This is a genomic window from Streptomyces sp. NPDC050085 (assembly GCF_044460595.1).
In the GTDB taxonomy this organism is placed as follows: domain Bacteria; phylum Actinomycetota; class Actinomycetes; order Streptomycetales; family Streptomycetaceae; genus Streptomyces.
Genome location: NZ_JBITJZ010000017.1, coordinates 109,961 through 150,409 on the forward strand (window position 1 = coordinate 109,961; position 40,449 = coordinate 150,409).

The window sequence follows — 40,449 nt, forward strand, 5'->3', positions numbered from 1 at the left end:
CCTCGTGGTGCGCGCGGCCCTCGGCCGGCACGGCATCGAGTTCGTCGAGGTGCGCGGCGCGGTCAGCGGCAGCCTGCCGCTGCCGGAGCCGGCGCAGAAGACGGACTTCTACTTCAAGTTCCTTCCCGCGGTGGACGGTTCGGGCTTCGACGCCGACCCGGTGCTCGTGCACTGCGTACGCAACGAGAAGGTCAGGAAGCTGGAACGGATCACCGGCGACGTGGTCCTGCGGGAGTCGATGTACGACCCGGTCGCCGACCTTCCCGTGCGGACGCTGGTGGAGATCACCATCGGCGAGAAGACCACCGACCAGAAGGGCAGGGTCGTCGAGCGCGTCAGCGCCCAGGCCCTGCTCCCGTACATCCACCAGCGCTACGACGACCCGCAGCAGATCCTCGACGGCCCGCCCGAGGGGAGCGCCTGATGCGGCTCGAGGCGGGGCAGGTCGCCGTCGTTACGGGCGCGGCGAGCGGCATCGGGCTCGCCATGGCGCGCCGGTTCGCGGCCGACGGCCTGAAGGTCGTGCTCGCCGACGTCGAGAAGGGCGCCCTGGAGAGCGCCGCCGAAGGGCTGCGGGCGGACGGTGCGACCGTGCACGCGCGCGTGGTCGACGTCGGCGAGCGCGAGCAGGTGATGGCGCTCGCCGAGGACACGTACGCGACGTTCGGCGGCTGCCACGTGCTGTGCAACAACGCGGGCGTCGGCTCGGGCGCCGAGGGCCGCATGTGGGAGCACGAACCCAACGACTGGAAGTGGGCGTTCAACGTCAACGTGTGGGGTGTCTTCCACGGCATCCAGGCGTTCGTGCCCCGCATGATCGCGAGCGGCGAGCCGGGGCACATCGTCAACACCTCCTCCGGGGACGGCGGCATCGCGCCGTTGCCGACCGCGTCCGTGTACGCCGTCACGAAGGCGGCCGTCGTGACGATGACCGAGTCGCTGTACGCGCATCTGAAGGCGGAGCACGCGCGCGTGGGTGCGTCGGTGCTCTTCCCCGGCCCCCACATGCTGCGCACGGGCCTGTGGGAGTCGCACCGCAACCGGCCCGACAGGTTCGCCAAGGAGCGGCCCCGCAAGACGCCCTACCGCAGCCTCGACCAGTGGGAGGCCGCCATGAAGGAGGCCGGTCAGGAGATCGAGTTCACGCCCGTCGAGCAGGTCGCGGACCTGGTCGCCGACGGCATCGCCGCGGACCGGTTCTGGCTGCTGCCCGAGAGCGAGCACAGCGACCGGCAGATCCGGGCGCGCTCGCAGTCGATGCTGGACCGGGCGAACCCGGCGTACCTGGAGAGCTTCATTCTCGACTGAGACCGACTGAGGACTGACTGAGGGACGACATTCGATGACGGCTCAGCAGAACAACGACCCGTACCTGATCATCTCCTCCGACTGCCACGCCGGACTGCCCACCGAGGAGTACCGGCCCTATCTGGACAGCCGTTTCCACCGCGCCTTCGACGACTTCCTCGGTGAGCGGGACAAGCGCCGCGAGGAGGCGACGCGGCTCGGCATCCGCAACGACGCGTTCGCCGCCAAGTGGTTCGCCGACAACGAGGAGGGCCTGCGCGGCGGCTGGGACGCCGCACAGCGCCTGAAGGAGCTCGACGGCGACGGGGTGGCCGCCGAGGTCGTCTTCCCCGACGCGGACGCCGTGGACAGCCAGACGGCGGCCCCCTTCGGGGTGGGCCTCGGCCTCTCCGGCGACCAGGACCCCGAACTCGGCATGGCGGGCGCCCAGGCGCACAACCGCTGGCTCGCCGAGTTCGTCGGGCAGAACCCCGAACGGCATTGCGGCGTCGCCCTGTTGCCGATCACGGCGGAGCCCGACAAGGTCGTCGCCGAGGTGCACCGCGCCAAGGAGTCGGGGCTCGGCGCCCTGATGATCCCCTCCATGTGGGTCGACCACGACCCGTACCACGCGAGGCGCTACGACCCCGTGTGGGCGGCGGCCGCCGAGTGCCAGATGCCGGTGGTGACGCATTCAGGTGCGGCGCCGCGCCACGAGTACGGCGACCATCTAGGCATCTACGTCAGCGAAGTGACGTGGTGGCCCGCACGGCCCCTCTGGTTCCTCCTGTGGTCCGGTGTCTTCGAGCGGCACCCGGGCCTGAAGTTCGGCGTCGCCGAGTCGGGCTGCTGGTGGCTGCCGAACCTGCTGTGGTTCATGGACCGCCTCTACCTGGGCGCCCACGGCGGCAAGAAGCTGTCCCCCTTCGCGGAGTTGAAGCGCCCGCCGCACGAGTACCTGGACCGGCAGGTCTTCATCTGCGCCACCAACACCAAGCGCCGCGAACTCGCCCAGCGCTACGAGATCGGCGTCGACAACATCCTGTGGGGCAGCGACTTCCCGCACCCCGAAGGGACCTGGCCCGACACGCGCGCGTGGCTGAAGAAGACCTTCCACGACATCCCGGTCTCCGAGACGCGGCGCATGCTGGGTCTCGCGGCCGCGGACGTCTTCGGCTTCGACACCGAGAAGCTGGCGCCGCTCGCGGCCCGGATCGGCCCGACGCCGGCCGACCTCGGCCAGGACGCCGACCAGAGCGCCGTGGAGGCCTCCTGGGCGCGCTCGCGCGACGTGGGCCGGCACTGGCTGACCGACCACGACTTCCCGACGCTTGGGGTGACGCCATGAGTCCCTCGCACAGTCCTTCTCCCGACAGGTACACGGTGATCTCCGCGGACTGCCACGCGGGCGCCGATCTCCTCGACTACAAGCCGTACTTGGAGGCGAAGCACCACGACGCCTTCGACGCGTGGGCGGCCACGTACGTCAACCCGTACGAGGACCTGCTCGCCGACACCGCCGACCGCAACTGGAACTCGGACCGCCGCATCGCGGAACTCGAGCAGGACGGCATCGTCGCCGAGGTGGTCTTTCCCAACACCATTCCGCCGTTCTTCCCCTCCAACTCCCTGATGGCGCCCGCGCCGACGCGCGAGGAGTTCGAGCAGCGCTGGGCGGGACTGCGGGCCCACAACCGGTGGGCGGCGGACTTCTGCGCCGCCGCTCCCGGCCGCAGGGCGGGCACCTTCCAGATCCTGCTCAACGACGTCGACGTGGCCGTGGAGGAGATCCGCTGGGCACATGAAGCGGGCCTGAAGGGCGGCCTGTTGCTGCCCGGTACGCCCCCGGGCTCGGGCCTGCCCGAGCTGTACTCGGCGACGTACGACCCGATCTGGCAGGTCTGCGCGGAGCTCGGCGTCCCCGTCAACCACCACGCGGGCTCGGCATCGCCGCCGCTCGGCGAGGAACCCGCGGCCCGCGCGGTCTTCATGGTCGAGACGACCTGGTTCTCGCACCGCGCCCTGTGGCACCTCGTCTTCGGCGGCGCCTTCCGCAAGCACCCGGACCTGAAGCTGGTCCTCACGGAGCAGGGATCGGGCTGGATCCCCGGCGTGCTCGACATGCTGGACTACTACCACGGCCGTCTCGTGCGCGCCGCCACGAAGGCGAACACCGCGGAGTCCAAGTTCGGTGCGGGGCTTGCCGATTCGATGGGCAAGGGCCCCTCCACGGTGTGGCAGGAGAACTGCTACGTGGGCGCGAGTTTCATGCGCCCCCACGAGGTGCCCCTGCGGGACCGCATCGGCCTCGACAAGATCATGTGGGGGAGCGACTACCCGCACGACGAGGGCACGTACCCGTACACCCGCGAAGGCCTCCGCATCGCCTACGCGGGCCTGCCCCGCGAGGAGATCGCCGCGATGGTCGGCGGCAATGCCGCCCGCGTCTACGGCTTCGACCTCGACCTGCTCGACCCGATCGCGGCCCGGGTCGGCCCGACCGTCGCCGAGATCGACGAGCCGCTGAAGGAGCCGCCCGCCGACGCGACGAGCCCGGTGTTCGCGCCGGGGGCGTCGGTACGGGTCTGGTGACATCGGTACGGGTCTGGTGACAGCGGGACCCGGCCGTTGACCCGGGGCTTGTCCGACCCCTGTGGCATCCTGATCCACACGTGGTGGTGACGGAGGTCACAGGGGAGGTCGGGGGCATGGGGGACATCAGGCGCGCGTTGGTCATCGCGGTCCCGCGGTACGAACTGCCCGAGGAATTCCCGGACTTGACGGGCGCGGTGCACAAGGACGCGGAGCACCTGGGCGCCGCGCTGCAGACGTCCGGCTTCACCGTCGAGCTGCTCGGACTCGCCCCCGACAAGCCCGCGAGCCGCTCCAGGATCCGGAGCGCGATCAGCCGGATCTGCTGCACCGCGCCGCAGGACGCGACGGTCCTGATCCACTTCACCGGCCACGGCCTGTCCCTCGACGGGGCGGACCATCTGGTGCCGTGCGACGCCCAGTTGAGCTGGGTCGACGATCCCCCCGAGGTGGACGGCGACACCCTGATCGGGCTCGATCTCACGTCCTTGCTGAAGGGCTGTCAGGCCGGCACCGTCCTGCTCACCGTCGACGCCTGCCGTGATCCGGCCCGGCCCGAGAGCGGCTCGCACGGGGGCCCCGCCACCAACTTCCCCTCGTGGCGGGACCGGGTGGCGGTGCTGTTCGGGTGCGGCCCCGGCCAGTTGTGCGGCTCCGACGAGCACGAGGGCAGCCACTTCACCAGGGCCCTGGCCGAGGCCCTGCACGCGGACACCTCCCCGAGGACGGTGGCCGACGTCATCGCGTACACCACCGCCCGCACCACCGAACTCGCCCGCGGCGCACGGCACGAGCAGACGCCGACCGCGCACTACGCCCCGAGCGGACCGGACGCCATCGCCCGCGTCGAGTTGTGCGCGGGCCGCATGCTCCAGGAGAGCTGGCGGGCCGCCGTCCAGGACCCGCAGCTGTGGGCCGCGGTGCAGGGCACCGAGCTCCGCAAGGAGCACGTGCGCAAGGCGCTCGACCGGCTCGTCACCGAGTGCGCGCGCTGGAGCGCCGGGGTGCGCGCGCAGGTGACCGACCCGTGGGCCGACGACGACTATCCCGTACGCGTGCTGAAGCAGGGGCTGCGGCCGTTGCTGGCACCGTCGCAGACGGAAGGGGGCCCGCTGCTGGACGCCGGGGAGTTCGCGGCCCTCGCGGCAGCGGCCTTCGTACGGGACGCGGTCCGCGCCATGGGCATCAAGGAGACCCTCGCCGCCGACCCCTTCCACCTCGACCCGGCCCACGGGCGAGAAGGGCGGCGCCCCGAGCGCGTCGGCCTGGAGCACACCTTCGCGGCCCACGCGCTGGCCTGGCGCAAAGGGCGCGAACTCGCGGACCGGGAGCGCCACGACGAGGCCACCGCCGTCGCCGCGTGGCTCATGCACCGCCACGTCAGCGGCAAGGAGGACCTGTGGGGCACGTACGCCCCGCAGCTCCTGGCCCCGCTGGCCGCGGTGCTGCTCGGGGACGACGCGGCGCCCGCGCGCAGCGGTGAGCTGACCGACGAACTGACGCAGGTCTGCCGCCACCTCGGCATCGTCCCGCCCCGGCCGTCCGACGACGGGGACGCGCTCGAACCGAGGTGGCGCATCGACGGGCTCGTCACCAGCGGCGCCCCGGGCTGCGCGCAGGGTGAGGCGGAGCGCTGGCGCCCGCGCGCCCTGTCCTGGCTGGTCTCCGTGGCCGGACTGCTCGGCGCCGACCTGACGGAGCTGCCCGGCGTGCTGGTCGACAGCGTCGGCGTCACGGACGGACTCCTCCCCGGCCAGGCCGTCTCCGGCATCCGGGCGCTGAACTGGATGAGGGACCCGTACTCGCGCGCCCTCGACCTCGACCTGCAGTGCCCGCACCCCGCGGTGCACGCCGCCCTGGAGACGCTGGCCGGGTGGGCCGACGAGGCGATCCAGCGGATCCGGGGGCACGCCGGTTCCGCGCTCCTCGCCGACCTGCCGGCCCATCTGCCCGAGCGCATCACCTGCCATCGGCTGCGGCCCGAGTACGACCCGGTGAGCCGGACGGACGCGTACGGCACGCCCCTCATGCGCTTCGGCCTCGCCGAGGACGAGATGCGCGAGCTGCTGATGGGCACGCAGCTGTACGGCGATCGCCGGGTCGCCCTGCGGGAGTTGTTCCAGAACGCGCTCGACGCGTGCCGCTACCGGCAGGCCCGGCTGCGCTACGGCCGGGCCGCGCGGGACATCCCGTACGGCTGGCAGGGCACGATCGTCTTCCGCGAGGGCGCCGACCCCGACGGGCGGCGCTACGTGGAGGTGGAGGACAACGGCGTGGGGATGGGCCGCGCCACGCTCCGCGGCACGTTCGCCCGCGCGGGCCGCCGCTTCGAGCAGTCCCGCGCCTACCGGCAGGAACAGGCACGCTGGCGCCGCGCCGACCCCGACCTCGGCATCTACCCCAACAGCCGGTTCGGGATCGGTGTGTTCAGCTACTTCATGCTGGCCGACGAGCTGCGGATCGAGACCCGGGCCACGGACGAGTTCGGCCGCGCCGAGTCCGGCCGGGGCCTGCACGTGGACGTCGCCTCGTCCGGCAGCCTGTTCCGGATCAGGGACCGCGCCGAGGTGCTGCCGGACGGGGGCACGCGCGTACGCCTCTACCTCCAGGGCGAACCCGTGGACGTGGCCGAGGAGTTGGCCCGCATGGTGTGGCGCTCGGACTTTGAGATGCGGGTCGAGCGCGACGGGGAGTGCGTGCGGCGCTGGGAGCCGGACCGGCTGTACTACCGGGGGGACGGGGAGCTGCCCGTGCGGGCCGGGCGGGACGTCTGGTGGGTGCCCGGTGAGGGGGAGTTGCTGGCGGACGGGATCGCGGTGACCGCGCTGAAGGAGCCGGACGACTCGGAGTCCGCCTTCTTGCGCCGGAACCGGGGCGATCTGCCGGCTTGGCCGGGCACCAGCGAGACGGACCGGATCCAGCTGCCCCACGGCTGCGTGATCGACCTCCGAGAGGGCCACGCACCGGAACTCAGCACCAACCGGGAACGCGTCCTTTCGTACGACCAGGAGTACGCCGCCGGGATCGTCGGCCAGGCGTGCGCCGATTCCGACCTGCCGGACTGGATGTCCCTGGAGTGGCTGTGGAAGTTCGGCAGGGCCGAGCCGGGCGGTGCGGTGCGGATCGCCGAGCGGCTCCTGGCCGTCGACGCCCAGGTGCGCTCCAATCTGACCTGGGCCAGGTCGGTCACGGTGCCCTTCCGCCGGGTCGGATACGTGGGGGTGGACCGCGGGCTGACCGCGGAGCGGCGCAGCAGCGCCCGGATCGACCATCTGATGGCCTGGCGGGCCGCGGTCCTGCGGGACGCCGGACTGATGCCCGCCAAATGGTGGGACCAACTGCCACTGCCGCGCACCGCGGCAGGTTATCCCCGGCCGGGCGTCGTGCCGGGCCTGCACGGGTGGATCGCGTCGAACTGCCTCGTGTGGACCGAACTGCCGCCGGCCGACGAGCCGTTCTCCCTGGGGGAGTTCCTCAGGCGGATCCGGAAGTACACCGTGCTGGACGTGGTGCTGCCGGAGGTCGGGGACCTGGACGCGGCGTACGCCGTGCGCTTCGACGCCGTCGACCGCGGCCTCGTGGGCAGGGGCGAGCGCGGCGGGCTCCTCACCGAGTTGTTCGAGCGTGCGGCGCGCGCGGGCGCCGCGTACGCGGACGGGCCGCTCGAGGTGCTGCTGAGGTTCACCGCGGAGCCGCGGATCGCACTGCCGGAGGCCGTGGCGCGAGCCCGTCGGCTTGCCTCTGCGGGGTTCCTGATGGACGTACCGGACGAGGTGGCACCCGCTCCGGAGGGCGAATTCGTCGACCCCGCGGACATCGAAGTGCTGCGCTGGCACCCGCGGTTCGCGCCCCGCGACGCGGACGCGCGGTACACCAGGCCGCCGGGCGAGCGGCCCTCCGACGCCGACTACCGGCGGGTGGTCGCCAAGCACGCGTGGCTCGGCCTCTCCGACGAACCGGCGATCGATCCTCCCGCGCCCGCACCCGAGCAGCCGGGACGCCGGTGGAAGGAGCCGCCGGAGCACCCGAGGGCGCAGCGCGCGCTGGCCACGATGGGCATCGAGACGTACGTGCACAGCAAGACGATCTCCCTGGCCGCGATGGTCGTGTACGCGGACAGGGCATCGCTGACCGTGCGGGAGATGATCGACCAGTACGGGTGGGCCTTCGAGGCCCGTGGCCTGCTGCTCGCGGACCCCGGAGCGGCGGCGACCAGGGAGTTCACCCGGCTGGAGATCGAGCTGCTGAGCAAGGAGGGGGGCACCTACGGCATCGGCATGGAGTGGATGTCGCGCCGCGCCCCGCTGCCGCTCCTCGCGATGGCGCTCAGGGTGCGACAGGTCGGCGCCGAGGACGGATTGGTCGCCGAGGCCCTCGCTTCGCTGGCGGAGGCCGGGCTGGTGCCGCGGGCCGCCGCCGGTCTGGTGTCCGCCTGGCGGGGTCTCGCGCAGAGCGACATGGACCTGGTGACCGTGCACGTGGGATACGCGAAGCACGTCGATTTCGGCGACGGTCTGGACCCCATGTATCTCATTCCGCCGGTCGACAGGATGCTGTTCGACTGGAAGTACGCGTTGATGATGGCGGCGCTGACCGACCGGGCCATGGGCGAGGTCGCCGAGCGGCTCGCCGCACTCGGTCCGCTCCTGGGTTTCGAGGTGGCCCTCGCCCCCGACGGGATGCGTCAATTCGCCGATGTGAGGCCGTCGATGGTCGATGTCGAGACGTGCATCGCGCGCGAGTGGGGCAGCGCGGCGGAGGAGAGGTACGTGTGGCGGGAGCGCCCTGCCATCACCGCCCTCCTGCTGCACGCCCGTCGTGAACGCTGCACGTTGGGGGAGAGCCTGCACTCCGTCAGTCGCTTCGCCCCCCTCGGCGCCCCCTGGCGCGACGTGGACGACAACGGGGACTGGCGCGGCCTTCGCCCCACCCCGCACGACAGCGCCATGTTCGGGGACGACCTGCTCGGCGACCGGCCCGTCACTCCGATCGATCTGCTGCGCGTGGCGGCCCGCTTCGGCTGGTCGATGCGGGACGCCTGGGACCGGGTCGCGCTCTATCGCCCGCTCGGCGTTCAACTCCTGGTCAAGAAGACCGAGTTGGAGGAAGTCCCCGGCTGGCGGGAGCTGATCGTCCTCAGCAGGTTCTTCACCGGGCGGGCACCCGCGGTGGAGGGCGTGGTCACCGAGCAGCACGTGGCCGTCGCCGCCCGGGAGGTCGGCGAGAGCACCGCCTGGGTGTACGGGCAACTCGCCAAGTACGCCGCGATGTTCGGGCTCACCCTGCCCGAGCGGTGCCCGGCGGAGCCGGCGCCGACGCCGGTGGGCCGGCTCTTCGGGGAGGACTTCGGGGAGGGCGCGGACACCGGTATGGAGGAGCAGCGGCATGTCTCATGACCTCACCCCGTTCCAGGAGCGGGAGTTGGCCGTCGACGGGGCCTTCGAGGTCCGGCGTTCCGAGGACGGCCGCTGGTACACGGTCACCGGGGCGTGCCCGATGTGCCGGGCCACGAGTGTGTTCCGCGTCGCGCACGGCGTGCTCGGCCCGGTCAAGGGATGGCGCCGGCGCCGGGCCGAGCCGGAGCCGCTGACCGGGGCGATCACCGTGTTCTGCCAATGCGGCTTCCCGCACCCGGACCGCCCGCCGGAGTCCCCCGACACGGGGTGCGGGGCCTTCTGGGACGTGCCGGTGCCGCCGCCCGCGGCGCCCGGGCAGGGTGGGGCGGGCGCATGACCGACCTGACCAAGAAGCGGTTCGCCCAGTTCGGGCAGCAGCTCCAGCTCGATCAACTCACCGCGGCGCGGCGGCAGGCGGAGGGCTGGCGCAACGGTCTCGCCGGGCTCACCGGACTCGTCGGCGCCGTCTTCGTGATCAAGGGGCGGGAGTCCGTCGCCGGGCTGCCGCCGGGGTGGCGCTGGTGCACCGCGGCCCTGCTCGTCGGCGCCTTCGCCCTGCTGCTCGGGGGCGCCCTGAGCGCGGTGCGGGCCGCGCACGGACGGCCGGGCGCACAGGTCTGGCTGACGGGCGACCGGCTCTTCGCCGCGGTGCTGGACGAGGTCGAGGGAACCCATGCCGCACTGGCGACCGCACGCCGCCTGTCGGTCGCAGGACTGTGCGCCGTCGTCGTCGCGGTCGCGGTCACCTGGGTCGGGCCCGCCGAGGCCGAGAAGGCGCCCGGCGGGACGAAGGGCGACACGGCGTACGTACGCGTCACCACCGTCGGCGGCCGGACCGCTTGCGGGGAGTTCGTCCTGAGCGACCCGCACGGGGTGACGCTCCGCAAGAGCGGCGACGCCGTGCGCAGGATCGCCGCACGCGACATACGAACGGTCGTGCCGGTCGCCTCCTGCTGAGCGCACGGGATGCCATGCTCGCCCCGTGACAGATCCTCAAGGTCCCCAAGGTCCCAAGGCACCCAGGCCATCTCAGAAATCCCCACCACCCCAATCACCCCAATCACCCCAACCATCCCAACCATCCCAACCATCCCAACCATCTCGAGAATCCCAGGCGTCCCAGGCGCCGACCGTTCACGACGAGACCCACGGCGGCACGCTCGGCTCGCGCCTCAACTGGCTGCGCGCTGCCGTCCTCGGTGCCAACGACGGCGTGGTCTCCACCGCGGGCCTCGTCGTCGGTGTCGCCGGGGCCACCGACGACCGCTCGGCCCTGCTCACCGCCGGGCTCGCCGGGCTGCTCGCCGGGTCGATGTCCATGGCCGCCGGCGAGTACGTCTCGGTGTCGACGCAGCGCGACTCCGAGAAGGCCGCGCTCGCGATGGAGAAGCGGGAGCTGCGCGAGCAGCCCGAGGCCGAACTCGAGGAGCTCACCGAGCTGTTGGAGGCGCGCGGGCTCAGCCGCGACGTGGCCCGCGAGGCCGCCGAGCAGCTCACGGAGCGGGATGCGCTGCGGGCCCACGCGCGCATGGAGCTCGGCATCGACCCCGACGACCTCACCAACCCCTGGCACGCGGCCTGGGCCAGTTTCTTCGCGTTCACCGCGGGCGCCCTGCTGCCCCTGCTCGCCATCGTGCTGCCGCCGTCCGGCCTGCGGGTGCCCGTCACGGTCGTCTCGGTCCTGGTCGCCCTCGCGTGCACGGGCTGGGGCAGCGCACGGATGGGAAGCGCCGCGGTGCGCCCGGCGGTGTGGCGCAACGTGGGCGGGGGAGCGCTCGCCATGGCGGTCACGTACGCGGCGGGATCTTTGTTGGGAGCCACCGGAATCTGACCCCCTACCCCCGGTAATACTTGTCGGTAACAACGTCTAGCCGGGGCCCCTTCCGCGCCCGTACGGTGCACGCATGTCGTCGCCGAACCTGCCCGATGTCGTGCTGTGGTCGATCCCCGCCTTCGTGCTGCTCACCGTTGTCGAGATCGTGTCCGTGCGGATCCATCCCGACGAGGACGCCGCCGGGTACGAGACCAAGGACGCGGCGACCAGCATCACCATGGGCCTGGGCAGCCTCGTCTTCGACTTCCTGTGGAAGATCCCGATCGTGGCGATCTACACGGCGGTCTACGAACTGACGCCGCTGCGCGTGCCCGTGCACTGGTGGACGGTCCCGCTGATGCTGCTCGCGCAGGACTTCTTCTACTACTGGTCGCACCGCGGACACCACGTCATCCGCATCCTGTGGGCGTGCCACGTGGTGCACCACTCCAGCCGCAGGTTCAACCTGTCGACCGCGCTGCGCCAGCCCTGGACGAGCCTCACCGTCTGGCCGTTCTACCTGCCGCTCATCGCGTGCGGCGTGCACCCGGCGGCCCTCGCGTTCTGCTCGTCGGCCAACCTCGTCTACCAGTTCTGGATCCACACCGAGCGCATCGACAAGATGTGGCGCCCCTTCGAGTACGTCTTCAACACGCCCTCCCACCACCGTGTCCACCACGCCTCCCAAGGCGGCTACCTGGACCGGAACTTCGGCGGCATCCTGATCGTCTGGGACCGGCTCTTCCGGTCGTGGGTCCCCGAGGTCGAGCGTCCCGTCTTCGGGCTCACCAAGAACATCAGCACCTACAACCCGCTGCGCGTCGCCACCCACGAGTACGCCGCCATCGCCAAGGACCTGAAAGCGGCGACCAGTTGGCGCGAGCGGGCCGGACGCGTCTTCCGCGGGCCGGGATGGCAGCCGGAGCCCGCGAGCGCCCCCAGTACCCCGCAGAAGGTCGCCGAGGGCGCCGCGTGACCCTCTCCCGGGCGCTGCGCACCGGCTTCCTCGCCGTGTGCGCCGCCGACCTCGTCGCGCTCCTCGCCGGGGCCGACACGGCACACACGGTCCTCAAGCCGCTGCTCATGCCCGCCCTGATCGCCTACGTGGTCACGCGCGGCGGGCCCCGACTGCTGTGCGCCGCGCTGCTGTTGGGGTGGGGCGGCGACGTCCTGCTCCTCTTCGACCAGGACACCGCGTTCCTCGCCGGGATGGGCTCCTTCGCCGCCGGCCACATCTGCTACCTCGTCCTCTTCAAGAGGTACGGCCTCAAGAAGTACGGCCTCAAGCGGTACGGCGCACCACGCGCGCGTGGTGCGATGCTCGGCGCCGCGTACGGCGTCGCCCTCGTCACCACCGTCGCCGCGCTCTGGCCCGATCTGCCGGGCGACATGCGCGGTCCCGTCGCCGCCTACAGCGTGCTGCTGACGTGCATGGCGTACGGGGCGTCCCGGCTGGGTGCGACGGCGGGCGTCGGCGGCGCGCTCTTCCTGCTCTCGGACTCGCTCATCGCGATGGGCGTCGCGGACTGGCCGGCCCTGCCGCGCCCCGACTTCTGGATCATGCTCACCTACGTAGCGGCGCAGTACCTGCTGGCCCAGGGGGTGCTCGATGAGCGGTCCCGGGCGCAGGCGGCGTACCGTGAAGAGCGCGCCGAGACCCGGCGCACCCCTCACTGACCTGCATCGACTGCACTGATCCGCACGAAGGAACAGCACCATGCGCGCCACCACCATCCACGCCCCGTTCGACATGCGGGTGGAGGACGTCCCCGAACCCGTCGTCGTGCTGCCCACCGACGCCGTCGTGCGCGTCCTGCGCGCGTGCATCTGCGGCAGCGACCTGTGGGCCTACCGGGGCGAGGCCGCGCGTCAGCCGGGGCAGCGCATCGGGCACGAGTTCCTCGGCATCGTCGAGGAGACCGGCCCCGAGGTGACCGGCGTCAAGCGCGGCGACCTGGTGGTCGCACCCTTCATGTGGTCGGACGGCGTGTGCGACTACTGCCGCGAGGGCCTGACCACCTCCTGCGAGCACGGCGGTTTCTGGGGCGCGGTCGGCTACGACGGCGGACAGGGCGAGGCCGTGCGCGTCCCGTACGCCGACGGCACGCTCGTCCAGCTGCCCGCCGACGCCGCCTCCGACGACCACCTGCTGTCCGCCCTCCTGACGCTCTCCGACGTGATGGGCACCGGCCACCACGCGGCCGTCGGCGCGGGCGTGCGCAAGGGCGCGACGGTCGCCGTCGTGGGGGACGGCGCGGTGGGCCTGTGCGGCGTCCTCGCGGCCAAGCGCCTGGGCGCCGAGCGGATCATCGCGCTCGGCCGCCACCAGGTGCGTACGGACATCGCACGACGCTTCGGCGCCACCGACGTAGTCGCCGAGCGCGGTGACGCGGCCGTCGAGGCGATCCGCGAACTCACCGGAGGCCAGGGCGCGCACGCCGTGATCGAGGCCGTCGGCACCGAGCAGTCCATGAAGACGGCCGTGAACATCACCCGGGACGGCGGCGCCATCGGCTTCGTGGGCGTCCCGCACGGCAGCGGCACGGGCCTCGACCTGAGCGTCATGTTCGACCGGAACATCGCGCTGCGCGGCGGCGTCGCCCCCGTCCGCAGCTACATCCCGGAGCTGCTGCCCGACGTCCTGGATGGCACGATCGACCCGTCGCCCGTCTTCGACATGACGGTCGGCATCGAGGGCGTACCGGACGGCTACAAGGCGATGGACGAGCGCACCGCCCTGAAGGTCATGATCACCAACTAGCCGCCCGGGCACGGCCGTTACCAGCGGATCGGCAACGGCACTGCCGTCAGCACCGCCGACACCGCCACGACGACCGCGAGCACCACGACCTCCGCGCGCGCGGGAACGTACGCGGTCGTGCGGTCCCGCGCCCCGCGCAGCCGCAGCCGCGCCCCCAGAGCGAGCACCGCGACGACGGCCACGAGCAGCACCTTCGCCAACAGGGTGCGCCCATAGGCCGTCGTCGTGAGCTGGTCGACCACGGTGCTCGTGGGCATCCTGCGCAGCGTGCTGCACACCCCCGTCGCGGTGATCGCGGCGAGCAGAACGGCGGCCACGCGCGCGTAGAGACCGAGCAGCGCCGTGCCCGCTTCGGGAGCCGTCGTCCGCCAGGCCCGCAGGGTGCGCAGCACGTACAGCAGACCGCCCACCCACAAGGCGGCGCACGTCAGATGGACGAGCGTGAGCCCCGAGCCGACGAGCGGGCTGTCCTCGACCGGTGGATGCGCGCGCAGCGCCTCCGCGACGACCACCGCGGCCAGCGGCAGCAGCGCGCTCGCCGGACGGGCCGAGCGCGCGCACAGCGCGGCCACCAGGAAGGCGTTCACCTCGAGGAGCGCGAGCGTGCCGTCGCGCGTCCCGTACAGGCCGCCGATGTCCAGCTCGCCGAGGCTGTGCGGGACCAGGTTCCCCGAGGCCACCACGGCCGCGAGCCCGAGCGCGGCCCCGAACCCCGCCCACGGCGCGTACGCCGACCAGGTCCGCGGCGGCTGCTCCAGCGGGGCCACCTTGCGTGCGAGGAACCCCGCGAACAGCTCGCCCGCGTGCACGCACAACGCCCCGAACAGGACGCCCCGCAGCAGCGCGATCCCCCCGACGCCGGGCGCCGCGGCCTCTCCCGTGCCTTCCAGCGCCGCCCGCGGCCCCAGCAGGGGGATCAGCGCGGCGGCGGCGACGAGCACGAGGACGGCGGCGGCCCGCCCGGCGCCGGGTCTGTGGGCGGGCACGTCCGCCTCGGCCGGGGCGGACAGCTCAGTGGTCGGCGGTATGGAACTCACGGTCGGATCCTCACCAGTGGGCACAGACCGGGGCAAGTGCGCAGGGACAACTGGAGCAAAGGGATCCGGACATACCCGGGCCGGACGCGACATACGCGGGCCTCACGACATGGAGGCTTCACGCGCGCGTGCCCCAGGTCGGCGCGTCCGTGCCCCACAGACCCGGTGGCCGCGCCCAGTCGGCGGGACCGCCGGTGAACGACACCGGCGGCAGCGCGTACCGCAGCCGGCCGAGTGCGCTGTCGGTCTCCGCCAGCCAGGGACCGGGGTCGAGCGCGTCGCCGGCGGCCCCTGGTGTCGGGTGCGATCGCACTCCGTTCACCAGCCACGCCGCCGTCTGGGCCAGCGCACAGCGCAGGACGCGTGAACCGCCGTCCCGCGCCTGGTCGGTGAGCGCCCGCAGCACGCCCGCCGCGAGCAGATAGCCGGTGCCGTGGTCGAGCGCCTGCGCGGGCAGGGCACCCGGCCGCTCCACCGAGCCCTCGACCGCCGAGCCCTCGACCGCCGCGATGCCGGTCGCCACCTGCACGAGGCTGTCGAAGCCGCGCCGCCCGCCCCACGGCCCGTACGCGCCCCATGCCGACAGCGAGGCGACGACGAGCCCCGGACGCCGCTCCACCAGCGCCTGCGGCGTCAGCCCGAACCGGTCGAGCGCGCCCGGCCGGTACCCCGTGACCACCACGTCGGCCCCGGCCAGCAGCTCCTCGAACGTGCGCCGGTCCGCACCGTCCCGCAGGTCGAGCCGCGTCGAGCGCTTCCCGAACCCGGTGTCGGCGTGCGCGTCCGGGTCCTCCGGCAACTGCGGGGCGTCCACCCGCAGCACGTCCGCGCCGAGCAGGGCGAGGGTGCGCGTGGCGACGGGGCCCGCGATGACCCGGGTGAGGTCGAGGACGCGCAGGGCCCTGTCCGGGTCGCGCGGCGCCGCGTCGTCGAGGCGCTCCCGCGTCAGCAGCGGACGGGCCGCCACGGCCGCGCCCTGCGGATGCGCCGCCCACTGCTCGGGGGTGCGCAGCGCGACGGCCAGGCCACCGGCCGCGTACACCGTCTCCTCGACCTCGAAGGCCGACCGCCCGGCGAGCAGCTCCGCCACGTCCTCCACCGTCGCGTCCTCGCCGACATCCAGTGCCGCGCGCAGGCGCGCGCGATGGTGCGGATAGTTCGCGTGGGTACGCAGCCAGCCGTCCTTGGTGCGCCAAAAACGCGACAGGGGAGCGAAGTTGACGGGCGCGCGCCCGTCGATGAGCAGATGCCGCTCACTGGTGAATGCCGTCGCGACCGCGCCGTCGTCGACCTGTACGTCGGACACGGGCCGCCCCGCGCGCGTGGCGGCCAGCTCCGCACCCGCGAGAGCGCAGGCGCCGACACAGGCGCGGGCGAGTTCGATCACGGGCAGGCGCGCGGGCAGCGAACCCGCGCGCGGGAGGTACGAGATGCGGGACAGCAGGGCGGGGTCGCCGCCGAGTGCGTCCCAGGCAGCTGCGGTGCCGGGTGCGTGCGTCATGCAAGCACTATGCCGGACGACGCCCGCGACGAAGCGGGGAGGGGCCGAAGACTCCAGCCCCTCCCCGCAACTCGACGTGCCCAGCCGCTACTTGGTCACGGCGTCCAGCGCGTCCGCGATGCCCGCCCCGTAGAAGCTGTTCTTGTTCTTGCCTCCCACGCACACCGCGTCGACCTTGCCGTCGCCGTCGATGTCGTACGGGTCGGTGCACGCCGTCGCGTCGGCCTCCTTGTAGAGGAGGGCCTTCACCTGGGCCGCCGAGGCGTGCGGATGCGTCGACTTGATGAGTGCGACGACACCTGCGACGTGCGGCGACGCCATCGACGTACCGGCCATGTAGCCGTACTTGCCGCCCGGCAGCGTCGACAGGATCAGACCGCTGGTGGCCGGCGGAGCGGGCGTCTGGTACGCGGTGGAGTCGCCGCCCGGCGCCGCGATGTCGATGACGCCCTTGCCGTAGTTCGAGTACGACGACTTGATGCCCTTGGCGCCGGTCGCGCTGACCGTGACGACACCGGGCAGCTGCGACGGGATGTCGAAGCAGTCCTTCGTCTTGATGGTCCGCGTCGCCGGCGTCGTGTCGTCGGGCGAGGAGTCGTCGACGATCTCGTCCTGCGCGAGGTCCGTCTCCGCGTTGCCGGCCGCCGCGACGTTCACCAGACCCTTGTGCTCGGCGTACCGCGACGCGCGCGTGACGGCGGCGACGAGCGCCTTCTGGTCGGCGTCCGTCTTGCAGTTGAACAGCCAAGGGTCGGTGTAGTAGCTGGAGTTGGTGACGTCCGCGCCGTGGTCGGCCGCCCACATGAAGCCGCAGACGACGGCCTCCGTGTAGTACATGCCGGTGGCCGGCTCGGCCACCTTCAGGCTGGCGACCTTCACGCCGGGCGCGACACCGGTGACGCCGACGCCGTTCTTCGCGGCGGCGATCTCCCCGGCCACGTGCATGCCGTGCGGGGACTCCCCGGCCACCGGCCGCCACGCGCTGCCCTGCTGCACGGGCACACCGCCCAGACAGTTGGCCGAGGCCTTCGCGTCGAAGTTCGGCGCGATGTCCGGGTGGGTGTCGTCGACGCCCGAGTCGAGCACGGCGACGGTCACCTTGGAGCTGCCGAGCGACACCTCGTGGGCCTTGTCCGCCTTCATGGCGGGCAGGTCCCACTGCAACGGCTCCAGCGGGTCCTGACCCGAAGTCGCCGCGGCGGCCGCCTTCTTGGCCTCCGCCTCGGTCAGCACCTGCCTGGTGGCGAGGTCGTCACTGGACTGCGCGGCCAGCGGCGCGGTGCGCGTGGCACCAGCCGACTGCACGCCCTTGGCCGCGCGGACCGTCTTCGCGAAGTCCGGGTTCTTCGAGTGGACGACGATGACACCGATCTTGTCGTACGCGATGACGACGGTGCCGCCGGCCTTCTTGATGGCCTTCGTCGCGGAGTCCGAACTGTGGTGTCCAGGACGGACGTTGACGACATAGCTGAGCTCGGGGCCGTCGGCCGCGGGCGCGGGTGCGCTCGTGGCGGGGGTGGCGGAGGCCGCCGCGTTCGGCAGGAACGCCAGGGCGGTCGCGGCCGCGATGCCGAGCGGTACGGACATGGAGCGCGAGCGGCGCGTTCCGCGAGCGGGCGCCGGGCGCTGAGGACGCTGATGAGGCGTCGTCATGGGATCTCCTGTGTATTCAGAGCGTGAAGTCGGCTGCTGTGCGCGCTACTTGACGGCCTTGAGCGCGTTGACGATGCCGGAGCCGTAGAAGCCGTTGCGCTGCTCGCCGCCCTTGCAGACCGCGTCGACGACCCCGTCGCCGTCACCGTCGTACGAGCCGGGGCAGGCCTGCTCGTCGGCCTGGGACTTCAGGAGCGCCTGCAGCTGCGCGGGGGAGGCCCACGGGTGCGTGGACTTCAGGAGCGCGGCGACGCCCGCGACGTGCGGGGACGCCATCGACGTGCCCTGGAGGTAGCCGTACTGGTTGCCCGGCAGCGTCGACAGGATGCGGCCGTTCTTCGACGGGGTGTCCGGGATCTGGTACTTGTCGCCGCCCGGCGCCGCGACGTCGATGACGCCGTTGCCGTAACTCGAGTAGTACGACTTGGACTTGTTCACGCCGGTCGCGCTGACCGTGACGACGCCCGGCAGCTGGGTCGGCACGTCGAAGCACTCGTGCGGGTCGACGGTGCGGGTCACCGCGGTCGAGTCGTCCGGGCTGGAGTCGTCCACGAGCGCGTGCGAGTCGAGGTCGTCGTTGGAGTTGCCCGCGGACGCGACGTTCAGGGTGCCCTTCTTCTGGGCGTACAGCTGGGCCCGGTTGACCGCGTCGACGATGGCCCGCTGGTCGGGGTCGTCCATGCAGTTGTAGAGCCACGGGTCCACGTAGTAGCTGTTGTTGGTGACCTCGATGCCGTGATCGGCGGCGAACACGAAGGCGCAGACCACGCTCTCCGGGTAGAACAGCTCGCTGACCGGGTCGGCCACCTTGATGCCCGCGACCTTCACGCCCGGCGCGACGCCCGCGACGCCGATCCCGTTGCGCGCGGCGGCGATCTCACCGGCGACGTGCGTGCCGTGGTAGTGGTCCGGGTTCGCGGGCCGCCAGGCGCCCGGCGAGGTGTCCGCCTTGCCGCCGACGCAGTTCGCGGACTGCGAGGCGGAGAAGTTCGGTGCGATGTCCGGGTGCTGGTCGTCGACGCCCGTGTCGATGACACCGACGGTCACGCGCCTGCTGCCCGGGTTGATCGTGGCGGCCTTGTCGGCGCCGATCGCCCGCAGGTCCCACTGGTCGGCCTCCATCGGCTCCTGCCCCGAAGTGGCCTTGGACTCCAGGGACTTGGCCTGGGCGCCGGAGAGCTTCTGCACGGCGCCCTCGTCGGTGGTGCCGGCGGCCGTCAGGGGCGCGGTGCGCGTCGCACCGGCGGAGGCGACGCCCCGCGCCTTGCGCATCTCCTTGCCGAAGTCCGGGTTCGCCGAGTGGACGACGATGACGCCGATCTTCGCGTACGTCTCGACTATGGACCCGCCGGCCGCGGATATCGCCTTCTGCACGGAGGCGAGGGTGCGACCGTCCGTGCTGCGGGTGTTCACCACGTACGCGAGCGACTCTGCTGACTGAGCCGAACCGGCCGTCGCCGTAGGGGAGTCGCTCACCGCGACCGCGTTCGGCACGAAGCCGAAGGAGGCCGTGAGTGCGATGCCGATCGGCAGGGCGAGGGCCAGGCGGCGTCTGGCAGGCAGATGAGCCATGGGATCTCCACATCATCCGTCGTGTAGGGCGAATACGGAAAAGCCCGAACACAAGTGGTGCTCGGGCAGGTACATGACGCGTGGTGCGGTGTGAACGTATCTCTAGTCGCCGCAGGTCAGCAACGAGTTCCGAAAGAAATCAAGGGAGTTGAACCTCCGCGCGCGTGTCCCCGTGACGTTGTGCAGGGGGTACGCGCACGATCCGGCCCCCTGTTGGATCACGTCGGGGAGCCCTACCATCGCGACCCGGCTCACGTGATCCACGTCACCGTGAGGTTCAGAGCACCCATGTCCGCACTGTCAGACATCCCCACACCCCCGTCCCCGACAGCACCCGCATCGCGAGGAGACTCCGTGGCCACCGACGCACCACCACCCCAGAAAGGCAGCCCGGACGGCGGTCCCGCGCTGCCGTCGACCGAGGAGTTCGTCGCGGTCCAGCAGAGCGAGGAGTTCGCCGAACTGCGGCGCACCCACCGCTCGTTCGCGTTCCCGCTCACCCTCGCGTTCATCGCGTGGTACCTCGTCTACGTCCTGCTGTCGAACTACGCGGGCGACTTCATGGGCAAGAAGATCGGCGGCAACATCAACGTCGCCTTCGTCCTCGGCCTCGCCCAGTTCCTCACCACGTTCCTCATCGCCTGGTGGTACTCGCGGCACGCCGCCGCGAAGCTCGACCCCAAGGCCGAAGCCATCAAGTCCCGTATGGAGGGCGGCGCATGAGCCCCGACGCGTCACAGTTCGTCCTCGCCGCCGGTGAGGCCAGCGAGCACCGGCCGCTGATCATCACCCTGTTCTCGGTGTTCGTCGCCGCGACCCTCGTCATCACCGTATGGGCCGGACGGCAGACCAAGAGCGCCTCCGACTTCTACGCGGGCGGCCGCCAGTTCACCGCCTTCCAGAACGGACTCGCGGTCTCCGGCGACTACATGTCCGCCGCGTCCTTCCTCGGCATCGCGGGCGCCATCGCCCTCTTCGGCTACGACGGCTTCCTCTACTCGATCGGCTTCCTGGTCGCCTGGCTCGTGGCGCTCCTCCTGGTCGCCGAACCGCTGCGCAACTCCGGCCGCTACACGATGGGTGACGTCCTCGCCTACCGCATGCGCCAGCGCCCGGTCCGCACGGCCGCTGGCACCTCCACGATCGTCGTCTCGATCTTCTACCTGCTCGCGCAGATGGCGGGCGCCGGCGTCCTCGTCTCGCTGCTGCTCGGCATCAAGTCGGACGGCGGCAAGGTCGGCATCGTCGCCCTCGTCGGCGTCCTGATGATCGTGTACGTCACCATCGGCGGCATGAAGGGCACCACGTGGGTGCAGATGGTCAAGGCGGTCCTGCTCATCGCCGGTGCCATCCTCCTCACCTTCCTCGTCATGCTGAAGTTCAACTTCAACATCTCGGACCTGCTGGGCACCGCCGCCTCCAACAGCGGCAAGGGCACACCGTTCCTGGAGCCCGGACTCAAGTACGGCGCCACGTCCACCTCGAAGATCGACTTCATCTCGCTGGGCATCGCGCTCGTCCTCGGCACCGCCGGACTGCCGCACATCCTGATCCGCTTCTACACGGTGCCCACCGCCAAGGCCGCCCGTAAGTCGGTCAACTGGGCCATCGGCATCATCGGCGCCTTCTACCTGATGACGCTCGCGCTCGGCTTCGGCGCCGCCGCCCTCATCAAGCCGGCCGAGATCATCGCCTCGAACCCGGCGGGCAACACGGCCGCCCCGCTGCTCGCCCTCCACCTGGGCGGCACCGACTCCAACTGGGGCGCGATCCTGCTCGCCTCGATCTCCGCCGTCGCCTTCGCGACGATCCTCGCGGTGGTCGCGGGCCTCACCCTCGCCTCGTCCTCGTCCTTCGCGCACGACATCTACGCGAACGTCATCAAGCGCGGCAAGGCCACCGAGAAGCAGGAGATGCAGGCCGCCCGCTGGGCCACCGTCTTCATCGGCATCATCTCGATCGCCCTCGGCGCGCTCGCCCGCGACCTGAACGTGGCGGGCCTGGTCGCCCTCGCCTTTGCCGTCGCCGCATCGGCGAACCTGCCGACGATCCTCTACAGCCTCTTCTGGAAGCGGTTCAACACGAACGGCGCCCTGTGGTCGATCTACGGCGGCCTCTTCACCGCCGTCTTCCTCGTCCTCTTCTCGCCCGTCGTCTCCGGCAACCCGAAGACCTCCATGTTCAAGGGCGTCGACTTCCACTGGTTCCCGCTGGAGAACCCCGGCATCATCTCGATCCCGGTCGGTTTCCTCCTGGGCGTCATCGGTACCTACGTGGCGAAGGAGAAGGCCGACGAGGACAAGTACGCGGAGCTCGAGGTCCGGTCGCTGACCGGCACGGGAGCCCACTGATCCGCAGCATCACCGACGCCCCCGTCGCAGAGCCTGGTAGCTCTCTACGACGGGGGCGCCGCACACTCGTGGGATCGCAGTCCTGTCAGTGTCAGACGGGTCACGTAGGCTCGGTCGTACAGGCAAGAACGCGATCAGAGGGAGGGGGCCCACGTGCTCATCGACACGTACGGCCGAGTGGCCACCGACCTGCGGGTCTCGCTGACCGACCGGTGCAATCTGCGGTGCACGTACTGCATGCCCGAAGAGGGCCTGCAGTGGCTGGCCAAGCCCGATCTGCTGACCGACGACGAGATCGTCCGTCTCATCCGCATCGCCGTCACGCACCTCGGCATCACCGAGGTCCGCTTCACCGGCGGCGAGCCCCTGCTGCGCCCCGGTCTCGTCGGCATCGTCGAGCGGGTGGCCGCCCTGGACCCGCGCCCCAAGATGTCCCTGACGACGAACGGGATCGGCCTCAAGCGCACCGCCGCCGCCCTCAAGACGGCAGGCCTGGACCGGGTGAACGTGTCGCTGGACACCCTGCGCCCCGACGTCTTCAAGACGCTGACCCGCCGCGACCGCCACAAGGACGTCCTCGAGGGCCTCGCCGCCGCGCACGAGGCGGGCCTGACCCCCGTGAAGATCAACTCGGTCCTGATGCCGGGGCTGAACGACGACGAGGCGCCCGACCTCCTCGCCTGGGCCGTCGAGCACGACTACGAGCTGCGTTTCATCGAGCAGATGCCGCTGGACGCCCAGCACGGCTGGAAGCGCGACGGCATGATCACCGCCGGCGACATCCTGGCCTCCCTCCGTACGCGCTTCGAGCTCACGGAAGAGGGCTCCGAGGAGCGCGGCTCCGCCCCGGCCGAGCGCTGGGTCGTGGACGGCGGACCCCACCGCGTCGGCGTCATCGCCTCGGTGACCCGCCCCTTCTGCTCGGCCTGCGACCGCACCCGGCTCACCGCCGACGGCCAGGTTCGCACCTGCCTGTTCGCCACCGAGGAGACGGACCTGCGCGCCGCGCTGCGCGCCGAGGGCCCGGAGAGCAGCGACGAGAACATCGCCCGTATATGGAAGCTTGCGATGTGGGGCAAGAAGGCGGGCTCGGGCCTGGACGACCCGCAGTTCCTGCAGCCCGACCGCCCCATGTCGGCGATCGGCGGCTGACGCCCTGCTCGGACCGTTCGCCCTACTCGGACCGTTCGGGCTGCTCGGGCTCGGCGGCGTCCCACTCCGTCAGTGTCACGACGTCCTTCAAAAAGCCGCGTACCCCAAGGAACTTGGCGAGGTGCTCGCGGTGTTCGTCGCACGCGAGCCACGTCTTGCGGCGCTCCGGCGTGTGCAGCTTCGGGTTGTTCCACGCGAGCACCCACACCGCGTCGGTGCGACAGCCCTTGGCCGAGCACTGAGGGATGGCGGGAGCCGGTTCGGAGAGGTTCGCGAGGTTCACGCGTCAACCTTAAACGCCCCGGAAATGGCGACGCCGAGCAGCCACGGGGGGAGCTGCCCGGCGTCGGTCCGTCGCTCCGACGGGGGATGCGGAGCGCGTACGCAGTATGTCACGCACAACCCGCTCCCCGGCACCTGAACTACATGATTGATCTGAGCTTTTCTTGAGCTTTGTGTACCGGCTGTCGCGGCCTGCGCGGGCCCTCGTGAAGGGCGGGTGTCAGGTGCGGTCCTCCGGCACGGATTCCGCCGCACCCGCGGCCGGCACCGGCGCGATCATGGGGCGTGACGGGGCGGGGACGAAGGTGGACGGCAGGTTCGGGGCGTTCTCCCGGCCCGCGTTCGCGATGACGACCGCGACGTACGGGAGCAGGATGCCGAGCACGAGCGTCCCGATGGCGACGGGCCGCTGCACGTTCCACAGCACTGCCGTGAGGATGACGGCCAGGGTGCGCACGGACATCGAGATGACGTACCGGCGCTGACGCCCGCGCACATCGTCGGCCAGGCCCTGCCGGGCTCCCGTGATCTGGAAAACCTGTGCTCCGCCGTTGCTGCTGTGCTTCCACATCACGTTCCACCGCCCGCCGATTCGCCGGACTCTCCCCGGTCCGGGCTGCTTACACGTTACGCCCGGGGTGCGTCGGCTACGAGACCGGGGGACGCCTGAGTCGGGTGCCCGACCTGCGCCGTACCGCGTATGGCGCTGCCCGACATGCGCCGTATGGCGTACGGGCCGAGACTGATCGCACGTGCGCAGGTGCGCACCCCTCGCGCCGTATGAGGAGGCGACGACATGGCTTGGTTGTGGGCAATCATCGTGGGCTTTGTGCTCGGTCTGATCGCAAAGGCGATCCTGCCGGGCAAGCAGCAGATCCCACTGTGGCTGACGACCGTCTTCGGGATCATCGGCAGCGTGCTGGGAAACTGGGCGGCCACGGGCCTCGGTGTCAACGACACCAAGGGCATCGACTGGACCCGTCACCTGCTGCAGCTGATCGGTGCGGTCGTGGTGGTGGGCCTGGGCGACATGGCCTGGGTGGCACTGCGGGGCAACAAGAAGAAGGCCTAGGCATGCCGAAGGGGCCGGAACTCCGTGTGACGGAGAACCGGCCCCTTCGGGATGTGCGACGTACGGGCGTCAGCCCGTGACCTCCACCGCGGCCAGGTTCTTCTTGCCGCGGCGCAGCACCAGCCAGCGCCCGTGCAGCAGGTCGTCGGCGTCCGGCACCGCGTCCTCGGCGGCGACCTTCACGTTGTTCACGTACGCGCCGCCCTCCTTCACGGTCCGGCGCGCGGCCGACTTGCTGGCGACGAGGCCGACCTCGGCGAACAGGTCGACGACCGGGCCGAGCTCGGCGACCTGGATCTTCGGCAGCTCGGACAGCGCGGCGGCCAGCGTCGCCCCGTCCAGGTCCGCCAGGTTCCCGTCGCCCTGCCCGAACAGCGCCTTCGACGCGGAGATCACGGCCGCCGTCTGATCGGCGCCGTGCACGAGCGTCGTCAGCTCCTCGGCCAGCGCGCGCTGCGCGGCGCGGGCCTGCGGGCGCTCGGCGGTCTGCGCCTCCAGCTCCTCCAGCTCCTCGCGGGACCGGAAGGACAGGATGCGCATGTACGTCGAGACGTCCCGGTCGTCCACGTTCAGCCAGAACTGGTAGAACGCGTACGGCGTGGTCATCTCGGGGTCGAGCCAGACGGCCCCGCCCTCGGTCTTGCCGAACTTGGTGCCGTCGGCCTTCACCATCAGCGGCGTCGCCAGGCAGTGGGCCGACGCCTCCGGCTCCAGGCGGTGGATCAGGTCGAGGCCCGCCGTGAGGTTGCCCCACTGGTCCGAGCCGCCCTGCTGGAGCGTGCAGCCGTAGCGCCGGTACAGCTCCAGGAAGTCCATGCCCTGCAGGAGCTGGTAGCTGAACTCCGTGTAGCTGATGCCCTCCTGCGACTCGAGGCGCCGGGCGACCGAGTCCTTGGTGAGCATCTTGTTCACGCGGAAGTGCTTGCCGATGTCGCGCAGGAACTCGATCGCGGACATGCCCGCGGTCCAGTCCAGGTTGTTCACCATCGTCGCCGCGTTCTCACCCTCGAAGTCGAGGAACGGCTCGATCTGCGAGCGCAGCCGGGTCACCCACTGGGCGATGGTCTCCGGGTCGTTCAGCGTGCGCTCGGCCGTCGGGCGCGGGTCGCCGATCTGGCCCGTGGCGCCGCCGACCAGGGCCAGCGGGCGCAGGCCCGCCTGCTGGAGGCGGCGCATGGTCAGCACCTGCACCAGATGTCCGACGTGGAGGGAGGCCGCGGTCGGGTCGAAACCGCAATAGAACGTGACCGGACCGTCCGCGAGCGCCTTGCGCAGGGCGTCCTCGTCCGTGGACTGGGCCCACAGGCCGCGCCACTTCAGCTCGTCGACGATGTCCGTCACGGTGCCGTGTCTCCTTGAACAGTGCTGATGGGTCCTGGCCAGTCTATGGGCGAAACCGGGAGGGTCAGACGCCCTGACTGACCGAGCTCATGTTGAAGTCCGGCACGCGCAGCGCCGGCATCGCAGCTCGAGTGAACCAGTCGCCCCACTCCCGGGGCAGCGTCTTTTCCGTACGTCCGGCCTCGGTGGCCCGCGTCAGGAGGTCGACCGGCGACTCGTTGAACCGGAAGTTGTTCACCTCGCCCACCACCTCGCCGTTCTCCACGAGATAGACGCCGTCCCGGGTCAGACCGGTCAGCAGCAGCGTCGCCGGGTCGACCTCGCGGATGTACCACAGGCAGGTCAGCAGCAGGCAGGGCCCTCGATGGTCCGTCGCCGCGACCATCTCGTCCAGGGACCTGCCCGAGCCGCCGTCGAGGATCAGGTTGTCGATCGCCGGGGCCACCGGGAGGCCGGTCAGGGCCGCGCTGTGCCGCGTCGTCGTCAGGTGCCGCAGCTCGCCGCCCGAGATCCACTCGGTGGCGTCGAGCGGCAGCCCGTTGTCGAAGACGGACGCGTCGTCGCCGGAGGCGTGCGCGAGCACGAACGGGGCGGACTCGAGCCCCGGCTCGTGCGGATCGCTGCGCAGCGTCAGTGGCAGCTCGCTCAGCCGCTCCCCGATCCGGGTGCCGCCGCCGGGCTTGCTGAAGACCGTCCGGCCCTCGGCGGCGTCCCGCGCCCCGGCCGACCACAGCAGATAGATCAGCAGGTCGGCGACGGCGGTCGGCGGCAGCAGCGTCTCGTAACGCCCCGCGGGCAGCTCGATCCGGCGCTCGGCCCACCCGAGCCGGGTGGCCAGCTCCGCGTCCAGGGCGGCGGGGTCGACGTCCTTGAAGTCCCGGGTCGAGCGCCCCGCCCACGCCGAACGCTTGCGGTCCGGCGACTTGGCGTTCAGCTCGAGCGTCCCGTTCGGCTGGTCGTGCCGCAGCCGCAGGCCCGTCGACGTACCGAGATAGCTGCTGGTCAGCTCGTGGTTGGCGAAGCCGTACAGCTCGCGCCCGCCGGCCCTGGCCCGGGCGAACGCCTCGCCGAGCGCGGGCGCGAAGTCCGCGAACACGGCCGAGGACGTCTCCGCGGGCGCCTCCGTGAAGCCGGGGGAGTGCGCGGCGCCGCCGACCAGCGGCTGCGCGTCCTCGGCGGGCCCGGCCTTGGCCGCTGCCTCCTCGGCGGCACGGACGAGAGGCTCAAGGTCGTCGGCGGTCACGGCCGCCCGGGACACGACACCGCTCGCGGTGCCCTCCTTGCCGTCGACGGTCGCGATGACGGTCAGGGTGCGGCCGCGCGTGACCCCGTTCGTGGTCAGCGCGTTGCCCGCCCAGCGCAGGTTGGCGGTGGACGTCTCGTCGGCGACGACGACACAGCCGTCGGCCCGCGACAGCTCCAGGGCCCGCTCGACGATCTCGTACGGCTTGCTGCTGCGCGGGCTCATCGACCGGCCTCCTGCGTCGTGTTGAGACTGTGCTTTCCCGGGGGACGACCCCCGGACCCCCGGCCGATTCCGTGCGTGACGCTCATCGACCGGCCTCCTGAGTGGTGTTGAGGATGTTGACGCCCTTGAACAGTGCGCTGGGGCAGCCGTGCGAGACGGCGGCGACCTGGCCCGGCTGGGCCTTGCCGCAGTTGAAGGCGCCGCCGAGGACGTAGGTCTGCGGGCCGCCGACCGCGGCCATCGAGCCCCAGAAGTCGGTCGTCGTCGCCTGGTACGCGACGTCGCGCAACTGCCCGGTGAGCCGCCCGTTCTCGATCTTGAAGAAGCGCTGTCCGGTGAACTGGAAGTTGTAGCGCTGCATGTCGATGGACCAGGACCGGTCACCGACGACGTAGATCCCGCGGTCGACGCCCGCGATCAGATCGTCCGTCGACAGCCCGCCCGGATCAGGCTGGAGCGAGACGTTCGCCATCCGCTGTACGGGCACATGGCCGGGGGAGTCGGCGTACGCGCACCCGTTGGACCGGTCGAAACCGGTCAACTTGGCGATGCGGCGGTCGAGTTGATAGCCGACCAGCGTCCCGTCCTTCACCAGGTCCCAGGACTGTCCCGCCACGCCCTCGTCGTCGTAGCCGATGGTGGCGAGGCCGTGCTCGGCGGTACGGTCCCCCGTCACGTTCATGATCTCGGAGCCGTACTTCAACTTCCCGAGCTGGTCGAACGTGGCGAAGGACGTGCCCGCGTACGCCGCCTCGTAGCCGAGCGCGCGGTCCAGCTCCGTGGCGTGCCCGATGGACTCGTGAATGGTCAGCCACAGATTCGACGGGTCCACGACCAGGTCGTACGAGCCCGCCCGCACGCTCGGCGCCCGCATCTTCTCCGCGAGCAGCTCCGGGATCTGCGCCAGCTCGCTCTCCCAGTCCCAGCCGGTGCCGGTCAGGTACTCCCAGCCGCGCCCGGCCGGCGGCGCGATCGTGCGCATCGAATCGAACTCGCCGCTCGAGTCGTCCACCGCGACGGCCGTGAGCTGCGGGTGGAGCCGCACGCGCTGCTGCGTCGTCACGGTCCCGGCCGTGTCCGCGTAGAACTTGTTCTCGTGGACGGAGAGCAACGAGGCGTCCACGTGGGAGACCCCGTCGGCGGCGAGCAGCCGCGCGCTCCAGTCGGCGAGCAGCCCGGACCGCTCCTCCTCCGGCACGGAGAAGGGGTCGATCTCGTACGAGGAGATCCAGGTCCGGTCCGCGTGCACCGGCTCGGCGGCCAGCTCCACGCGCTCCTTCGACCCCGCGGCCTTGATCACCTGCGCGCTCAGCTTCGCCATCGCCACGGCCTGGGACGCCACCTTCGCCGCCGCGTCCATGGACAGGTCCACGCCGGACGCGAAGCCCCACGTACCGCCGTGCACCACGCGCACCGCGTAGCCCAGGTCCGTGGTGTCGGACGAGCCGGCCGGCCTGGCGTCCCGCAGCCGCACCGCCGCGCTGCGCACCCGCTCGAAGCGGAAGTCCGCGTGCTCGGCGCCCAGGGCACGGGCGCGGGCGAGGGCCGCGTCGGCGAGCGCCCTCAAGGGGAGCGCCGTGAAGGCGTCATCGATCGTATGAGGCACGAATGTCTCTCCCTGTCGTCCGGTCGCTGTCGTCCGGGTCACGTCGTCGCCTCGATCATGTCGCGCGGCAGGGGTGCGCGGCCAGACCTTTCTGTAGGGACCCGACAGCGACGCGTGGATGCCACTGTCGGTGGTCGATTCTCCGTACCAACGGTCGGACCGATAGGTTTTCGAGGTACTACCACCGCAATCGAAAGGGTGATCCGTTGAGCCGCTCGGTTCTCGTCACCGGAGGAAACCGGGGCATCGGCCTCGCCATCGCCCGTGCATTCGCCGAGGCCGGCGACAAGGTCGCGATCACGTACCGCTCGGGCGACCCCGCGGAGCTGGAGAAGCTCGGCCTGCTCGCCGTCAGGTGCGACATCACCGACGCCGAGCAGGTGGACGTGGCCTACAAGGAGATCGAGGAGAAGCACGGCCCGGTGGAGGTGCTGGTCGCCAACGCCGGCGTCACCAAGGACCAGCTCCTCATGCGGATGTCCGAGGAGGACTTCACGTCCGTCCTCGACACCAACCTCACGGGCACCTTCCGCGTCGTCAAGCGCGCCAACCGCGCCATGCTGCGCGCCAAGAAGGGCCGTGTCGTCCTGATCTCCTCCGTCGTGGGCCTGCTCGGCTCGGCGGGGCAGGCGAACTACGCCGCCTCGAAGGCGGGCCTGGTCGGCTTCGCGCGCTCCCTCGCCCGTGAGCTCGGGTCGCGCAACATCACCTTCAACGTCGTCGCCCCGGGTTTCGTCGACACCGACATGACCCAGGCGCTCACCGACGAGCAGCGCGCGGGCATCGTCGCCCAGGTGCCGCTCGGCCGGTACGCGCAGGTCGAGGAGATCGCCTCAGTGGTGAAGTTCCTGGCCTCGGACGAGGCGTCGTACATCACTGGAGCCGTCATCCCGGTTGACGGCGGACTGGGAATGGGTCACTAGGCACGATGACGAACACCACTGGAATCCTCGAGGGCAAGAAGATCCTCATCACCGGTGTGCTGATGGAGTCCTCCATCGCCTTCCACGCCGCGAAGCTGGCCCAGGAGCAGGGTGCGGAGATCATCCTCACCGCGTGGCCGCGCCCGACGCTGACCGAGCGCATCGCCAAGAAGCTGCCGGACCCGGACAAGGTCAAGGTCCTGGAGCTCGACGTCTCGAACGACGAGCACCTCGCCCGCCTGGAGGGCCAGGTCCGCGAGCACCTCGGCGGCCGTCTCGACGGCATCGTGCACTCCATCGGCTTCGCGCCGCAGGACGCGCTCGGCGGCAACTTCCTGAACACGCCGTTCGAGTCCGTGTCCACCGCCATGCACGTCTCCGCCTTCTCCCTGAAGTCGCTGACGATGGCCCTGCTGCCGCTGATGAACGAGGGCGGCTCCGTCGTCGGCCTCACCTTCGACGCGCAGTTCGCGTGGCCGCAGTACGACTGGATGGGCCCGGCCAAGGCCGCCCTCGAGGCGACGAACCGCTACATGGCGCGCTACCTGGGCGAGCACGACGTCCGGTGCAACCTGATCTCGGCGGGCCCGATCGGCTCGATGGCCGCGAAGTCGATCCCCGGCTTCAGCGAGCTCGCCGCGGTGTGGGACAGCCGGTCCCCGCTGGAGTGGAAGCTCGAGGACCCGGAGCCGGCGGGCCGCGGCATCGTCGCGCTCCTGTCGGACTGGTTCCCGAAGACCACGGGCGAGATCATCCACGTGGACGGCGGGCTGCACGCCATCGGCGCCTGACGGTTCGACTCCCTCGTTCGGCCCACCGGCCGGGCGGGACAAGGGGACCTCCTAGCACCCTGGGTGCGAGGAGGTCCCTTCGTGCGTGTGCCCCACCGCATAGCCCTAGCCCTCACCGCCCTAGCCCTGCTGATCGCGCTCCCGTACGACGCCGCGTCGGACACCGCGGAGAAGACGGCGGAGAAGACGGCGGAGAAGACGGCCGCCGAGAAGCGTGAACTGTTCGGCGCCGGTTGCCGGGTCGACGTCGCCGGGACCCGGGCGACCGCCACCTGTCACAACGCGTATCCCGCCGTCGACCGCGTCGCCCTGCACATCGAGTGCGACCCGTGGTGGGACGTCGACAGCGACTCGGCGCCGACCGCGGTCGGGCCCGCCGAGACCGTGCGGCTCGCCGGGCGGTGCTGGAAGAACGTGCGGACCGCCTGGGTCAGTCACCAGCAGGCGGACTGAACCGGCCGGGACGGCACAGGAACGGATAGCCGGCCGCCTCCGCGGCAGCGGCGTCCGCGTCGCCCTCCCTGATCGCGTCGACCAGGCGCGTGTGGTCCATGTGGTTCTCCGCGGTCAGCCCGCCGCGCACGTCGTCGCGCAGCCAGTCCCGCAGCACCTCGCCGAGATCGGCGTACATCGCCGTCATCACGTCGTTGTGGGACGCGGCCACCACGGCCATGTGGAACGTCGCGTCCGCCGTCACGAACGCCTCCGCGTCACCCGACTCCCAGGCCTCCTCACGGCGTACGAGGAGCGCGTCGAGCTGCTTGAGATCGCGCTCGGTGCGCCGCTCGGCGGCGAGCTTCGCGGCGCTGGACTCCAGCGTGGAGCGCAGCTCGGCGATGTGCCGCGGATCGGCCTCCGCGAACCGGCGCTGCATCACGCCCGCCAGCTCGCTGGTCGCCACGACGTACGTGCCCGAGCCCTGCCGGATGTCGAGCAGCCCGTTGTGCGCGAGCGCGCGCACCGCCTCCCGCACCGTGTTCCGGGCGACGCCGAGCTGCTCCACGAGCTCGGGCTCGGTGGGGATGCGGGAGCCCACGGGCCACTCGCCCGAGGAGATCTGGGCACGCAGAGCGGAGATGACCTGCTCGGACAGGGCCGAGCGGCGGGGGGAGGTCAGTGGCATCGACGTTCCTTCGTGCTGGCCGTGTCGGACGGAACCGTGGTGTGACGCCCACAGTGTGACGCAAACCGATTGGACAACCAATCATCCCATGATTCTAAGATGGGTCTCATGGCTAGTGAGGAAACCCCGACCCCGACGATGGCTCCGCCGACCGCAGCAGCCCCGATACCCACGGAGACGACGGAGAAAGGTGCCGCCCCGCGCGCGTGGGCCGTACGTCTCGTCATCGTCGGCATCGTCCTCGCCGCCCTGAACCTGCGGCCCGCGATCACCAGCCTCGGCGCCCTCCTCGAAGAGGTCCGCGACGGGCTCGGCATGAGCGGCAGCGTCGCCGGACTGCTCACCTCCGTACCGCCGCTGTGCTTCGCGATCTTCGGCGTGATGGCGCCCCGCCTCGCCAGGCGGTTCGGCCCGAGCGCCGTCGTCTGCGCGGGCATGGCCGCCATCGCCACGGGCCTGATCATCCGCCCGTACACCGGCAACACCGCCGGGTTCCTGGTCGCCAGCGCCCTCGCCCTCATGGGCATCGCGGTCAGCAACGTGCTGATGCCGGTCATCGTCAAGCGCTGGTTCCCGGACCGCGTCGGCTCCATGACGGGCCTGTACTCGATGGCGCTCGCCGCGGGCACCTCGCTCGCCGCCGCCGCGACCGTGCCCATGACCGACGCGATGGGCGGCAACTGGCAGCCGGGGCTCGCCGTCTGGGCCGTACTCGCCGTCGCCGCGGTGCTGCCGTGGATCCCGCTCGTCCGTGTCGGGGGAGCGGCCCCGGCCGAACCCGCGGCCCGGGCGACGGCCGCCGGCGACGGGCTTCGCATCACCCGCAGCCGCACCGCATGGGCGCTCGCCGTCTTCTTCGGACTCCAGGCCACGGCCGCGTACATCACCATGGGCTGGATGCCGCAGATCTTCCGCGACGCCGGGGTCTCCGCGTCGACGGCCGGTGTGCTGCTCGCCGTCACCATGGCGATGGGCGTCCCGCTCGCCTTCGTCATCCCCCGCGTCGCCGCCCGGCTGGCAAGCCAGGGCCCGATCGTGATCGCCCTCGGCATCTGCGGCCTCGCCGGTTACGCGGGCCTGTACTTCGCGCCGTCGTCCGGCGCCTGGGCGTGGGCGATCCTGCTCGGCGTCTCCAACTGCTCCTTCCCGCTGGCCCTCACGATGGTCGGCATGCGGGCCCGCACCGGTGCCGGCGTCGCCAAGCTGTCCGCGTTCGCGCAGTCCACCGGCTATCTGATCTCGATCCCCGGGCCGCTGCTCATCGGCGTCCTCAACCAGGCCACCGACGGCTGGAGCGTGCCGATCGCGCTCATGGCCGCGCTGATGGTGCCGCAGATCGTGGTCGGCGTCCTCGCGGGCCGCAACCGCACCATCGAGGACGAGGGGGCGCAGACGACGGGGACGGTCGAGGCGGCCCCGGCGTCCTGACGACCCGGGACGGGTGCGACACTTGCCGCATGTCGCCTGTGCTCGACCCGAATCCCCAGAACAGTCAGAAGAAGCTCCTGCTGGTGCTCGGCGCGATGCTGGCCGTCACCGTGGTCGTGGCCGTCATCGCGACGCTCGCCTCGCCCTGACACCCGCCCTCCCGGACCCGGCCGGGGCCCGGGGGTGGGGTTAACTCCACCATCCCCTAGGGGGCCAGTGTCAGGGTCAAGTGGGTGGATCACCGGATGGGTTGAGGGCCGCGGAGTCCGTACCTTCGAAGTGTCGCCGAGAGCATCGGCGCCGCACGAAGAGCACGTAGACGATACGGACCACGGAGGAAGCCATGTCGGCCCCCACGCACTCCCGGCCCCACCCGGCAGCCACGCGCGGCGTCGACATCACGCTGCCCTGGTGGGCGATCGTGCTGCCCGCCCTCGCGTTCGTCGCTCTGCTGCTGCTGATCCTCAACCCGGCCGACGCCCAGGCCGCGTCGGGCGACCCGGCCATCTCCCACATCCTGGAGCGCGCGAGGGAACTCGTGGCCCAGTAGCGGCTCGGTACCCCGCGTTCACCCGTGCCGGGTGAGCCCGTCAACTCCCTGCGCCCGACGGCCGGGTTCGTGCGAAGCTGGGATCCATGAGCGTCGCAGAACCCCGCAGGATCGTCCTTTTCCGGCATGCCAAGGCGGACTGGCCCCAGGTCTCCGACCACGAGCGGCCGCTCGCCGAGAGGGGCCGCAAAGACGCCCCCGTCGCCGGCCGCAGGCTGGCCGACTCGGGCATCGCCCTCGACCTGGCCCTGTGCTCGACCGCAGCGCGCACCCGCGAGACGTGGAAGCTTGCCGTCTCCGCGCTGCCGGACCGGCCCAGGACCGTCTACGAGGAGCGGATCTACGAGGCGTCCCCCGGCGAGCTGATCGCCGTGCTCAACGAGACGCCGGAGGACGTCCGCAATGCCGTCCTGATCGGCCACAACCCCGGAGTGCACGGCCTCGTCGAGGTGCTGACCGGCGGCGCCGAGGGCCCCGCGGCCCAGCGGATGAACCGGGGCGGATTCCCGACCGCCGCCTTCGCCGTGCTGTCCTTCACCGGCTCCTGGAAGTCCCTCGAACCGGGCACCGCGACCCTGGTCGACTACTGGTCGCCGAACGACTGACCCGTACGTACGGACACCCGTACGTACGGACATACGTAGAGGCCCGGTACCGAACGCCGGTACCGGGCCTCTACGTAGGCGTGGATCAGACCTCCTGCGCGTCCGCCGCCTCGACCTCTTCGCGCGTGATGCCCAGCAGGTACAGGACCGTGTCGAGGAACGGCACGTTCACCGCGGTGTGCGCCGCCTCGCGGACCACCGGCTTCGCGTTGAAGGCGACGCCGAGCCCCGCCGCGTTCAGCATGTCCAGGTCGTTCGCGCCGTCGCCGATCGCCACGGTCTGCGCCAGCGGGACCCCGGCCTCCGCGGCGAACCGGCGCAGCAGCCGCGCCTTGCCCGCGCGGTCCACGATCTCGCCGGTGACCTTGCCGGTCAGCTTCCCGTCGACGATCTCCAGGGTGTTGGCCTGCGCGAAATCGAGGCCGAGCCGCTCCTGCAGATCGTCCGTGACCTGCGTGAAACCGCCGGAAACCACGCCCACTTGATAGCCGAGGCGCTTGAGCGTACGGATCAGGGTCCGCGCGCCCGGAGTCAGCCGCACCTCGCTCCTGACCTTGTGGACCACCGACGCGTCGAGGCCTTCGAGGAGCGCCACGCGCGCGTGCAACGACTGCTCGAAGTCCAGTTCGCCGCGCATCGCCGCCGCGGTCACCTCGGCGACCTTGTCCTCGCAGCCCGCGTGCGCCGCGAACAGCTCGATCACCTCGTCCTGGATGAGCGTCGAGTCGACGTCCATCACGACGAGCCGCTGCGCCCGCCGGTGCAGCCCGGCCGAGACGACCGCCACGTCCACGCCCCACTTCGCCGCCTCCATCGCGAGGGCGGTGCGCAGCGCCTCGGTCCCGGTGCCGGACACCGCGAACTCGACGGCGGTGACGGGGTACTTGGCGAGCCGGAAGATGCGGTCGATGTTGCCGCCCGTGCCGGTGATCGTCGCGGCGATCGCCGCCGTCGACTCGGCGGTGAGCGGGTGGCCGAGCACGGTGACCAGCGAACGGCCCTCGCCGCGCGGCCGGTTGTCGCCGAGGCCCGAGATGATCTCGGCCTGCATCTTCACGGACTCCGCCCAACTGTGGACGGTGGCCCGCAGATCTCCCTCGAGCCCGGCGGGCGGCTCGGTCACCAGGGCGCACAGGACGATGCGGCCACGCGTGACGACCTGCTCGATGTCGACCACATCGACGGAGTACGCGGCGAGGGTGTCGAAGAGCCCGGCGGTCAGACCGGGCCGGTCCTTGCCGAAGATCTTGACCAGCAGGGTCGGGACGTCGGCCGGCGCGGGCTCGTAACCGTCGACGTACGGGGCATCAGCAGGGTGCTGGGGCTGCGAAGCGCTCATGATGCCCTTACGTTATCGGGCTCGTGTACGGGTGCGCGGCCACGGTCCGCGTACCGGACAGGGCGCCGAACCCGATCCCCTACCGATCTCCTACCGATGTCCTACCGATGCCCTACCGACGCCTTACCGTCCGCGATCCCTGCGTCGCCGCGGCCCGTCCCGCGTCGGCCCCGGGGCCGGTGGCGGGGGAGGCGGCGGTGGCCAGGACCCGCGGCCGTCGCCGCCGCGCGGGCGGGGCGGCTCGGGGGCGACGGGACCCGCGACGGTGGGGGCGCCGGTCATGCCGTCGCCGTGGGGTTCGTCCGCGTAGCGGCCCTGGTCCCGATCGCGCCTGAACTCGTCGGGCTGCTTCAGGTACGGGTTCGTGTCGGCGTTCGACGGGCGGTACGGGCGGCTCTGCCGATAGGGGCCCGTCGGCTCCTGGGCCGAGGGCGGCCCGTCCGCGGCGAGGGCCAACGGCGCGACGCGCCCGCCCGCGGCCCCGGTCGCGGACGCGAGCAGCGCCCCGAGCGCCCCGGCCCCCGCACCCCACGCGGCCCCGAGCAGCAGGGCCATCCCGAGGTGCCCGTGCAGCTCGATGCCCGCGCCGAACGCGTCGAAGCCGAGCACCGACAGCGAGGCGTCCGCCGATACGTCCGTCAGCCACACCAGGAGCGGCAGCGCGAGGGCCGTCACGACGCCGAGCCGCACCGCGCAGCGTCCCGCGAAGCCCGCCAGGCCCGTGTCGCGCGGGGTGCGCACCGCCGTGAGGACCCCGGCGAACAGCATCATCAGGGCCATCGCGACGGCCAACAGCCAGACCCTGCCGTCGAGTTCGGCCAGGCGGCCCAGGGTCACGTCCTGGCCCGACTGCCCGCCGAGCAGGTCGTCCAGCGGGGCGGGAAGCAGGTTCACGAGCGCGCCCGACGCTCTGCCGTCCCAGGGCACGAACAGGCCGATGGGCACCCCGAGCCACACCCCGTTGGGCGCGCCGAGCAGGGCCGCGCCCGCGATCCGCTTCGGGTGGGCGTCGCCGATCATCGCGTACAGCGCCGCGGCGAGGCCCGCGAGGACCGCCACGAGCAGCACCGTCACGAGCGCCGACGCCGCGGGCCGCACGACGCGGTGCACCGCGTCCAGGCCGCGGGGCAGCGGTGTGCGGCGTGAGGCGAGCAGGGCGATCAGCAGCACCCCGATCACGAACGCGGCCCCGCCGAGCAGCGTGGCCCCCGTCTCCACCGTGAAGCCGACGGACGCCTTCGCCTTCACGAGGTCGTTCAGCCGGTCGGGCAGCAGCCCTCCGATGCCGCCGGGCAACTTGTCCTTGATGTCGCCCGGCAGGCCCCCGGCGCCCGGAATGTCGTTCAGTCCCAGCTTCGAACCGTCAATCGTGATGATGTCGTGACCCGCCCACGCGAGCCCGCCCAGCATCCCCACGAACAGGACGACCACGGCCCCCGCCCGTGCCGCCAGTTCACCGGGGGAGACCCCAACTCCCGCCGCCCGCAAGGAGCGTAGGAAGAACCAGCTCAGCAGCAACGCACCGACCAGGCCGACCCCCAGCGGCGCCACGTCGATCGCGGTGTGCGCCTGCGCGCTGTCCAGGCCGAACGCCGAGACGTCACCGGACGGCGTCACGCGCCCGCCCACGCCGATCGCCACCGTGGCCGCCGTCATCGGCCCGAGCGCGCCCGCCGAATCCGCCTCCAGGAGATGGAGCCCGAGCGCGGCGACGCCCGCCATCCCGATGAACGCCCAGCTCACCGCGGCAATGGCCGAGAGCAGCACATCGCCGACGGGCAGACCGGCACGCCGATCCGTGCCGTCGCCCGTCTCCGTCAAGGCCATCAGGGACCCCCCGATCCGTACCGCTTCGCCCGAGATATCCCATGTAGGAATGATCCGTTGGGAGTTGTGGGCGGTTACTACTCTCCGGGGCCGTATCTGCTCCGTCAACGGGGCGGGCACCGGCGCTGTCCTGGAGTCTTCACAACCCCCGACGCAAGGCCCGACTTTCGGTCACGGGGGCGTTCCTGAAATAGTTCCTCACGATGTTCGACATCCCTAGACTCCCCATGACGGGGCACAACTTCGGGGGACAAACTCAGTGGGGCTTGGAGTGCCTGAACTCGTACTGGAATTGAATGGCAGGACCTGGACGCTCGATCCGTCCAGGCCGTACACCCTCGGCCGTGATCCGGGGGGAGACATCGTGCTCGACGACGCCAGGGTGTCCTGGCGTCACGCCACGATCAGCTGGGGCGGCCGCAGTTGGGTCATCGAGGACCACGGATCGACCAACGGCACGTTCGTCCAGGGCCAGCGGATCCATCAGATGGAGATCGGCCCCGGCTCGTCCGTGCACCTCGGCAACTCGACCGACGGCCCGCGCGTGAACGTGCAGGGCAGCGCCCAGGCCGCCGCCGTCTCCGCGCAGCCCGCACAGGCCGCGCAGCCGGGGCAGGCCTCGCCGCACCAGGCGCAGCAGCAGGCCGCCGGCCTCAACCAGCAGCCGCCGCAGCAGTACCAGCAGCAGCCCGGCTGGCCGCAACAGCAGGCGCCCCAGCAGCAGCCGCCGCAGCAACAGCAGCAGTGGCAGCAGCAGCCCCAGGCGCAGGCCCCGAAGGTCCCGCAGCAGCAGGGCCCCGGCGGAGTCGCGGGGGCCCCGCCGGTCTACGGCGACCGCAGCCCGACGACCTTCCACCAGCTGGCGCTCGGCCGCGTCATGCGCATCGGCCGTGCGCTGGAGAACGAGCTGGTGGTCTCCGACCTCCAGGTCTCGCGCCACCACGCCGAGTTCCACGCGACGCCCGACGGCCGCTTCGAGATCCACGACCTCGGCTCGCACAACGGCACGTACGTCAACGGTCAGCCGATCCCCAAGAGCGGCCGCGCCCTGCTCGGCCCGAACGACATCGTCGGCGTCGGCCACTCCACGTTCCGGCTCGTCGGCGACCGGCTCGAGGAGTTCGTCGACACCGGTGAGGTCTCCTTCTCCGCACGTCACCTGACGGTCACCGTCGACGGCGGCAAGCAGATCCTCAAGGACGTCTCCTTCGGCGTCCCCGAGAAGTCGCTGATCGCCGTCATCGGCCCGTCCGGCTCCGGCAAGTCGACGCTCCTCAAGGCGCTCACGGGCTACCGTCCCGCCAACCAGGGCGACGTCCTCTACGACAACCGGAACCTGTACAAGCAGTTCGCCGAGCTGCGCCAGCGCATCGGTCTGGTCCCGCAGGACGACATCCTGCACAAGGAGCTGACCGTCAAGAAGGCGCTCAAGTACGCCGCCAAGCTCCGCTTCCCCGCGGACACCAGCGAGCAGGAGCGCCAGCAGCGCATCGACGAGGTGCTGCGCGAGCTGAAGCTGGACATCCACAAGGAGAAGAAGGTCACCTCCCTCTCCGGTGGCCAGCGCAAGCGCGTCTCGGTGGCCCTCGAGCTGCTGACCAAGCCGTCGCTGATCTTCCTGGACGAGCCCACGTCGGGCCTCGACCCGGGCATGGACCGCGACGTCATGCAGCTGCTCCGCGGCCTCGCCGACGACGGCCGCACCGTCCTCGTCGTCACCCACTCCGTGGCCGAACTGGCGATCTGCGACAAGCTCCTCGTCATGGCGCCGGGCGGTTCCGTGGCCTACTTCGGCCCGCCGGAGGAAGCCCTCAACTTCTTCGGCTACGAGACGTGGGCGGACGTCTTCTCGGCGTTCGAGAACTACCGCGACTACGACTGGGCGGGCCGCTGGAAGGGCTCGCAGCACTACCAGATGTACGCGGCCGACATCGACGCCGTCGCCGCGCAGTCGGTGCAGATGCCGCCGCCCGCGGCGATGAAGCCGCCCAAACCGCAGCCCTGGGGCGCCCAGCTCATCACGCTGATGCGCCGCTACGTGTCGGTGATCGCGTCCGACAAGGGCTTCATGGGCCTGATGGTGATCCTGCCCGCGGTCCTCGGCATCGTCTCCGTGGTCATCCCGGCCGACTTCGGCCTGGCCCCGCCCAAACCGCCGTCCAAGTTCAACGGCGACGCGGGCACGATCATGCTGATCATCGCCGTCGGCATGTGCTTCTCGGCCGCGGCCAACTCGGTCCGCGAGCTGATCAAGGAACGGGTCATCTACGAACGGGAACGCGCCACCGGCCTGTCCCGCTCCGCGTACCTGATGTCCAAGGTCATCGTCCTCGGCTTCATCACGGCCATCCAGGGCGTCATCATCTGCGCCATCGGCTTCGTGCCGCGCGACCTTCCCAAGGAAGGCCTGCTGATGCCGCCGGCGATCGAGCTCTGCATCTCGATCATCGCCCTCGGCTTCACGTCGATGATGTTCGGCCTCGTCATCTCCTCGCTGGTGAAGACCTCCGAGAAGACGATGCCGCTGCTCGTCATGTTCGCGATCGTCCAGGTCGTCTTCACGGGCGTCCTCTTCCAGATCTACGGCTCGATCGGCCTGGAGCAGTTCGCCTGGCTGATGCCGTCCCGCTGGGCGATCGGCGCCGCCGGCACGACGCTCGACCTGGCGCACCTGATGCCGCCGTGGGACCTGAAGAAGCCCAACGACCTCGACCCGCTGTGGGAGCACTCGGTCAGCCAGTGGGGCATCGACCTCGCCGTCCTGATCGCGCTCGGCATCGCGTGCGGCTTCGCGGTCGCGCGCCTGCTGCGCCGCCACGAGCCCGAGGTCATGCGCAAGTAGCGGTGTGATGCATACGGAGAAGGGGGGGCCCCCCCGGGGGGGGGCCCCCGGCCCGGGGGGGGGGGGGCGGTGCCGCGGACCCCCCCGTCCCCGCCAATTGTGTGAGATACCGCGGGTGACGGTTTCGGTCGCGCCGT

At 71.3% G+C, this 40,449-nt stretch carries 35 protein-coding genes (1 of these 35 running past the window's edge); 23 read left to right on the forward strand and 12 right to left on the reverse strand.

Going from position 1 to position 40,449, the window contains the following annotated elements; translation table 11 throughout:
• The 11 genes from ACIBUY_RS37645 to ACIBUY_RS37695 all read left to right on the forward strand — a co-directional run.
• Positions 1–424: the 3' portion of an acetoacetate decarboxylase family protein gene (locus ACIBUY_RS37645; RefSeq protein WP_365570742.1), read on the forward strand. The gene continues 374 nt to the left of window position 1, outside the view; 424 of the gene's 798 nt are visible here — the last part of the coding sequence; its start codon lies off the left edge, out of view; it ends in the stop codon at positions 422–424.
• Positions 424–1,308, forward strand: a complete 885-nt coding sequence (locus ACIBUY_RS37650; protein WP_365570739.1) for an SDR family NAD(P)-dependent oxidoreductase — start codon at positions 424–426, stop codon at positions 1,306–1,308. The genes ACIBUY_RS37645 and ACIBUY_RS37650 overlap by 1 nt, the downstream gene beginning before the upstream one ends.
• A 34-nt stretch (positions 1,309–1,342) precedes the next feature.
• Complete coding sequence (locus ACIBUY_RS37655; RefSeq protein WP_399155042.1) at positions 1,343–2,635, forward strand: amidohydrolase family protein; 1,293 nt, start codon at positions 1,343–1,345, stop codon at positions 2,633–2,635.
• The gene (locus tag ACIBUY_RS37660; protein WP_365570733.1) at positions 2,632–3,879 is read left to right on the forward strand and encodes an amidohydrolase family protein; all 1,248 of its coding nucleotides are present in this window, start codon (positions 2,632–2,634) and stop codon (positions 3,877–3,879) included. The genes ACIBUY_RS37655 and ACIBUY_RS37660 overlap by 4 nt, the downstream gene beginning before the upstream one ends.
• 116 nt (positions 3,880–3,995) lie before the next feature.
• A complete protein-coding gene (locus ACIBUY_RS37665; RefSeq protein ID WP_399155043.1) occupies positions 3,996–9,275 on the forward strand; it encodes a caspase family protein in 5,280 nt (1,759 codons plus the stop codon).
• Positions 9,265–9,612: a hypothetical protein gene (locus ACIBUY_RS37670; RefSeq protein WP_365570727.1), complete on the forward strand. Its 348-nt coding sequence runs from the start codon at positions 9,265–9,267 to the stop codon at positions 9,610–9,612. Before ACIBUY_RS37665 ends, ACIBUY_RS37670 begins: the two co-directional genes overlap by 11 nt.
• Positions 9,609–10,232 carry a hypothetical protein gene (locus ACIBUY_RS37675; protein ID WP_365570724.1) on the forward strand — a complete coding sequence of 208 codons (624 nt, stop codon included), beginning with the start codon at positions 9,609–9,611 and terminating at the stop codon, positions 10,230–10,232. Before ACIBUY_RS37670 ends, ACIBUY_RS37675 begins: the two co-directional genes overlap by 4 nt.
• Positions 10,233–10,455: 223 nt before the next feature.
• Positions 10,456–11,106, forward strand: coding sequence for a VIT family protein (locus ACIBUY_RS37680; protein WP_365570952.1), 651 nt, complete (start codon positions 10,456–10,458; stop codon positions 11,104–11,106).
• A gap of 73 nt (positions 11,107–11,179) precedes the next feature.
• On the forward strand, positions 11,180–12,064 hold the full coding sequence (locus tag ACIBUY_RS37685) for a sterol desaturase family protein (protein WP_365570721.1): 885 nt from the start codon (positions 11,180–11,182) through the stop codon (positions 12,062–12,064).
• Positions 12,061–12,765: a lysoplasmalogenase gene (locus tag ACIBUY_RS37690; protein WP_399155044.1), complete on the forward strand. Its 705-nt coding sequence runs from the start codon at positions 12,061–12,063 to the stop codon at positions 12,763–12,765. The genes ACIBUY_RS37685 and ACIBUY_RS37690 overlap by 4 nt, the downstream gene beginning before the upstream one ends.
• Before the next feature lie 40 nt (positions 12,766–12,805).
• On the forward strand, positions 12,806–13,849 hold the full coding sequence (locus tag ACIBUY_RS37695) for a zinc-dependent alcohol dehydrogenase family protein (protein ID WP_365570715.1): 1,044 nt from the start codon (positions 12,806–12,808) through the stop codon (positions 13,847–13,849).
• Positions 13,850–13,866: 17 nt separating this feature from the next.
• On the opposite strand, the gene ACIBUY_RS37700 is transcribed toward ACIBUY_RS37695, so the two are convergent.
• The 4 genes from ACIBUY_RS37700 to ACIBUY_RS37715 form a co-directional block, all read right to left on the reverse strand.
• On the reverse strand, positions 13,867–14,886 hold the full coding sequence (locus ACIBUY_RS37700; protein ID WP_399155045.1) for a CopD family protein: 1,020 nt from the start codon (positions 14,884–14,886) through the stop codon (positions 13,867–13,869).
• Positions 14,887–15,004: 118 nt separating this feature from the next.
• Positions 15,005–16,387 (reverse strand): CoA transferase, encoded by a 1,383-nt coding sequence (locus tag ACIBUY_RS37705; protein ID WP_399155046.1) that lies wholly within the window; start codon positions 16,385–16,387, stop codon positions 15,005–15,007.
• An 87-nt stretch (positions 16,388–16,474) separates the two neighbouring features.
• Positions 16,475–17,974 carry a S8 family serine peptidase gene (locus ACIBUY_RS37710; RefSeq protein ID WP_399155053.1) on the reverse strand — a complete coding sequence of 500 codons (1,500 nt, stop codon included), beginning with the start codon at positions 17,972–17,974 and terminating at the stop codon, positions 16,475–16,477.
• A 111-nt stretch (positions 17,975–18,085) separates the two neighbouring features.
• Entirely contained in the window at positions 18,086–19,612 is a 1,527-nt protein-coding gene (locus ACIBUY_RS37715; protein WP_365570707.1) for a S8 family serine peptidase, read from the reverse strand.
• A 354-nt stretch (positions 19,613–19,966) separates the two neighbouring features.
• On the opposite strand from ACIBUY_RS37715, the gene ACIBUY_RS37720 reads away from it, so the two are divergent.
• The 3 genes from ACIBUY_RS37720 to moaA all read left to right on the forward strand — a co-directional run bounded on the left by ACIBUY_RS37720 (position 19,967) and on the right by moaA (position 23,115).
• Positions 19,967–20,335 (forward strand): DUF485 domain-containing protein, encoded by a 369-nt coding sequence (locus ACIBUY_RS37720; protein ID WP_365570704.1) that lies wholly within the window; start codon positions 19,967–19,969, stop codon positions 20,333–20,335.
• Positions 20,332–21,963, forward strand: a complete 1,632-nt coding sequence (locus ACIBUY_RS37725) for a cation acetate symporter (protein WP_365570701.1) — start codon at positions 20,332–20,334, stop codon at positions 21,961–21,963. Before ACIBUY_RS37720 ends, ACIBUY_RS37725 begins: the two co-directional genes overlap by 4 nt.
• 153 nt (positions 21,964–22,116) lie before the next feature.
• Positions 22,117–23,115, forward strand: coding sequence for a GTP 3',8-cyclase MoaA (moaA, locus tag ACIBUY_RS37730; protein WP_365570698.1), 999 nt, complete (start codon positions 22,117–22,119; stop codon positions 23,113–23,115).
• A 22-nt stretch (positions 23,116–23,137) separates the two neighbouring features.
• Here the strand turns inward: moaA and ACIBUY_RS37735 are convergent, their stop codons facing one another.
• On the reverse strand, positions 23,138–23,398 hold the full coding sequence (locus ACIBUY_RS37735) for a hypothetical protein (protein WP_365570695.1): 261 nt from the start codon (positions 23,396–23,398) through the stop codon (positions 23,138–23,140).
• A 219-nt stretch (positions 23,399–23,617) separates the two neighbouring features.
• A complete protein-coding gene (locus ACIBUY_RS37740; RefSeq protein ID WP_365570692.1) occupies positions 23,618–23,968 on the reverse strand; it encodes a DUF3099 domain-containing protein in 351 nt (116 codons plus the stop codon).
• A 225-nt stretch (positions 23,969–24,193) separates the two neighbouring features.
• On the opposite strand from ACIBUY_RS37740, the gene ACIBUY_RS37745 reads away from it, so the two are divergent.
• Complete coding sequence (locus ACIBUY_RS37745; protein ID WP_365570688.1) at positions 24,194–24,469, forward strand: GlsB/YeaQ/YmgE family stress response membrane protein; 276 nt, start codon at positions 24,194–24,196, stop codon at positions 24,467–24,469.
• 69 nt (positions 24,470–24,538) lie between these two features.
• Here ACIBUY_RS37745 and tyrS read toward each other — a convergent pair whose 3' ends face one another.
• From tyrS to ACIBUY_RS37760, 3 genes are all read right to left on the reverse strand, one after another.
• Positions 24,539–25,810, reverse strand: coding sequence for a tyrosine--tRNA ligase (gene tyrS / locus ACIBUY_RS37750; RefSeq protein WP_399155047.1), 1,272 nt, complete (start codon positions 25,808–25,810; stop codon positions 24,539–24,541).
• 64 nt (positions 25,811–25,874) lie between these two features.
• Entirely contained in the window at positions 25,875–27,278 is a 1,404-nt protein-coding gene (locus tag ACIBUY_RS37755) for a metallopeptidase TldD-related protein (protein WP_399155048.1), read from the reverse strand.
• 82 nt (positions 27,279–27,360) lie between these two features.
• Positions 27,361–28,884, reverse strand: a complete 1,524-nt coding sequence (locus ACIBUY_RS37760) for a TldD/PmbA family protein (protein WP_399155049.1) — start codon at positions 28,882–28,884, stop codon at positions 27,361–27,363.
• Positions 28,885–29,090: 206 nt separating this feature from the next.
• On the opposite strand from ACIBUY_RS37760, the gene fabG reads away from it, so the two are divergent.
• The 3 genes from fabG to ACIBUY_RS37775 all read left to right on the forward strand — a co-directional run bounded on the left by fabG (position 29,091) and on the right by ACIBUY_RS37775 (position 31,051).
• The gene (gene fabG, locus ACIBUY_RS37765) at positions 29,091–29,807 is read left to right on the forward strand and encodes a 3-oxoacyl-[acyl-carrier-protein] reductase (RefSeq protein WP_365570676.1); all 717 of its coding nucleotides are present in this window, start codon (positions 29,091–29,093) and stop codon (positions 29,805–29,807) included.
• A 5-nt stretch (positions 29,808–29,812) separates the two neighbouring features.
• Complete coding sequence (gene fabI, locus ACIBUY_RS37770; RefSeq protein WP_365570673.1) at positions 29,813–30,598, forward strand: enoyl-ACP reductase FabI; 786 nt, start codon at positions 29,813–29,815, stop codon at positions 30,596–30,598.
• Positions 30,599–30,679: 81 nt separating this feature from the next.
• Positions 30,680–31,051 carry a hypothetical protein gene (locus ACIBUY_RS37775; RefSeq protein WP_365570670.1) on the forward strand — a complete coding sequence of 124 codons (372 nt, stop codon included), beginning with the start codon at positions 30,680–30,682 and terminating at the stop codon, positions 31,049–31,051.
• On the opposite strand, the gene ACIBUY_RS37780 is transcribed toward ACIBUY_RS37775, so the two are convergent.
• Complete coding sequence (locus ACIBUY_RS37780; protein ID WP_365570667.1) at positions 31,029–31,721, reverse strand: FadR/GntR family transcriptional regulator; 693 nt, start codon at positions 31,719–31,721, stop codon at positions 31,029–31,031. The genes ACIBUY_RS37775 and ACIBUY_RS37780 overlap by 23 nt on opposite strands.
• A 108-nt stretch (positions 31,722–31,829) precedes the next feature.
• On the opposite strand from ACIBUY_RS37780, the gene ACIBUY_RS37785 reads away from it, so the two are divergent.
• The 4 genes from ACIBUY_RS37785 to ACIBUY_RS37800 all read left to right on the forward strand — a co-directional run bounded on the left by ACIBUY_RS37785 (position 31,830) and on the right by ACIBUY_RS37800 (position 34,304).
• Positions 31,830–33,149 (forward strand): CynX/NimT family MFS transporter, encoded by a 1,320-nt coding sequence (locus ACIBUY_RS37785; RefSeq protein WP_365570664.1) that lies wholly within the window; start codon positions 31,830–31,832, stop codon positions 33,147–33,149.
• A 29-nt stretch (positions 33,150–33,178) separates the two neighbouring features.
• On the forward strand, positions 33,179–33,298 hold the full coding sequence (locus tag ACIBUY_RS37790) for an SGM_5486 family transporter-associated protein (protein ID WP_365570661.1): 120 nt from the start codon (positions 33,179–33,181) through the stop codon (positions 33,296–33,298).
• A 194-nt stretch (positions 33,299–33,492) separates the two neighbouring features.
• Entirely contained in the window at positions 33,493–33,699 is a 207-nt protein-coding gene (locus ACIBUY_RS37795) for a hypothetical protein (RefSeq protein WP_365570658.1), read from the forward strand.
• A gap of 86 nt (positions 33,700–33,785) precedes the next feature.
• On the forward strand, positions 33,786–34,304 hold the full coding sequence (locus ACIBUY_RS37800) for a histidine phosphatase family protein (RefSeq protein ID WP_365570655.1): 519 nt from the start codon (positions 33,786–33,788) through the stop codon (positions 34,302–34,304).
• An 85-nt stretch (positions 34,305–34,389) separates the two neighbouring features.
• Here ACIBUY_RS37800 and serB read toward each other — a convergent pair whose 3' ends face one another.
• Together serB and ACIBUY_RS37810 are read right to left on the reverse strand one after the other, a co-directional pair.
• Complete coding sequence (serB, locus tag ACIBUY_RS37805; RefSeq protein WP_365570652.1) at positions 34,390–35,643, reverse strand: phosphoserine phosphatase SerB; 1,254 nt, start codon at positions 35,641–35,643, stop codon at positions 34,390–34,392.
• Positions 35,644–35,766: 123 nt separating this feature from the next.
• Positions 35,767–37,470 (reverse strand): streptophobe family protein, encoded by a 1,704-nt coding sequence (locus ACIBUY_RS37810; RefSeq protein ID WP_365570649.1) that lies wholly within the window; start codon positions 37,468–37,470, stop codon positions 35,767–35,769.
• Positions 37,471–37,741: 271 nt separating this feature from the next.
• On the opposite strand from ACIBUY_RS37810, the gene ACIBUY_RS37815 reads away from it, so the two are divergent.
• Positions 37,742–40,312, forward strand: a complete 2,571-nt coding sequence (locus ACIBUY_RS37815; RefSeq protein WP_365570646.1) for an FHA domain-containing protein — start codon at positions 37,742–37,744, stop codon at positions 40,310–40,312.
• Positions 40,313–40,449: the final 137 nt, after the last annotated feature.

Bases quoted from the DNA above. Each gene is read 5' to 3' on its own strand.
- ACIBUY_RS37740 (WP_365570692.1), bottom strand. From the start codon at position 23,968: ATGTGGAAGCACAGCAGCAACGGCGGAGCACAGGTTTTCCAGATCACG.
- ACIBUY_RS37785 (WP_365570664.1), top strand. From the start codon at position 31,830: ATGGCTAGTGAGGAAACCCCGACCCCGACGATGGCTCCGCCGACCGCA.
- ACIBUY_RS37745 (WP_365570688.1), top strand. From the start codon at position 24,194: ATGGCTTGGTTGTGGGCAATCATCGTGGGCTTTGTGCTCGGTCTGATC.
- serB (WP_365570652.1), bottom strand. From the start codon at position 35,643: ATGAGCGCTTCGCAGCCCCAGCACCCTGCTGATGCCCCGTACGTCGAC.
- ACIBUY_RS37780 (WP_365570667.1), bottom strand. From the start codon at position 31,721: ATGCCACTGACCTCCCCCCGCCGCTCGGCCCTGTCCGAGCAGGTCATC.
- ACIBUY_RS37790 (WP_365570661.1), top strand. From the start codon at position 33,179: ATGTCGCCTGTGCTCGACCCGAATCCCCAGAACAGTCAGAAGAAGCTC.
- ACIBUY_RS37710 (WP_399155053.1), bottom strand. From the start codon at position 17,974: ATGTCCGTACCGCTCGGCATCGCGGCCGCGACCGCCCTGGCGTTCCTG.
- ACIBUY_RS37655 (WP_399155042.1), top strand. From the start codon at position 1,343: ATGACGGCTCAGCAGAACAACGACCCGTACCTGATCATCTCCTCCGAC.
- ACIBUY_RS37715 (WP_365570707.1), bottom strand. From the start codon at position 19,612: ATGGCTCATCTGCCTGCCAGACGCCGCCTGGCCCTCGCCCTGCCGATC.
- ACIBUY_RS37795 (WP_365570658.1), top strand. From the start codon at position 33,493: ATGTCGGCCCCCACGCACTCCCGGCCCCACCCGGCAGCCACGCGCGGC.
- ACIBUY_RS37675 (WP_365570724.1), top strand. From the start codon at position 9,609: ATGACCGACCTGACCAAGAAGCGGTTCGCCCAGTTCGGGCAGCAGCTC.
- ACIBUY_RS37755 (WP_399155048.1), bottom strand. From the start codon at position 27,278: ATGAGCCCGCGCAGCAGCAAGCCGTACGAGATCGTCGAGCGGGCCCTG.
- ACIBUY_RS37650 (WP_365570739.1), top strand. From the start codon at position 424: ATGCGGCTCGAGGCGGGGCAGGTCGCCGTCGTTACGGGCGCGGCGAGC.
- ACIBUY_RS37725 (WP_365570701.1), top strand. From the start codon at position 20,332: ATGAGCCCCGACGCGTCACAGTTCGTCCTCGCCGCCGGTGAGGCCAGC.
- ACIBUY_RS37810 (WP_365570649.1), bottom strand. From the start codon at position 37,470: ATGGCCTTGACGGAGACGGGCGACGGCACGGATCGGCGTGCCGGTCTG.
- ACIBUY_RS37665 (WP_399155043.1), top strand. From the start codon at position 3,996: ATGGGGGACATCAGGCGCGCGTTGGTCATCGCGGTCCCGCGGTACGAA.
- ACIBUY_RS37695 (WP_365570715.1), top strand. From the start codon at position 12,806: ATGCGCGCCACCACCATCCACGCCCCGTTCGACATGCGGGTGGAGGAC.
- ACIBUY_RS37800 (WP_365570655.1), top strand. From the start codon at position 33,786: ATGAGCGTCGCAGAACCCCGCAGGATCGTCCTTTTCCGGCATGCCAAG.
- ACIBUY_RS37660 (WP_365570733.1), top strand. From the start codon at position 2,632: ATGAGTCCCTCGCACAGTCCTTCTCCCGACAGGTACACGGTGATCTCC.
- fabI (WP_365570673.1), top strand. From the start codon at position 29,813: ATGACGAACACCACTGGAATCCTCGAGGGCAAGAAGATCCTCATCACC.
- ACIBUY_RS37705 (WP_399155046.1), bottom strand. From the start codon at position 16,387: ATGACGCACGCACCCGGCACCGCAGCTGCCTGGGACGCACTCGGCGGC.
- ACIBUY_RS37670 (WP_365570727.1), top strand. From the start codon at position 9,265: ATGTCTCATGACCTCACCCCGTTCCAGGAGCGGGAGTTGGCCGTCGAC.
- ACIBUY_RS37685 (WP_365570721.1), top strand. From the start codon at position 11,180: ATGTCGTCGCCGAACCTGCCCGATGTCGTGCTGTGGTCGATCCCCGCC.